The organism is Kocuria sp. (assembly GCF_030530945.1).
Lineage (GTDB): Bacteria > Actinomycetota > Actinomycetes > Actinomycetales > Micrococcaceae > Kocuria.
Genome location: NZ_JAUMTZ010000002.1, coordinates 174,685 through 231,773, shown reverse-complemented (window position 1 = coordinate 231,773; position 57,089 = coordinate 174,685). Strand labels below are relative to the sequence as shown.

The following is a 57,089-nucleotide window of genomic DNA, read 5'->3' as shown; positions in this document are numbered from 1 at the left end:
GCGCCGCCCTGGGGTGGGCGGAGGACTACCGCGGGGTGTCGATCGGGCTGCGGCTCGCCGTGCAGGCCCTCCTCGGGGCGCTCGGCACGGGAGCGCTCATCACGGTCCTGGGCATCCCGGCGTGGTGGTGGCCCGTGGGGGTCGTGGCCACGGTCGCGTACGTCAACATCGCCAACTTCATGGACGGCATCAACGGGATCTCGGGGCTGCACGGCGGCGTGGTGGGGCTGCTCTACGCCTGGGCCGGCGGCGTGAACGACATGCCGTGGCTGGTCTGCGCGGGGCTGGTGCTCGCGGGGGCCTTCCTGGGCTTCCTGCCCTGGAACCTGGGGCGCGGTACGGTCTTCCTGGGTGACGTGGGATCCTACGTCCTGGGCGGGTCCATCGCCGCGGTCGCGATCGGCGCATTCCTCTCCGGGGTGTACGTGGAGTACCTGCTGCCCCCGCTGCTGATCTACCTCGCGGACACCGCGGTCACCCTGGTGCTCCGCATCCGCCGTGGTGAGGTCTGGTACAAGCCGCACCGTCAGCACGTCTACCAGCGGCTCACGGACGCGGGTCTCTCGCACGTGGGGTCCTCCCTCGTGGTCACCCTCGCGACCCTGGTGGTCAGCGTGATCTCGCTCTACGGTCTGCGCGCGGACGGCACGGGATCCGTTCTGGCGGGTCTTGCGGTGGTGCTCGTGGTGGTGGCCTACCTCGCAGCACCCGCGCTGCTCGCCCGCGCCCGCTCCACGTCGCAGGGGTCCCGGCCGTGACCGCCGCGTCGAACCGCCCCGCGGCCGGGCGGCCGTCCGAGGTGACGCCGCACCCGGACGGGTCGCAGGTGGCTGCCGCGTCCGCCCCCGTCGGAGGGCAGCCCCCGGCACACGACGACGCCGCCCACCCCGGTCCCGCGTCCTACGGCCGGGGAGTGCGTGCGGCCTCCGCACTGGTCCTGCTCCTGGGTGCCGCAGGGATCGTGGTGGCCTACCTGGGCGGGGGAGGCCCCGGGCTGCGCTCCGTGTGCCTGGGCGCAGGACTGCTCGCCGTGAGCTCGGCCGCCTCGGCCCTGGTCTCCGCCCAGATGTTCCGTGTGGCCCCCGCCGCCACGGCTCCCGCGCTGGCTTTCCTGTACCTCGTGAAGGTCCTGGTGCTCGGGTGGCTGCTGCTGGTGCCGGGGGAACCAGCCTGGCTGGAACCCGCACCGTTCCTGTGCGCGGCGCTGGTGGTCCACGTGGTGGCCAGCGCGTGCTTCGTGGACCTCACCCGCAGGGTCTCCCGCCGTGAGGCCGCCCTGCTTCCGCCCCCGGCCCGGGAAGAGCCCGCGAACCCCAGTGGGGCACCCTCCCACCGGGAGGACGAGCCCGCCCACCACGCGGAGGAGACGCCGTGAACGAGCAGTCCGACACGCCCCGCCCCACCGGAGGCCGTGGGCGAGAGACCGTCACCGAGCGGCTCACCCGATCCGCGCGCAGGGAGTCCCTCTCCACCGCGGGGGAGCTCGTGGAGCAGGGCGGGCTGGCCGGAGGACTCGCCGTGCTCCTGTACGTCGTGGTCGGTGCGGCGTTTTGGAGTTTGATAGGCTGGGGCCTGGATCACCTCCTGGGAACCGCGTGGATCGTGATCGCGGGAGCAGTCTTCGGGGCGTCCGCCGGTGTCTACCTCGGCTACCTCCACATGAGGGACGCGTTGCACCGCGAGGATCCCCCGCAGAAGAGCCCGTCGGAGACAAGGAAGTCATCTGATCTGGGCGGCCAGCCCAGAGCGTGACCGGTCTGGACACCGCAGAAAGGACCCGTATTGAACCCCGCCCTGAGGATTCCGGCCGAATTCGTGGCCCCGTCCCCGGAAGATGCGCATCTTCCCCCGTTCTTCGAAGTGGGGTCCTTCGCTTTCGGCAAGCACTCGCTGCTGATCCTGCTGTCGGTGGTGCTCATCGCGGGTTTCTTCCTGTACGTGGTCCGGCGTCGCGCCATGGTCCCCTCCAAGGGCCAGTACCTGGGCGAGATGGGCTACGGCTTCGTCCGCAACAGCCTCGGCCGCGACATCATCGGGGAGAAGGACTTCCGTCCCTACGTCCCCCTGCTGTTCACCTTCTTCTTCTTCATCCTGGTGAACAACCTCTTCGGCTCCATCCCGGTGCTCCAGCTCCCCACGTTCTCCCACCCCGGCTCCGCCTACGTCCTGGCGGCCATCGCCTACGTGGTGTGGGTCGCGGCCGGCATCCGGCGCCACGGCTTCGGGCACTTCATGGCCAAGATGACCATGCCCCCTGGCGTCCCCAAGATCCTCTACATCATCCTGATCCCGCTCGAGTTCCTCTCGAACATGATCATCCGCCCCGTCACGCACGCGCTGCGTCTGTTCGCCACCATGTTCGCCGGTCACATGGCCATGATGGTTGCCGCGGCCCTCACGGCGTTCCTCGCCACGGAGGTGGGAGGCGTGCTCGGAATCGGCGGCTCGTTCTTCGGGATCGTCCTCGGGATCTTCATCTACTTCCTGGAGGTCCTGATCCAGGTCCTCCAGGCCTACATCTTCACCCTGCTGTTCGCCGTGTACGTTCAGGGTGCACTGCAGGAGGGGCACTAGCCCCACGAAGGAGCAGCGGCCCGCGGGCCGCTCTGACTGACCGACGTCCGTCCACGATTCACGTGACGGCCACCACGGCCCGCTCCGGCGGGCACCCAGAAAGGAAGCATCCCTCATGGAAGGTTCGCTCAGCGTCATTGGCTACGGTCTCGCTGCCATCGGCGGTGGCATCGGTGTGGGTCTCATCTTCGCGGCTTACATGCAGTCCGTGGCCCGCCAGCCCGAGTCCCAGCGCGTCCTGCAGCCCCTGCTTTTCATGGGCTTCGCCGTGGTCGAGGCCCTGGCCATCCTGGGTCTGGTCCTCGCGTTCATCAAGTAGGGCAACGCCCATCGCACACGTCCTAACTAGAGAACAGGAATCGCGCTCATGAACGCAATGGTGTCGGCAGCTGAGGAGGGTCAGAGCACCCTGCTCCCCGGTAACGCGGACATGCTGGTTACCGCCATCGGGTTCGTGATTCTGCTCTTCATCGCGATCAAGTACATCGTTCCGGCGTTCGAGAAGGTCTTTAAGGACCGGACCGAGGCCATCGAGGGTGGACTTGCCAAGGCCAAGGCCGCTCAGGCGGAGGCCAAGGCGGCTCGCGACGAGTACAACCAGCAGCTCGAGAGTGCCCGGCTGGAGGCCCAGAAGATCCGCGAGGAAGCCCGCTCCGAGGGCGAGAAGATCCTGGCGGACTTCAAGGACCGAGCCAACCTCGAGTCCGCTCGGATCACCGAGAACGCCCACAAGGCCATCGAGGCCGAGCGTGCGGCGGCCGTGGTGTCCCTGCGTGACGAGGTGGGCACCCTGGCAACGCAGCTCGCGTCCAAGATCGTCGGGGAGTCCCTGAACGACGACGACCGCGCCAACCGCGTGGTCGACCGCTTCCTGGTGGACCTGGACGCCGAGCAGGGCCGTACGGGAGCTGCACGGTAATGGCAGAAGCATCGAACGCAACCCACCGTCCGCTGTCCGTGGACGTGGACCAGTGGGCCGCGTCCGCGCGTCCCGAAATCACGCGGCAGTTGTTCCAGGTTCTGGACGTCGTGGACGAGAACGGCGCGCTGCGTCGGGCGCTCACGGACCCGTCCCGCTCTGCCGCGGACCGCGTCCGGCTCGTGCACTCGCTGCTCGACGGTCGGGCGGAGCCCACCGTCGTGGAGATTGTTGCGGAGCTCGCCTCCCGGCGCAGCGCCACCGAGCGTGAGCTGGGCGACGGGATCGAGCACTCGGCCGTGCAGGTCGCGGCGGTCTCCGCCGAGAACCGTGGCGGCGGCAACGCCCTTGAGGCGGTCGTGGACGATCTCATCCGGTTCAAGGCCATGCTCGACCGCTCCGCGGAAATCCAGCGGGCTTTCTCCGACTCCCGCGCGAGTGCGCAGGCCAAGATCGCTCTGGCCCGGCGGCTCATGCCCGGGGGATCCGAGGAGTCGGCGCTGCTGATCGAGCGGGCCGTGAGCGAACCGCGCGGCGCGCTGCCCGGGCGGTTGCTCGAGCACTTCGCCCAGTGGATCGCGGACCGCCAGCAGCGCTGGATCGCTCGCGTCTCATCCGCCCGCCCGCTGCGGGAGGACCAGCTCGCCAGGCTGCGGGACGGACTCAACCGCCTGTACGGCCGGGACCTCAAGCTCACCACCGAGACCGACCCGTCCCTCGTGGGCGGACTGCGGGTGCAGGTGGGGGAAGAGGTCATCGACGGCACCGTCACGCACCGGTTGGACCAGTTGCAGCAGCGGATCGGGGCCTGATCGTCCCGTGGAGCGGGCAGGCAGTGCCGGCGGCCGGAGTCACCGGGACAGACCATCCCCTCTGCGGATCGGACGCCCGGTCGCACGGCGGTGGGACCACGCACCGCGACAAGAACAAGCCTGGTCATTGCTCACGCGATGATCACACGACGTAGAGAGCAGGGACAGCAGATGGCCGATGTGACCATCAACGCCGATGAGGTCCGTAGCGCGCTGAACGATTTCGCAGCGTCCTACGACCCCGGCACCGTGGAACGAGTAGAGGTGGGGCGCGTGTCGTCCGCCGCGGACGGTATCGCCCATGTGGAGGGTCTGCCCTCCGTCATGGCCAACGAGTTGCTCAAGTTCGAGAACGGGGTGCTGGGCCTGGCCCTGAACCTCGACACCCGCGACATCGGCGTCGTGGTCCTCGGCGACTTCCAGGGCATCGAGGAGGGCCAGGAGGTCCACCGCACCGGCGAGGTGCTCTCCGTGCCCGTGGGCGAGGGCTACCTGGGCCGCGTGGTCGATCCCCTGGGCGAGCCCCTGGACGACCTCGGCCCCATCGCCACAGACGGCCGTCGCGAGCTGGAGCTGCAGGCTCCGGGCGTGACCATGCGCAAGTCGGTGCACGAGCCGCTGCAGACCGGCATCAAGGCGATCGACGCCATGATCCCGATCGGCCGCGGTCAGCGTCAGCTGATCATCGGCGACCGCCAGACCGGCAAGACCGCCATCGCCGTGGACGCCATCCTGAACCAGCGTGCCAACTGGGAGTCCGGAGACACGGACAAGCAGGTGCGCTGCATCTACGTGGCGGTGGGCCAGAAGGCTTCCACGATCGCCGCGGTGCGCCAGACCCTCGAGGACAACGGCGCGCTGGAGTACACCACCATCGTGGCGGCCCCGGCCTCGGAGTCCGCGGGCCTGAAGTACCTGGCGCCCTACTCCGGCTCGGCCATCGGCCAGCACTGGATGTACAACGGCAAGCACGTTCTGATCGTCTTCGACGACCTCTCCAAGCAGGCCGAGGCGTACCGCGCGGTCTCCCTGCTGCTGCGTCGCCCGCCGGGACGCGAGGCGTACCCCGGTGACGTCTTCTACCTGCACTCCCGTCTGCTCGAGCGCTGCGCCAAGCTCTCGGACGAGCTGGGTGCGGGGTCCATGACGGGTCTGCCGATCATCGAGACGAAGGCCAACGACGTCTCGGCGTTCATCCCGACCAACGTCATCTCCATCACCGACGGCCAGATCTTCCTGCAGTCGGACCTCTTCAACGCCAACCAGCGCCCGGCCGTGGACGTGGGCATCTCGGTGTCCCGCGTGGGTGGTGCGGCGCAGGTCAAGGCCATGAAGAAGGTCTCCGGCACGCTGAAGCTGGACCTCGCGTCCTACCGCTCCATGCAGGCGTTCGCCATGTTCGCCTCGGACCTGGACGCGGCCTCCCGCCAGCAGCTGACCCGCGGCGAGCGTCTCATGGAGCTGCTGAAGCAGCCCCAGTACACGCCGTACCCCGTGGCGGACCAGGTGGTCTCCATCTGGGCCGGCACCACCGGGCAGCTGGACGACGTCGAGGTCGCCAACGTCTCCGAGTTCGAGCGCGCGCTGCTGGACCAGGTGCGCCGGACCACCAACGTGATGGACTCGATCAACGCCACCGGCAAGCTCGAGGGCGACGCCGTGGACGCGCTGAAGACGGCCGTGGCCGAGGTCAAGCGCGACTTCCACGGTTCCAGGCACGGGATCGAACCCGGTGTCGAGGAGCACGAGGCCATGGGCGCGACCGCTGTGAACCAGGAAACGATCGTCAAGAAGTAGCCGTACAGGTGGTGCGCCGGTCACCGGCGCACCACTGCGGTGCCGAAAGGAAATTTCATGGGAGCGCAGATTCGGGTCTACCGACAAAAGATCGCGTCCACCTCGTCGATGAAGAAGATCTTCAAGGCGATGGAGATGATCGCGACCTCGCGCATCAACAAGTCCCGTCAGAGTCTCGAGGGTGCGTACCCGTACGCCAACGCGCTCACCCGCGCGGCCTCCCAGATCGCCAGCCAGCACAACATCTCCCACCCCCTGACCACCATGCCCGACCAGGTGCGGCGTTCCGCCGTGCTGGTCTTCACGTCGGACCGTGGCCTGGCGGGGTCCTACTCCTCCAACGTGCTCAAGCGCACCGAGCAGCTGCTGGAGCTGCTGGGCTCGCAGGGCAAGGAGGTGCGGATCTACCTGGTGGGCCGCAAGGCCAAGGCGTACTTCGACTTCCGGCACCGCGACTACGACGACTTCTGGACGGGGAACACGGACAACGCCAGCACCGAGCGGGCCGAGGAGCTCACGGAGCGGCTGATGCGCGACATCAACGCCCCGCACGAGGACGGCGGCGTGGACGAGGTCCTGCTCGTCTACACGCAGTTCAACTCCATGGTCAACCAGGAGCCGCGGGTGCTTCGTCTGCTGCCGGTTGAGGTCGCGGACGCCAACTCCCTGGGCGACGACGTGGCGGAGCAGTACGCGGACCTGGAGGAGAACAACAACCACTTCGAGTTCGAGCCGAACCCCGAAGAGGTCTTCAACCAGATCCTGCCCCGGTACGTGAAGGCCCGGATCTACTCCGCGCTGTGCCACGCGGCGTCGAGCGAGCTGGCATCGCGCCAGCGGGCCATGAAGGCCGCCGGTGACAACGCCACGGAGCTCATCAAGAAGTACACGCGCCTGATGAACAACGCCCGTCAGGCGGAGATCACCACCGAGTTGACCGAAATCGTCAGTGGCGCCGAGGCCCTCTAGGCCCGCGCTCTGTCCCTTGCCAGCCGAAACGAAGTGAGAGAAATGACTGCCACCATCAACGACCAGGCCGCTCAGCCGGTCTCGGGCGCCGGCGTGGGCCGGATCGCGCGAGTGATCGGGCCCGTGGTCGACGTCGAGTTCCCCGAGCACCAGGTCCCGGACCTCTACAACGCACTGACCGCCGACTACGACTTCAACGGCAAGCCGCGTCGGATCACCTTCGAGACCGCGCAGCACCTCGGGTCCAACGTGGTCCGGGCGATCTCCCTGCAGCAGACCGACGGCCTGGTTCGCGGCACCCCGGTGCAGGACACCGGCGCCCCCATCTCCGTGCCCGTGGGCGACGTGGTCAAGGGCCACATCTTCAACGTCCTCGGTGACGCGCTGGACATGCCCACCGACGAGCTGGACATCCAGGAGCGGTGGCCCATCCACCGCAAGGCGCCCTCCTTCGCGGAGCTCGAGGGCAGCACGCAGATGATGGAGACGGGCATCAAGTCCATCGACCTGCTGACCCCGTACATCCAGGGCGGCAAGATCGGCCTGTTCGGCGGCGCGGGTGTGGGCAAGACCGTTCTCATCCAGGAGATGATCACCCGTGTGGCCCGCAACTTCGGCGGCACCTCGGTGTTCGCCGGCGTGGGGGAGCGCACCCGTGAGGGCAACGACCTCTGGGTGGAGATGGACGAGGCGGGCGTGCTGAAGGACACCGCCCTCGTGTTCGGCCAGATGGACGAGCCGCCCGGAACGCGTCTGCGCGTGGCCCTGACCGCTCTGACCATGGCGGAGTACTTCCGCGATGTCCAGAACCAGGACGTGCTGCTGTTCATCGACAATATCTTCCGCTTCACCCAGGCGGGGTCCGAGGTCTCCACCCTGCTGGGCCGCATCCCCTCCGCTGTGGGCTACCAGCCCACGCTGGCGGACGAGATGGGCGTGCTCCAGGAGCGCATCACCTCCACCCGTGGCCACTCCATCACCTCGATGCAGGCCATCTACGTGCCCGCGGACGACTACACGGACCCGGCTCCGGCCACCACGTTCGCGCACCTGGACGCCACCACGGAGCTCTCGCGTGAGATCGCCTCCCGCGGTCTGTACCCCGCGATCGACCCGCTGTCCTCCACGTCCCGCATCCTGGACCCGCAGTACGTGGGCCAGACGCACTACGACGTGGCCACCCGCGTGAAGTCGATCCTGCAGGAGAACAAGGAGCTGCAGGACATCATCGCGATCCTGGGTGTGGAGGAGCTCTCCGAGGAGCAGAAGGTCGTGGTCTCCCGCGCCCGGCGCATCGAGCAGTTCCTGTCCCAGAACACCTACACCGCCAAGCAGTTCACCGGCGTGGAGGGCTCCACGGTTCCGCTTGCGGAGACCATCGAGGCCTTCGGCAAGATCTGCGACGGCGAGCTGGACAACGTCCCGGAGCAGGCGTTCTACAACGTGGGCGGTCTGGACGACGTCATGCGCCGCTGGGACGAGATCAAGGCCGAGACGGGCGAGAAGTAAGCCATGGCCGAGCTCATCGTGGAAATCGTCGCCCTGGACCGCAAGGTCTGGACCGGTGCGGCGCGCCTGGTGCGCGTGCGCACCACTGAGGGCGACATCGGGATCATGCCCGGACACGAGTCCATGGCCGGACTGCTCAAGCCCGGGGAGTTCGCCATCGACCGCGTGGACGGTGACCGCCTGCGGGGGACGATCGACTCCGGCCTGATCTCCGTGGACGCCAACCGCGTCACGGTGGTCGCGGACAGCGTGTCCCTGGACGAGCAGACCCGCGCCGCCTGATCCGGATCCGCACCGGTCGGCGTCGACCCCTGCGCCCCTCGGGGTGCGGGGGTCGACGTCGTCCGGGCGCCGCCCCCGCGGCGCCCACCCGGTGGGCTGGGCGGCCGGGCACCACGCACCGCAGGGTGCACGAGGAGGAAACGTGGAAGAGAAGATCGAAGTGCACGGGCCCACGGCCGTCAACGGGGAGCTGCCCGTGTACGGGGCCAAGAACAGCGTGCTCAAGCTCATGGCCGCCGCCCTGCTCGCCCCAGGGTGCTCGACCATCACGAACGTCCCGGAGATCCACGACGTGACGGTCATGGCGGAGCTGCTGCGCCGCCTGGGGTGTGACGTCTCCTACCGCGCCGCGGAGCACACGGTCTCGATCGACGTGCCGGAGGAGCTGGGGCACCAGGCCGACTACGACCTGGTGCGGGCCATGCGCGCGTCCATATCGGTGCTGGGTCCGCTCATGGCGCGGTGCTGGCAGGCGGAGGTCGCCCTGCCCGGGGGTGACGCGATCGGCACCCGCGGGCTGGACATGCACCGGGCGGGGCTCGAGGCTATGGGCGCGCGGCTCGGCATCGAACGCGGCTTCCTGCGCGCGGAGGCACCCGGTGGTCTCTCCGGAGCCACGTACCGGCTGGGGTACCCGTCCGTGGGCGCCACCGAGAACCTGATGACCGCGGCCACCACGGCCCGTGGGGTCACCGTGCTGGAGAACGTGGCGCGCGAACCCGAGATCGTGGACATCGGCCACATGCTGCAGGACATGGGCGCGCGGATCGAGGGGCTTGGCTCCACCACCCTCACGATCACCGGCGTGCAGCGGCTCTCACCCGTCACCCACCGGACGGTCCCGGACCGGATCGTGGCCGGGACGTGGGCGTTCGCCGCCGCTGTGACCGGGGGGCGGGCGGAGATCGTCGGGGCGGAGCCTGCACACCTCACGGTGGTGCTGGACAAGCTGCGCGCCGCCGGGTGTGAGATCGACACCGCGGACGGCCGGTTCACGGTGGTGGGGCCGCGGCGGCCGCAGGCCATCAACGTCTCGACCCTCCCGTACCCGGGGTTCCCCACCGACCTGCAGCCCTTCGTGGTGGCCCTCAACGCGGTGGCGGAGGGGTCGGGGATCATCACCGAGAACGTGTTCGAGGCCCGGTGGGGATTCACCGCCGAGCTGGAGCGGCTCGGAGCCGATGTGCACCTGGACGGCCACCACGCCCGCGTGGACGGAGTTCCCGCCCGGGAGCTCTCCGGTGCCCCTGTGGAGGCGATGGACATCCGGGCGGGTGCCGCCCTGGTGATCGCCGGCATGGCTGCCGAGGGCGTCACGGAGGTCTCGGGGGTGGAGCACATCGACCGGGGCTACGAGCACTTCGTGGAACACCTCGCGGGAGCGGGGGTCGCCGTTCAGCGCCGGATGGCGGGCTCCTGGGGCTGATACCTCGGCACCCCGCCCCCGCGCGGGGGAGGAGGATCGCGGCGGCGCCGCGCGGCGTCGGGCCCGCACCCCGGGTGTCCGGGGTCAGGGGTCCCGACGTGATTCAGCCGGTTCTCCCGGGTGGGCGTGCACTGCCCGCCCGGGGCCCGGGCTCACGTCTGCCTCCGGACATGGGAAAACCCCCGTCACCGCGAAGGGGTGACGGGGGTTTCGTCCGAGGGGGACTGTCAGATGACGGTCACGCCGGTGGCCTGGGGGCCCTTCTGGCCCTGGCCGATCTCGAACTCGACGCGCTGGTTCTCCTCGAGGGTGCGGAAGCCGCCCGACTGGATTTCGCTGTAGTGGACGAAGACATCGCCGTCAGCGTCGTCGGGGGTGATGAAGCCGAAGCCCTTTTCTGCGTTGAACCACTTAACGGTGCCCTGAGCCATAATGGGGCATCTCCTTCTGGAGTAAATAGTGCGTGCACATGGACGTGCACCTGTACTGGTACCGCGAGAAGGCTGTGGATGCGGCTCACGATGTGTTGTGCCACAGCGCCAGTCAGAACTTCACGCTCGCTACCATTCCTGCGAGCATGTCAAACATGATGCGAGAACGTTCCAAGCATCACACACTGGAACGCGGCGGTCAACAGTCATCAGGGAACTTATGACGCATGACACCCTCCCGCCCCGGTGCCCTGACCCTCAGAAGAGCCGTGACTGGGTGTCCACGTTCCCGCGCATCTCGTCGTAGTCGAGGCTCACGCACTCGATGCCGCGGTCCCGGGCGAGGGTGCGGGCCTGCGGCTTGATCTGCTGGGCGGCGAAGACACCACGGACGGGGCGCAGCAGCGGGTCCCGGTTGAGCAGCTCCAGGTACCTGGTGAGCTGCTCCACACCGTCGATGTCCCCGCGGCGCTTGAGCTCCACCGCCACGGCGGCGCCGTTCGCGTCCCGCGCGAGGATGTCCACGGGACCGATGGTGGTGGGGTACTCGCGTCGCACCAGGGAGAACCCCTCGCCCAGGATCGTGATCTGCTCGGCGAGCAGCCGCTGGAGGTCGGCCTCCACACCGTCCTTCACAAGACCCGGGTCCGCACCGAGGTCGTGGTGCAGCTGGCTGTGGACCGTCATGATGTGGATGACGAGCCGGTCGTCCGACTTCCCGGCCTGGACCTCCCAGACCTCGCTCACCCCGTCCGACGCCTCCTGCTGGGAGGGTGTGCGCACGTGCATGGTGGCGGGCGGGCTCATCCAGTTCAGCGGCTTGTAGGACCCGCCGTCCGAGTGGACCAGCACGGAGCCGTCGGCCTTGAGCATGATGAGTCGGCGGGCGAGGGGCAGGTGGGCGTTGAGGCGCCCCTCGTACCGGACGGAGCAGTCTGCAATCACTAGGCGCACCGCACCAGCCTATCGGCCCTCGACAGGGGGCCCGTCACCCCGTGGGCGGGCGCCCCCGGCCGGGTGCTCCGGACGGTCGCGGCCACCGTGCCCCAGCGGAACCGCAAGGCGGAGGGGCACCGGCTGAGCAGGCCGGCCGTGCGGCGTCGTCGTCAGCGGGCGTCCTGGCGTGGGACGAAGACCTCCCGCACGAGCAGCAGCCCGGCCGCGGCGGTGGGGATGGCGATGAGCGCGCCCAGGATGCCCCAGAGGGCGCCGCCGGCGGCCACCGCTATCACGGCCACGGCACCGGGCACGGCGACGGCACGGGCCATGATGCGGGGAGAGACCACGTACGCCTCGAGCTGGAGGTACGCGAAGTAGCACACGGCATACGGCACCACGGTGTCCCAGCCGCCAAGGATGGCCACCAGGCTCACCAGGACGCCCGCAAGCACACCGCCCACGAGGGGCACGAACGCGAGCAGTCCCACGAACAGGACCAGCAAGGAGGCGTACGGGACGCCCGTGACGTTCATGAGCACGAAGGCCACCGTGGCGTTGATCAGCGCCACGCAGGCCTGACCCATCACGTAGTTGCCCACGCCGTTGGTCATCCGGTCGCCCAGGTGGGTGACACGGGCGCGCTTGCTGCCGGGCGCGAGCCGGTAGCACCACGCCTTGATGGTGGGCAGCGAGAAGAGGAAGTACAGCGTCAGCGCCATCACGATCAGCGTGCCGGTGATGGCGTTGAGCACCACGCCGCTGGCGTTCACCACGGAGCCGAACATGCCGCCCAGGAAGTTCTCGTCCGTGGCCAGGCGCTCCTGGAACGCGGTGGAGGTGTTCTGCACGGAGTCGGCGATGTGCAGGCGTTCGTCCAGGGTGTGGAAGAGGTCCGAGTGCATGAACTGGTCCACGAGCTGCGGCCCGCGTGCCACGAACTGCTGGGCCTGCTCGACCATGCGGGGCACCACCACCAGGATGAAGGCCGTGACCACGAGCGCCAGGGCGGTGATCACGGCCGCCGCGGCGAGGGCGCGCGGCATCCGCTTGGACTCGAGCCAGCGCACCAGGGGGTCCAGTCCCAGGGAGATGAAGGCGGCGGTGACGATCCACCCGATGAGCCCACCCACGTTGGTCAGGACGTAGTAGCCCAGCAGGGCGATGCCCACACCCACCGTGAGCATGAAACCGGTCTGGACGGGGTGGGTCTTCGCGGCCACGGGGGGATCCCAGGGAGCCCGCCGCTGCCACCCGTCCACTCCGGTGGGTTCGGGGGGGACCTCGAAACGCTGCCGGGAGGGGCGGAAGCGCTCCGGTGGGAGACGCCGGGATCCAGTGGGTGTGCTCACGCCGGAAGCGTACAACGCACGCACCGGGGGACACGTCCCGGGTGCGGTGCACATAATGGGAGGAGCAGACAGTCGCGCGTCTTCCGCACGTCGCGCCACCACACCGTCCGCCCGCCCCGTCCCGCGCGGGTGCGGGCTCCGAGGAGGCACCCATGAGCGAATTCCCCCGTTCCCCGCAGTCCCGGCCCGGCGCCCAGCCCGGCACTGGAGCCCAGCCCCGGTCCGCGGCGCAGCCCGGCCAGCAGCCCGCCGCGGCGAACGCCGGTGGCCAGGCCGGACCCGCGGGTGCCGAGCAGGCAGTCCCCGCCTCGGTGCGGGGGGCCGTGGACCTCGGCGCGGCAGGAGTCGGCCAGGCCGCCGCGGCGCCCGGAGGAGCCGGTGCGTCCGCGGGCGGGAGCTACCGCGTGGAGCTGAGCACCGCCACCTTCCAGCAGTACGCGGAGGCCTCCACCCGCTACCCGGTGGTCGTGGTCCTGAACTCACCCCAGAGCCCGGAGTCGCAGAGCTTCACGGACGTGGTCGCGCGGGTGGTGGACGAGTTCCAGGGCCGCCTGCTGCTCGGCACGGTGGACGTCTCGGCGGAGCCGCAGATCGCCCAGGCCTTTCAGGCGCAGGCCGTTCCCACCGTGGTGGCGCTGCTCGGCGGCCGCGTGGTGCCGCTCGTGAACTCCACGGTCCCCGAGCAGCAGGTCCGCGAGCTGCTGAGCGAGCTCGTGGCCCTGGCCCAGCAGAACGGGGTCACGGGCACCGCCGAGCCCACGTCCCAGGACGAGCCGGCACCCCTGCCGCCGCTGCACCAGGAGGCCGTCGACAAGCTCGAGGCCGGAGACCTGGACGGTGCGGAGGCCGCCTACAACCGGGCGCTCGCGGAGAACCCCGGCGACCACGAGGCCAAGCTGGCCCTCGCCCAGGTGCACCTGCTCCAGCGGGTGAGCGCGATGGACGCGGCCGCGGTGCGCGAGGCCGCCGCCTCGGACCCCTCGGACGTGGCCGCCGCCCTGGACGTGGCGGACCTGGACCTCTCCGGAGGGCACGTGGAGGACGCCTTCCGGCGCCTGCTCACGCTCGTGCGCACCACGGCGGGGGACGACAAGGAGACGGCACGCGCCCGGCTCGTGGAGCTCTTCGACGTGGTCGGGGCCGAGGACCCCCGCGTGGTGTCCGCGCGCTCGCAGCTGATGCGCGCCCTGTTCTGAGCCGGGGCACGGGGGCCGTTCCGAGCCGTTGCGACGCTGCGCCACGGGCGGTCGTAATACCGCCGGTTCGCCCGTGGTCCTCCGTACGGTGGGGGCATGAGCATCCCACCGAACGGACCCACGACGCCGCGCCGCGAGCCCGCCCCCGGCGAGGCCCTCCCGCCCCAGCAGGGGCGACCACCCCTCTCTCCGCCGCCGGTGCAGGACGGCGCGGCGGCGGCGTCGTCCCACGCCCCGTGGCAGGACGACGCCGCCCCCGCCCTCGTGGTGCGTGAGCTCACCAAGGTCTACGGCCACGGCGGGCGCCCCGCCGCCGACCGCGTGAGTCTCACCGTGCCCCGTGGCTCGTTCTACGGCCTGGTGGGGCGCAACGGCGCGGGCAAGACCACCACGCTGTCGATGGCCACGGGCCTGCTGCGGCCCACGTCCGGCACCGTGCTCGTGGGCGGCGGCCGCCACGATGAGCTCGTGGACGTGTGGCGCGATCCGATCGGGGCGAAGAGCCGCATGGGTGTGCTGCCGGACGGCGCTCACCTCTTCGACCGGCTCACCGGCCGGCAGCTGGTGGCGTACTCGGGGCTGCTGCGCGGGATGGACCGGCAGCTGGTCACGGAACGCACCGAGGACCTGCTGACCGCCATGGACCTGCAGGACGCCGCGGGACGCCAGGTGCAGGACTACTCCGCGGGCATGACCAAGAAGATCGCCCTGGCCGCGGCCATGATCCACGCCCCGAGCCTGCTGGTGCTGGACGAGCCGTTCGAGTCCGTGGACCCGGTCTCCGCCGCCAACATCCGCTCCCTGCTGCACCAGTACACGGACGCCGGTGGCACCGTGGTGGTCTCGAGCCACGTGATGGACCTGGTCCAGCGCATGTGCGACCACGTGGCCGTGATGGACCAGGGCCGGGTGCTCGCGGAGGGCACCATGGACCGCGTGCGCGACGGCATGTCCCTGGAGGACCGCTTCGTGTCCTTCGTCGGCGGTCGCACCGAGGCGGGGGAGGGACTGCAGTGGCTGCGTCCGGAGTGAACCAGACCCCCGGCGGCGCCCCGTCGGAGCCGGCGGCGGACGGCCACGACGGCCCGGCTGCCGTGCCGGCCTCCGTGCACCCGGCACCTGTCGGGCAGGAGCGGGTGACCCGCCGCATGGGCGTGCTCGAGGAGGCGCGCAGGCTCGCGGGCCTCAAGTGGCGCATCCTCCGCAACACACTGACCCGCAGCACGTGGGTCCTGGTGGGCACCATCCTGGGCGGCATCTACGCCCTCTTCATCCTGGCGATGCTGATCGCCGGGATGGTGGCCCTGGGCTCCGAGCCCCTGGACGTGGTGACCGCGGCCTCGGTCCTGGTGGGCAGCGTGGTGCTCCTGGGCTGGTGGCTGATGCCCGTGCTGAGCAGCAAGGCCGACGCCACGCTGGACCCCTCCAGGCTCGCGCTGTTCCCGCTGAGCACCACGGGTCTGCTGGCCGGTCAGGTGGTGGGGGCTCTCATCGGGATCCCCGGCATCCTCACGGTGGTCGCCCTGCTCGGGTGGCTGTCCACCTGGCGCGCCTCACCCGCGGCCCTGGCGGCCTCGGTGGTGTGCGCCCTGCTGGCCGCACTGCTCGCGTTCACGGGTGCGCGCTGCGCCTCGGCGCTCGCGGCCCGGATCACGAAGAGCCGCCGCTCCACCGAGATCATCTCGGTCGTGAGTCTGCTGGTCATCGTCCTGCTGGGGCCGATCTTCGCGTCGCTCGCCACCGGTGTGGAACGTGTGTGGGACCGGCTGCCCGCGTGGGCCTCGGTGCTCGGCTGGACCCCGCTGGGTGCGGTCTGGGCCATCCCCGGGGACGCGGGGACGGGCCACTGGGCCGCGGCCGCGGTCCGTGTGCTCATCACCCTGGCCACGCTCGCCGTGCTGGTGGCGGTGGCCCGGTTCGCGCTGGACCGTGCCCTTGCCGACGCCGCCGGAGGGGCCGCGCGCGCCACCGGGAAGTCCCTGGCGGGCATCGGCCTGCTGGACCGCTTCCCGGCCAGGCCGTGGGGCGCGGTGGCCGCGCGGTGCCTGGTCTACTGGCTCAGGGACCCGCGGTACTCGGCCTCGCTGCTGATGATTCCTGCCCTCGGCGCGGCCCTCTGGTTCCTCGGCGGGGACTCCGGGTTCGCCATGTGGGTGCTGCCCGTGCTGATCGCGCTGCTCATGTCCTACGCGATCTCCGCGGACATCTCCTACGACAACACGGCGTTCAGCCTGCACCTGCTCGCCTCCGTGCCCGGACGGGCGGACCGGCTGGGCCGGGTGGTGGCCATGCTGGTCGTGGCCACCCCGCTGGTGGCGCTGGGGCTCGTGCTGTGGCTCGTGCGGCTGCAGCAGTGGCCCGCCCTGCCCGCGATGGTCGGGACGTGCGCGGCCCTGCTGCTGGGCGGGGGCGGTGTGGTGTCGGTGGTCTCCGCCCGCTACACCTATCCCGCCCCGCCCCCGGGGGCCTCCCCGATGAAGACCCCGCAGGGCTTCACCATCCTCAACCTCGTGCTCCAGTTCGTGCTCATGGGCCTCATGGTGCTGCTTGCGCTGCCACCTCTGGTGCTGCTGCTCGTGCACCTGGGAACTGGCGCGGCGGTGTGGAGCTGGGCGGCGCTCGCGGTGGGTCTCGTGGAGGGCCTGTTCCTGCTCTGGACCGGTGTCCGCGTGGGCGGGAAGTGGCTGGACGCCCGCGGCCCGGAGCTGCTGCAGGAGGTCTCGGGGTACCGGTGACCGGGGGAGCCGCCCGGGGCGCACGGGGTACAGTGGTGGGCATGCAGACCACCCAAGCCCAGCACGCGCGGAGCCCCTTCTCGCGCGTCTCCCGCGTGCTCGTCACCACCGAGTCCGGCACCGAGACCGTGGGCGGCACCTCCACCATCGAGCGCGAGGAGACCCGCCAGTTCGCGGAGCCCGGTGACCACGAGCGGTTCGCCCACTACGTCCGCAAGGAGAAGATCATGGAGTCGGCGCTGTCCGGCGAGCCCGTGATCGCCCTGTGCGGGAAGGTGTGGACCCCCGGCCGCGACCCCCAGCGCTTCCCGGTGTGCCCGGAGTGCAAGGAGATCTACCAGGGCCTGCGCCCCGGCAAGGACCAGCCCGAGGGCTGAGCGCACCCACCCGTGCACCACCCCGTCCCGCTCCCGCGGGACACCCGGCGGCGCCCGCGTTGAGCGGGCGCCGTTGCCGTGCCAGCGGTCCGTGCCCGGCGGCGTCGTCCGGGGACCAGGCCAGATGCGCGCCCCGAGAGCGCGCGGAGAGGACGAGCACTTCGTGTCTGACAGCGATCAAATGTCCCTTTTCGGGGCGGCGGCGGACCTTCCCCCGGCGTACCCGGACCGTGCCGCCTGGGGCACCGCGCCCAAGCTGCGAGCGTGGCAGGCGGAGGCCATCCAGCGCTACGAGCAGGCCCAGCCACGGGACTTCATGGCCGTGGCAACCCCCGGGGCCGGCAAGACCACGTTCGCGCTCACCGTGGCCAAGAAGCTGCACGACTCCGGCGTGGTCCAGCGCGTCACGGTGGTCACGCCCACCGAGCACCTCAAGCGCCAGTGGGCCGACGCCGCGGCGCGCGTGGGGCTCGCGATCGACCCCAACTTCAAGAACGCGGACGGCCAGCACGGCCGCGGGTACATGGGCGCGGCCGTGACGTACGCGCAGGTGGCGAACAAGCCCCTGCTGCACCGGGCGCGCACGGAGGCCGGCCGCACGCTCGTGATCATGGACGAGATCCACCACGCTGGTGACGCACTGTCCTGGGGAGACGGGCTGCGCGAGGCCTTCGAGCCGGCCACCCGACGCCTGGCGCTCACGGGCACGCCCTTCCGCTCGGACACCTCGCCCATCCCGTTCGTGCGCTACACGGAGGACGCGGACGGCATCCGCCGCTCCACCGCGGACTACACCTACGGCTACGGCAACGCCCTGCACGACCACGTGGTGCGCCCGGTGATCTTCATGGCGTACTCGGGGCAGATGCGCTGGCGCACCTCGGCAGGGGAGGAGATGGCCGCGCAGCTGGGTGAGGGTTTCACCAAGAGCATCACCTCGCACGCGTGGCGCACGGCACTGGACCCGCAGGGCCAGTGGATCCCCTCGGTGCTGCGGGCGGCGGACCAGCGGCTGACGCAGGTGCGCCGCACCGTGCCGGACGCCGGGGCGCTCGTGATCGCCACGGACCACCAGGACGCCAAGGCCTACGCCGAGCAGCTGCACGCCCTCACGGGGGAGCGGCCCACGGTGGTGCTCTCCGACGACAAGACCGCCTCCGACAAGATCGACCGCTTCTCGGAGTCGGACCAGCGCTGGATGGTGGCCGTGCGCATGGTCTCCGAGGGGGTGGACGTGCCCCGCCTGGCCGTGGGCGTCTACGCGACCTCAACCTCCACGCCCCTGTTCTTCGCGCAGGCGGTGGGCCGCTTCGTGCGCGCCCGCAAGCGCGGGGAGACTGCCTCCATGTTCCTGCCGTCCGTTCCGGCTCTCATGGCGCTCGCGAACACCATGGAGGAGGAGCGCGACCACGCGCTGGACAAGCCCAAGAACCTGCCCGGCGTGGTGGACTTCGACCAGCCCATGGAGACCGGGTGGGACGACGACCTCCTGGAGGAGGCCAACCGGGAGGAGAAGGCGTCCGCCACGCTCGCGCAGGGCAACTTCCAGGCACTGGACTCGGACGCGTCCTTCCACGGCGTGCTCTTCGACGGCGGCGCGTTCGGCGGGGGCGCGGAAGTGGGGTCCGAGGAGGAGGCCGAGTACCTGGGAATCCCCGGGCTGCTGGATCCCGAGCAGGTCTCGGCACTGCTGCGTGAGCGGCAGTCCCGTTCGGTCCAGCGTGCGGGTCGGGGGGCATCCGCGCCCGAGCCGCCCGCCGTCCCGGACCACCGGCGGCTCAAGGACCTGCGGGCGCAGCTGTCCAAGAACGTCTCGGCGTGGTCCGCCCGCACGGGAACCCCGCACGGGGTGATCCACAACGAGTTGCGCGCCAAGTGCGGCGGCCCCGCCGTGGCCCAGGCCTCCGAGGAGCAGCTCAACGCCCGGATCGCGCTGCTGCAGCGCTGGTTTGTGGGCCGCAAGTAGCGCCCGGCCGCCCGGACGACGCCGCCGGCGCGGGCTCCGGCGCCGGCGGCACCGCGGCGCTCACGCCAGGTCTGACACGACCTCCACACCAGCGTCCCGCAGCTGCGCCACGGCGCGCTCGCCGCCCTCCGGGGACACGGCAGCCGTGAGGGGCAGCAGCAGGCGGGTCTCGTACCCGGCATCCACGGCGTCCCTCGCGGTGGCGAGGACGCAGTGGTCCAGCGCGAGGCCCACCACGTCCACGGCCTCGACCTCCTGCTCCCGCAGCCAGTCGTCCAGGCTCACGCGGTCCTCGTCGGCGTCCTCGTCCGGATCGCCCATGGGGACGTCCACGTCCGGGGCAGACAGGCCCTCGAAACCGGAGTAGGCGGCGTCGTAGGCGCCCTTGCGGAAGTACGCCGTCACGTGCTCGGTGTCGAAGTCCGGGTGCGTCTCTGCGCCCGGCGTGTCCGCGACGCAGTGCACGGGCCAGCTCGTGGCCCAGTCGGGGGTGTCGCTGAAGTGCTCCCCGGGATCCACGTGCCAGTCCTGGGTGGCGGCCACCGCGGCGTAGTCGCCGTGGTGGTCCTCGAGGTACTCGGAGATGCCCGCGGCCACCGCCGCGCCTCCGGTGACGGCCAGGCTGCCGCCCTCGCAGAAGTCGTTCTGCACGTCCACGATCAGCAGTGCTGTGCGCACGGGGTCCTCCCTGCTCAGTGTGCGGTTCCGGGTTCGATGACGGTGGGGATCACGGGCTCTCCCTCGGAGAGCCTGCGGGCGGCCCGCGGCAGCTCGGCCACGGACTCGGCGTGGCGCGCGCGGGCCTTGCGCACGGCCTCCGCGCCGGTGAAGCCGTCCCGCAGCTCGCCGCCGGTCATGTAGTCCACGAGCAGCGGGCGGTCGTCACCGTCGTCCTCGGGCAGGTGGGACACGCCCACCATCTCGTGGGTGGCCACGCCCTGGGCGTTGCGTCGCCGCAGCGCGTACTTCTCGCCGCCCACGGAAGCCTTCCCGGATGAGGCCTTCGCCACGGGCTCCATGGTTCCGGAGGCGCCCTCTCGGGAGACGAGCTTGTAGACCATCGAGGAGGTGGGCGCTCCGGAACCGGTGACCAGGCGCGTGCCCACGCCGTAGGCATCCACGGGTGCGGCGCGCAGCGCGGCGATCGCGTACTCGTCCAGGTCGCTCGTGACCGTGATGCGGGTGCTCGTGTTGCCGAGCTCGTCCAGCAGGGCGCGCACCAGCCCCGCCTGCGTCACCAGGTCACCCGAGTCCAGGCGCACGCCCCCGAGGTCCGGCCCCGCGATCTCGACGGCCAGCCGGACGGCCCGCTCGACGTCGTACGTGTCCACGAGCAGGGTGGTGGACACGCCCAGCGCATCCAGCTGGGCGCGGAAGGCCTGCTCCTCGGAGTCGTGGAGCAGGGTGAAGGAGTGGGCCGCGGTGCCCACGGTCTTCACGCCGTAGCGGAACCCGGCCTCCAGGTTGGACGTGGACTCGAAGCCCGCCACCACGGCGGCGCGGGCCGCGGCCACCGCGGCCTGTTCGTGGGCCCGCCGCGAGCCCATCTCGATGCACGGGCGGTCCCCGGCCGCGCCCACCATGCGGGAGGCCGCGGAGGCCACGGCGGAGTCGTAGTTGAGCACGGACAGGATGTAGGTCTCCAGGACGCAGGCCTCCGCGAAGGACGACTCCACGCTCAGCAGCGGTGAGTGGGGGAAGTAGGTCTCGCCCTCGGCGTAGCCGCGGATTTGCCCCGTGAAGCGGAAGTTCTCCAGGTAGGCCACCGTGTCAGCGTCCACCACGGCGGTGTCCCGCAGGAAGCGCAGCTGCTCGTCCGTGAACCGGAAGTGCTCCAGACCCTCCAGCACCCGGCCCACCCCGGCGAAGACGCCGTAGCGGCGGCCGTGTGGAAGGCGGCGGGCGAAGACCTCGAACACGCTGCGCCGGGACGCCGTGCCGGCCCGCAGGGCGGCCTGGAGCATGGTCAGCTCGTAGTGGTCCGTCAGCAGGGATGTGGGCTGGGGGCGCCAGGAGTAGGAGTGCTCGTTCACGTGCCCAGCCTAGTGGGCCGTTCACGCCGAGCACATCCCCGGGCCCACCGTTACCATGGGGTCGATGTCCACCTATTCCGGCACGCCCCACGCCGTCCCACCCGTCGTCCTCGCGAGCGCCGCTCCGGCGGAGTCGCCCACCACCACCGCGGAGGACCAGCCGGCCAGCGCCGTGAACGTCCCCTGGAACGTGGTGGTCTGGGACGACCCCGTGAACCTCATGAGCTACGTGGTCTACGTCTTCCGCGCCCACTTCGGCTACCCGGACGCCAAGGCCCGCGCCCTCATGCTCGAGGTGCACAACCGCGGCCGCTCGATCGTGTTCACGGGCTCGCTGGAGGAGGCGGAGACCCACGTGGGCGCGCTGCACGGCTACGGGCTCTGGGCCACCTACGAGAAGGCGGGGGAGAACTGATGGCGCGCGGATTCAAGCGCACGCGCAAGGGCATCGTCGGGCGCTTCGAGGGCCCGGAGGTGCGCCTGCTGCAGAAGCTGTTCTCGGACGTGGGCGAGACGCTCGCGCCCGAGCCCCGGGAGAAAGCGGGGGAGGACGAGGACCCCCTGGAGGCGCTGCTGGGGTGGGACCAGGAGGTCCCCGAGCCCACGGACCCCGCGCTGCGCAGGATGCTGCCCGCGGCGTCGTCGGACCCCGAGCAGGCTGCGGAGTTCCGGCGGCTCACGGACCGCTCGCTGCGGGAGCGCAAGGTCGCCGCGCTGCGGGCCTCCTCCCTGGTCCTCGAGGCGGAGCCGGTGGTGCTGAGCACCGAGCAGGCACAGGACTTCGCACGCTCCCTCAACGACGTCCGCCTGGTGCTCGCCGCCAGGCTGGGGATCGACACGCCGCAGGACGCCGAGCGAGTGGGTGAACTCACCGACTTCGGGAGGGCCGAGACGGTCGAGGAGTACATGGCCGTGGTCTACAACTTCGTCTCCTGGCTGCAGGAGACCCTGATGGACGCGCTGCTAAAAACCCTGCCCTCGGCGTGACGCACGCCTCGCGTCGCACGGCGTCTCACGGGCCGGGCCGTTCCCGGGACGCACTAAAGTTGCCCGTTATGCACGCCGAGCACGAACACCCCACCGGCCCCAACCCCAACTCGCCCATCGGCGTGTTCGACTCCGGTGTGGGCGGGCTCACGGTGGCGCGCTCGGTCATCGACCAGCTGCCCCACGAGGAGATCCTCTACGTGGGTGACACCGCCCACGGCCCCTACGGCCCCCTGCCCATTGCCGAGGTGCGCTCCAACGCACTGCGCATCATGGACGAGCTCGTGGACTCCGGGGTGAAACTGCTGGTGATCGCCTGCAACACCGCCTCCGCGGCGGTCCTGCGGGACGCCCGGGAACGGTACACGCGCGGCTACGGCATCCCCGTGACGGAGGTCATCCAGCCGGCGGTGCGCCGCGCCGTGGCCACCACCCGCACGGGCCGCGTGGGCGTGATCGGTACGGAGGCCACGATCGGCTCGCGCGCCTACGAGGACACATTCGCCGCCGCGCCGCAGCTGCAGATCACCTCCGTGGCCTGCCCGGAGTTCGTGGAGTACGTGGAGCGCGGGGTGACCACCGGCCCCGAGCTGCTGCGCACCGCCCAGGACTACCTCCAGCCGCTGAAGGACGCGCAGGTGGACACCCTGGTGCTGGGGTGCACCCACTACCCCCTGCTCACCGCGGTGATCTCCTACGTCATGGGGGAGAGCGTGAACCTGGTCTCCTCCGCGGAGGAGACCGCGCGGGACGTCTACCGCTGCCTCATGGACCAGGGCCTGGAGCGGGACCCGGGGCTGGCGCCGCGCCACGAGTTCCTGGCCACGGGGGACCCCGTGAGCTTCGAGGGGCTCGCCCAGCGCTTCCTGGGCCCCGAAGTGGTCCGGGTGCGACACACGGCATCGGTGGCGGAGCAGTACCCCACCGGCTCCCTCGCCACGATCCATCCCGCTCAGCGCTGAGCCGGACGCAGAAAGGCCTCACCCCATGATCCTCACCGTGGTCGGCAACGCCGGGAGCCTCCCGGGTCCGGACTCGCCCGCGTCCTGCTATTTGGTGACCGGGGAGGACGCGGACGGGCGCACGTGGCGCATCGTGCTGGACATGGGCAACGGCGCGCTGGGGGCCCTGCAGCGCCATGTGGACCTCGCGGCGATCGACGCGATCATGCTCTCCCACCTCCACCCCGACCACTGCGTGGACGTGGGCGCCCTGCACGTTGCCGTGAAGTGGGACCCCCGTGGGTGGCGCGGCGGGCGCATCCCGCTCCACGGACCGTCCATGATGCAGAGCTACTTCAACCAGCTGCACCTGCTGCCCCCCGAGCACTCCATGGACACCGAGTTCGACTTCCACGTGTGGCAGCCGGGGCGGCCCGTGCGGGTGGGGCCGTTCACGGTGACCCCCCACCCCGTGAACCACCCGTGCCCCGAGCCCTACGCGCTGCGGGTCGAGTACCGCGGGCCGGAGGGCACGGAGGTGCTCACCTTCTCCGGTGACACGGACTCGTGCGAGGGACTCGTGGCCGCCGCGCGCGACGCGGACGTCTTCCTGTGCGAGGCCGCCTATGAGGAGGGTCGTGAGGACCACCTGCGCGGGATCCACCTGACCGGCAGGCGCGCGGGGGAGGCCGCCACCGCGGCGGGGGCCCGCCGGCTGCTGCTCACGCACCTGCCCGTGTGGAACGATCCGCGCAAGGCCGAGGCGGACGCCGCCGGAGCCTACGACGGTCCACTGTGCGTGGCCCGGGCGGGTGCCTCGTACGACGTCGCCGGCACCGGTGTGCACGCGGTCGACGCGTTGGCGCGCCCCGGGAGCGAGGGCTAGGCTGATCCGCATGACTTCGCCTACCGGTCCGGCACGTTCATCGGCGCACACCGCGGGGGAGGCCACCTCCACTGGAGGGGTCACCCGGGCGGACGGGCGGGGGGTCGGCGAGCTGCGGCCCATCACCATCACGCGGGGCTGGTCCGAGCAGGCGGAGGGCTCCGCGCTGATCGAGTTCGGCGGCACCCGCGTGCTGTGCACCGCCTCGCTGACCGAGGGCGTTCCCCGCTGGCTCAAGGGGGAGGGGCGCGGCTGGGTCACCGCCGAGTACGCCATGCTTCCCCGCGCTACCTCCACCCGCTCCGCGCGCGAGTCCGTGAAGGGGAAGATCGGCGGGCGCACCCACGAGATCTCCCGGCTCATCGGCCGCTCGCTGCGCTCCGTGATCGACCTCAAGGCCCTGGGCGAGAACACCGTGGTGCTGGACTGCGACGTCCTGCAGGCAGACGGCGGCACCCGCACCGCCTCCATCACCGGCGCCTACGTGGCCCTGGCCGAGGCCGTCACCTGGGCCCACGAGAACGGGGTGCTCAAGCCCCGCGTGAACCCCCTCACCGACTCGGTGTCCGCGGTGTCCGTGGGCATCATCGACGGCGTGCCCATGCTGGACCTGCCCTACGTGGAGGACGTCCGCGCGGAGACCGACATGAACGTGGTCGTCACCGGCTCCGGCGACTTCGTGGAGGTCCAGGGCACGGCGGAGGGCGCCCCCTTCCGGCGGGACGAGCTGGACTCCCTGCTGGACCTCGCGGTCGCTGGCTGCGAGCAGCTTGCCCAGATCCAGCGCCGCACCCTGGAGTCCACCCGTGGCCGGTGACACCCCCGGGGCCCGCCTCGTGCTGGCCACCCACAACCAGGGCAAGGTCCGCGAGCTGCGGGCCATGCTCGCGGACGCGGGCTTCTCCGATCCCGGAACCGTGGTTGACGCCGGCGCGGTGGGGCTGGGCGACGTCGTCGAGACCGGCACCACCTTCCAGGAGAACGCGCTGCTGAAGGCACGCGCGGCCGCCGCGGAGTCCGGTCTCATCGCGCTCGCGGACGACTCCGGCCTGGCCGTGGACGTCATGGGCGGGGCCCCGGGGATCTTCTCGGCGCGCTGGTCCGGCACCCACGGCGACGACGCCGCCAACCTGCGTCTGCTCCTCTCCCAGCTCTCGGACATCGCTCCGGAGCACCGCGGTGCTCGGTTCGTGTGCGCCGCCGCGGTCGTGGATCCTCGCGGCGCGGAGCACGTGGTGGTGGGCGAACTGCCGGGACGCATCCTGGACGAACCCGTGGGGGAGAACGGCTTCGGCTACGACCCCGTGTTCGCGCCGGACGGGGAGGACGGTCTCAGCTGCGCTCAGCTGAGCCCCGAGCACAAGAACCGGATCAGCCACCGCGCCCGCGCCATGGCCGCCGTGCTGCCCCGGGTGCTGGAGCTGCTCGGCCCGAACCCGGTTCCCGGTGCGGGAGAACGCACCGGGGCCGTGCCCCACGAACCGGGGTCCGAGGGCTGAACCGTGACCTTCGCCTGCGGACACCTCCCCTTTGCCCGGGCCGTGGAAGCGGTGCTGGCCGAGGCGGGCGTGCACGTGGACCGCTCCGACTGGGAGCTGCACGCGGGGGGCTCCGCCCACATCGTGGTTAACGCGGGGCACATGATGAGCGTGCGCATCGCCAAGAACCCCACCTCGGGGGAGAACGTGCGGCGGCGCACCCGCGCTCTCACCCTGCTCCCTGAGTTCGACTTCGCACTGCCCCGGCCACTGACCCCCGTGGTGCAGGACGGGCGCTACACCGCCGTGGGCATGACCTGGATCCCGGGCGCGGCCCGCACCCCGGGTGCGGCCGACCCCCGCGAGCTGCGCCGGGTCCTCGCCCAGCTCCGGGGGGCGGACGCGAGCGGCGCGGAACGGTGGCTGGACCGGCCAGGGCAGCACTGGGGTGGCCACCGGCGCCGCCACGTCCTGCTGGAGCAGGTGCTCCCGCGGCTGCTGCCGCGCAACCGGGAGCGGGCCATGCGCGCCATCGAGGACCTCGTGGCGCTGGACACGGCCGCGCCCCGACTGGTCCACGGGGACCTGATGGGCTCCAACATGCTGTGGCAGGGGGAGCACCTGGTGGGGGTGATCGACTGGGACCACGCCTGCCTGAGCGATCCCGCCTACGACGTGGCGTCCCTGGGGCTGTGGTTCGGCTGGTCCAGCGTCCGGGACGCCACGGACGAGGAGACCCTGGAACGGGCGCGGCTGCACGCCCGCATCTTCCCCCTGCAGGCCGTGGCGTACGCCCTGCACCACGAGCTCGACACCGCCCAGGTGCGCCAGGCGGTCGAGAAGGCCGACGCCTGGTACGAGAAGCGCTCAGTGGCGGCCGTCTGACACCCCCGGAGCATGTCGGAGCGGGTGTCTAGTGTGGGCACGTGCCCGTCAGCTTCACAGCCATCGACTTCGAAACCGCCAACCGCAGCCTCGCCTCCGCGTGCGCACTGGGGGTGGTGCGGGTCAGGGACGGGGAGATTGCGGACACCCGGTACACGTTGATCCGGCCCCCGCGGGGGCACGACACCTTCGAACCGGGCAACATCCGCGTCCACGGCATCCACCCCGCGGACGTCAGCTCCGCACCCACCTTCGACCGGGTCTGGTCGTGGCTGTGCGACAGCATCGCCGCCGACGACCCCGACGCCACGCTCGTGGCCCACAACGCCGTCTTCGACACCGGGGTCATCCGCGCCGCGAACGACGCGTGCGGGGGCACCCCCCGGGCGTGGGACTACGCCTGCACACTCCGGCTCGCGCGTGCCGCCTACACCCTGCGCTCCTACGCTCTTCCCTCCGCCTCCCGTGCGGCAGGCGCGGAAGTGGTGGAGCACCACAACGCCCTGAGCGACTCCCTGGCCTGCGCGGGCATCGTCCTGGACCTCGCCCGTCGCAGCGGGGCACAGACCATGCCCGAGCTCGGCGCGCACTACGGTGTGAGGATCCAGCGCGCGGAGCTGTGAGGCGCGGGGTGCCCGTGCCGCCCGCTCAGGAGCGCCACAACCCGTTCCACTCCTCGGCGAGCGCGAGCAGCTCTTGACGCACCTCGTCATCCTCCGCGGTCTGCTCTGCGCCCGCCGGGTTCTGTCCCGCACCCTCCGCATGGTCATCGGGGGCGGGCCGTGCCGACGCCGCCGCTCCCAGGCCCCAGCGTGCGGCGGCCACGGTCACGGCGAGCGTGCGCGCGGCGCGCAGGACCACGGAGTCACCGGGCAGGCGCTCGCAGGCCCGCCGGGCGACGTCGTCCCCGGTGCCCGTCTCCTGAGGCGCGTTCGACTCCGCCGCCGTGAGCAGCGCCGCGAGTCCCAGAGCCAGCGCGTACGACGCCGCGGCCTCGGCTTCTTGAGGCGCGGTCCCCGTATACGCACCCTCCAGGAGTTCGGCGCGAGCTGCTGGGTCGCAGCAGCGCTCCAGGAGCTCCCGGGTGAGGGGGGCGGGCCGGGTGACCAGGGCCGACACGCGGACGGACTCGAACACCACGTGGCCCAGGGGCACCTGCCGCCCCGGCCTGCTCGCGTGCGCTGCCTCGACTGCGGCGTGGACCGCGAGAGCGGCAGTCACCGCGGCGGTCTGAGCCTCCGGGCTGCCGTGGGTGATGGCGGCCGAGTCCACGGCCAGGGCAACGAGCGGTTTCCAGCCAACGGTGGGCAGCAGTCCGTAGACGGCGGTGCGGGCCAGGACCTCCGGGCTCTGCGCGCGGGGGAGCACGGGCCGGGCCACCTCGCCGAGGGCGCCGGTGGCAAGGGCTGTGAAACTGTCCCCCCGGTGCTCGCCCGGCCGTGCGAGCGCGGGGTGGTGGCGCTCGAAGTCGTCGGCCGGCGGGTGCGGTGCGTCCTCCGGGAGCTGGGCACCGTTCGCCTCGGCCCAGCGCAGGTAGGCCAGCCAGGCGCATGCGGTGGGGTCCGCGGCCTGCCCGTCATTTGCCCAGCGGGCCACCTCGTTCAGAGCGCCCGCCGTGCGGGCGGCCAGCTGGGTTGCCTCGTCCGTGCGCCCACCGGCGGCGGTCCACGGGGCGATCAAAACGCTGCGGGCCAGGTGCGAATAGCGCTCGTCGGCCGCGTCCAGACCGCGGTCCGGGTGCAGCAGTTCGGGGGTCTCCTCGGCTGTCATGGGTCCAGTCTAGGAAGCCGACCGGCGCACTCGGGCACTGTTCCCCGGCGGAGAAGAGGTGCCCAGCTCTGGGGCGGCTGCCTGTGGACGCGACGGTGCCTGTGATCGAGCCGGTGCGGAGGTGCCTGACCTGGGCGACCGGGCGGTGCAGGGTAAGCGGGGAACGGCGGGGAGCGACCGCGTGTCGCCAGTACCGCGCGGGTGGGCTCAAGAGGCGCTTTGGCCGTGGGGGAAGCCCTGCACGGCACACCTCAGCGGGAGCCGCCCGGGCAGCCGATGCCGGACGGGTTCACACGGCAGTCGTCGGCGACGTTGTGCACGGTGGCGCGCCACACACTGAGTGTCACGGCGGGTGACACCACCTGGTTGTACCCGATGACGGGCTGCCACCCGGTGCCGGCGATGTTGTACTCCCCGTAGAACGACGTGGTCAGACCCACCGAATAGTCACCCGTGGCGGTGTACACGTGCGAGGTGTCGGTGGGAACGTCCCACGCGCCCTCCTCGAGGGGTGCGCCGGACAGAGGGGTGGGGCCCAGGGTGGCGCCGTCGCCGTAGTTCCAGGTGTACTGCACGGGGTACGCCCGCACCGAGACGGGGTAGCCGCCCAGGGTCGTCTCGAAGGTCTGCGGCTGGGCCACGGCGAAGACGTTCGTGTTCATGTTCTTCAGGGTGTCCGGGGCCGGCTGCACGTGGTTCTCGGCCGGTGCGACCGCCAGGCGCTCGAAGTCCTGCACCGTGAACACCGGCAACGGCACGTAGCCGTCGTCGTCGGCCCCGGCCGCCTGGGCATCCGCGACGCACATCTGCGTGCCCCGCGCGGACCGCGAGCCCTCCCCGGCGCCGCCGACCACGATGTCCATGTTCACCCCGGCGGTTCCCGACTCGTCCGTGCACTCCTGGCTGGAACGGCAGCGCGTGAGCGCCGCCCCCTTGTCACCCGAGCACGGATCTTGAAGGCCGTAGACCGTGTCGTTCTTGGCGGTCTCCATGAGGCGGGCGTTGAAGAAGATCGAGTCGTCGTTCGACATGAGCCGGTCGCGGAGGGCCTTCTGGAAGGCGGGATCGGTGTCGGGGTTCCATGCCGCGCCTGTCGATGCTCCTTCCGCATTTTGGGCGTATCGACCGGTCTGTCGAGACTCTGACTGAGACGCGCGGGGTGGATCTTCTGAAACCTTAATATTAATGAATTTGCCTGCTGCCGATGCGGATGACCCTACGGAGCCTTCGGACTGAGCGGCCCCAAAGCCAGTGGGTGAACCACTATCATCGGCGCGCGCAACGTCTGCGAAAAAAATACTAGAGGAAAAAATTACTAAGGCGGTGATAATCAGATGCGCGAAGCGCTTCATAGCGAACCCCGGGGGGACGCTGTGAGATAAAACCAGGAATTATTCTCGTAATAAAGGTAACTATCAAACCGCCCGTCATAATTAAAACTTTCCTGTCTGTCAGACACCTTTCCATCTTTTATAACGATCATTCCGCGACTATTAATTGCGACAGGTACGTTGTATCCGCCCTCGGGTCTCCTGATAAAAGATTCGTCAAGGAGCTTTTCGGTTTCAAATCCACCGGCAGCCCAATGTCCTTGTTCATATATTCTGTCGAAATAGTCGTACTGTTCGGTGCACTTGGTGCAGTCCGTGGACGTCACCTCTCGAATGAGGGACGTGTCGCCGGTCTGGATCGAGTACCACTGGGCGTCTGCGCGGTAGTTGAGGAAGGCCTGCGCGCCAGCCTCGGTTTCCTTCTTCGCCTCCGCGGGCATCACCGGTTTGGGAACGTTGCGGGCGGGGTGCTCCAGGGTGGCGGGTTCGTAGTCGTCGGGGACCTTCTGCCCCGTGGCGAGCACGGTGGGTTCCTCGGGTGTCCAGTCCTCAGGCAGCGCAGAACCACTGGCACCCGCGGTGGGCGGGGACGATGAGGTAGCGCCTTCCTCGGAGGTCGATGCGCCCGGCGTCGTGGATGCCGCGGCGGAGGTGCCGTGGGCGGATGCGGGTGGTGCGGCGTCGTCGCCCCCGCAGCCCGTGAGCGCGAGCGCTCCCGTGAGTGCAGCCGTCGCCATGACGGTCTTGATGGCGCGTGAATGTCGTGTCCCCATGTGTCCCCCCGCGGCATGCGCCGACGCGTGATGTCGCCTGTCGTGTGACGAGCATAGGGGCCTGGGTGTGTCCTGGGACACGGGAGAGGGCAACCTGTGGAAATCCAAGAACATGCACCTGCATGACGCCAGGTCAGGGGCCCCACGCGGTGAACTGTGGCTCGAATAATGCGGAGTGTTGCAGTGCATGTCACCCCGCGAGTGGCTCGACCGGTGCCTCCTGGCGTGACCGGGACCGTGCCGTCCGTGCTCCACATGGACGGGCGCGCCTTCTGGGTGTCCGAGATGCTCGTTACATTGACGGCATGCTTCTTCTCCACACCTCCGACTGGCACCTGGGTCGTACTTTCCACGGGGTGGACATCCTGGACGTCCAAGTCCGCGCGATGGCCGAGATCGTGGACTGGGTCCGGGAGCACCGCGTGGATGTGGTTCTCGTGTCGGGGGATGTCTACGACCGCGCCCAGCCCCGCACGGAGGTGGTGGAGCTGCTCAACACCACGCTGGGGCAGATCCGCGCCGCCGGCGCGCAGGTGGTGCTCACCAGCGGCAACCACGACTCACCCGCGCGGCTCGGCTTCGGCGCGCAGATCATGTCCCACGGGGGAGTGCACCTGCTCACCACCCTGAGGAACGCCGCGCAGCCTGTCGTCTTCTCACGCACCCGAGGGTCGGACCCGGTGGTTTCCACCACCGCGCCGCCCACCCACGGGGCGTCCGGCGGCGCGCCTGAAACGGTGGCCGTCTACGGCATCCCGTACCTCGAACCCCGGGCCGTGGCCCAGGAGCTGGACTGCGCGGCCACCCACCAGGAGGTGCTCGGGGCCGTGATGCGGCGCATCGACGCCGACCGGTGCCAGCGGGGCGAGGTGACCTCCGTGGTCATGGCCCACGCGTTCGTCACCGGGGCCCAGGCCACCGAGTCCGAGCGGATCGTGGACGCGGGTGGGCTGGGAACGGTCTCTGCGGACGTCTTCGCCGCGCACGACTACACGGCGCTCGGCCACGTGCACCGCAGGCAGCGCCTCACGGAGACCGTGCGGTACAGCGGATCGCCCGTGGCCTACTCCTTCTCCGAGGCGGGACAGCGCAAGGGTGCCTGGCTCGTGGAACTGGACGGGGAGGGGGTGCAGCAGATCACCCCGCTCGAGCACGGCGTGGGTCTGGACCTGGCCCGGTTGCGCGGTCGTCTGGAGGAGCTGCTGGAGGATCCCGCTCTCGAACCTGCACAGACGGCGTGGTGCCAGGTGGTGCTCACGGATGCGGAGCGTCCCGCGTCCGCCATGGAGCGGGTGCGCTCGCGGTTTCCCCACACCGTGGAGCTGCGCTGGGAGCCGGAGGGCGGCCGTCCCCTGGCGGCCCGGGACTACGCCGCCCGGGTTGCGGAGGTCACGCGCCCCGAGGAGCTGTGCGGCAGGTTCTTCGAGCACGTCCGCGGGCGGTCGCTGTCCACGGAGGAGATGAGCGACGTCGCCGACGCGGTGGCGGCAGTGCAAGAGAGGGGAGCGGGAGCGTGAAGCTGCACCACATGGAGATCACGGCGTTCGGGCCGTTCCCGGGGCACGAGGTCATCGACTTCGACGCACTCAACGATGCCGGGGTGTTCCTGCTGAACGGCGAGACCGGTTCCGGCAAGACCAGCGTGCTGGACGCCATCTGCTTCGCCCTCTACGGGACGGGGCCCACCACTGCGGCCAAGGGCGGACGCAAGGCCGGTCACAGCGACCACGCCGATCCCCACACCGGACCTCGGGTGGACCTGGAGTTCTCAGCAGGGGACAGGCGGTGGCACGTGAGCCGCACCCCGGCGTGGCGTGAACCGTCCCGCCGCGCGGCCTCCGGGTGGAGCGAGCGCCACGCCACGGTTCTGCTGCGCGAGCTCGTGGCCGGCGAGTGGGTGGAGCGCGGCTACAGACCGGATGACGTGGGACAGATGGTCCACCACGCCGTGGGCCTGGACCGCGAGCAGTTCACACAGGTCATGATGCTGCCCCAGGGACAGTTCGCCCGCTTCCTCCAGGCAGGCTCCAAGGAGCGGGAGGCGCTGCTGGAGACCCTGTTCGGCACGGACGTCTACGCCGAGATCCAGGACGAGCTGAAGGCTCGGGCCCATGGTGCCCGGATGGAGCTGGCGAGCGCGGCAGAGGAGGCCGCACGTTCCGACGAGTTGCTGGCCCGGTTCCAGGACCGGATCTCGCGCGCCGCAGTCCAGGTGTCCGAGGAGGTCGGCGCGCAGACGTGGGGCGAGAGTGACTCCCCGCCGATGTCGGACACCGGTGCCACCCCTGCCGGGCATACCGAACCTGTGGACGGGACGCAGACCGAGCCCGAACACACCTCGGCCGGCGCGGCATCCGAGGTCCCCGGGCATGTCTCCCCGGCTGCGGACGATCAGGAGCCAGCACCGTGGACCTGGCCCGATCTAGTGGTCGAGTGCCGTGAGCTGATCGAACGGGTGGGCCGGGCGCGTGATGGTGCGGCCACCGCGTACGCGAAGGCAGGCGAACGGTGGGCCCGGCAGGAGAACCTCCGGGGCCTGCTCGAGCGCCACGAAGAACTCACACGGTCCCGGGCCGAACTGGCGCGGGAGGCCGAGCGCGCTCGGACGGGGGAGGAGCGCCTCCGGAGGCACACGGCCGCGGTGGAGCTGCGGGACGTCGTCGCCCGCGCCCAGGACTCGGACCGGCAGGCGGCCTCGGCGCGGGAGCACCTCACCGGGCTGCGCGGACGGCTGGCACCCGGCACGGAGCCGGGACGCCTCGGACGGCAGGTGATGGGGGAGCGGCAGGCCCTTCTGGACGCCCTGGACGGGACGGCGGAGCTGCCAGCCGGTCTGCGGGATGCCGCGGTGGCGGCACGGGAGACCGCGCGTTCCGTCCTGGTGCGCGCTCGGGCGGTGGCCCAGGAGGAGACCGAGGCGCAGCGCGAACGGGAACAGGCCCAGTCCCTTGAGGAGCAGGCGGAGCGGACCCGTTCCGAGCTGGAGGCCGCGCGGACGGAAGCGGCCGAGGCCGAAAGGACGCAGCGCGACCTTGTGGACGCCACCCGCGACGAGGCCCTGATCCGTGATCGGGCGCGCGCGGCCCGCGAGGCTGTCCAGGTGAGTCGGGAGCATCAGCGGGCGCGGGCGGAGGAGTCCGAGCGCAGCCGCGCCTACGAGGACGCGGAAGCCGTCCGGCGGGCTGCGGCACGGACTGTGGAGGAGCTGGAGGCCCAGCGCTTCACGGACGCCGCCGTGACCCTCGCGGGGGAGCTGGCCGACGGGCAGCCCTGCCCGGTCTGCGGTTCCACCGACCACCCGCAGCCGGCTTCCGGGCGGCACGGACCCGAGGTCACCGCCACGGTGCTGCAGAGCGCTCGCGAGGAGCGGGACCGCGCCCAGGATGCCGTGGATGCCGCCCACGAGGCCCTCCGGCGTGCCCAGCGGGCCAGCACCGACACCCTGGGACGCGGGGCGGAACCCGATCTGGACGTTGTGCTGGGTCGGGAACGCAGCGCGCGTCAGGCGGAAGAGCACCTGGACGAGGCCCTCAAGGACCTCCGCTCGCAAGAGGAAGAACTCACCACGGTACGGGAGCGTGTCAGCGCACTGGAGGCTCAGGCCACCCGCGTGGCCTCGGACGCGGTGGCGGCACGGACCCGCGCGGAAACCTCCAGCCAGCGCTGCGTCCGCGAACGGGAGGACCTCGACCGGCAGCTGCGGGGCTTCGCGAATGCAGCTGACTTCATGGCCGCCGCCGAGGACCTCGCGAGCGCCGTCTCCGCACTGGACAGCGCCCAGCACGCCCTGGACGCGGCGGCGCAGGAGGCCCGCTCCGCCCAGACCGCCGTGGACAGGGCGCTCGCCGCCTCCCCCTTCGACACTGCGGACGCCGTGGGCGAGGCGTTGCTGGATGCAGACGAGGCTGCCGATCTCGGGGCGTGGCTGCGCGAGCGTGAGGAACGGTGGAGTGCACTGGAAGCCGAACTCGCGACACGGGACATGCAGCGCGCTGCGGATCTTGGCCCTGCCGAGCGCGCCGACCTCACGGCGGAGGCACTGGAGCGCACGGCGTCGGAGACCGCGGCCCACGAGCGGCTGCGAGACCGGCTCACCCAGCAGCTCGGAGGACTCAGTGAACTCGCGACGGAGGTCGAGTCCGCCGCCGAGCAGGTGCCGGCCCAGGAGGCCGCGCACGAGCGGGTCCGGGAACGGGCGGAGCGACTGAGCAGGCTCGCGGATGTGGCAACCGCCACCTCCTCGGAGAACGCCCTGCGCATGACCCTCACGTCCTTCGTCCTCGCCGCCAAGCTGGAACAGGTGGCCGCCGTGGCCTCCGAGCACCTCTCCCGGATGTCCTCCGGCCGCTTCACGCTGGTCCACACGGACCAGACCCGTGGTGGGGGCAAGTCCGGTCTCGGACTGGAGATCGACGACTCCTGGACGGGCGTCCGCCGGGGGACCGAGACCCTCTCCGGCGGCGAGTCCTTCTTCACCTCCCTGGCGCTCGCGCTGGCGCTCGCGGACGTGGTGCGGGCCGAGGCAGGCGGGCAGGACATCGACACCCTGTTCGTGGACGAGGGGTTCGGATCACTGGATGAGCAGACCCTGGAACAGGTGCTCGAGACGCTGGACGGGCTGCGCCGCAACGGTCGCGTGATCGGGGTCGTCTCGCACGTGAGCGAGATGAAGCAGCGCATCGGCACCCAGCTTGTGGTCACCAAGACCCCCACGGGTTCGCACCTGAGCGTCACAACCGGCTCGTGACTCCCGCGTAGGCTCGTCCCGTGACGACAGCGACCCACGGAACTGCACAGGACACCGCCAGGGGTGTCTTGACACCCCGGGAGCACTGGTCCCGCAGCGACCGCCAGCTCGCGCTCATCACGCTCCTGCTGCGCCTGCCCCAGATCATGACCCCGCTGGGTGTTCTCACGTGGGTGGCGGTCTCCACCTCATCCGCGTGGACGGCGGCGCTGAGCGGTGCCTCCCTGTGCTTCGGGATGGCCGTGTGCGGCGCGGGCATGGCCTTGTTCTCCAACGTCCGGTGGCGGCTGGGGGGGCTCGCGGGAACCTGCCTGATTCAGGGCGTTGTCATGTGGCAGCTGTCCGGGGCGGACGTCGGTGACCTGGCGGCCACCGGAGACACCGTGTCCGCCGTGGTTCCGTTCTTCGTGGCCGGTCTCTCCCTGGCACCCATGGGCCTGGCCGCCCGCCTGCGCTGGGCCTCAGTGGTCCACGGCGAGCACCGGCCCGGGGACTTCGGCTCCGCGATGCGCCGGGAATCGGTGAATGAGGCACTGGCCACCGTCCTGGCAGCGGCACTCACCGGGCTGCTGGCCGTCCTCACGGGACCTGACTCGGTGCTGCGTGTCTCCGCGGCACTCTCGCTGGTCACCATGGCGTTGTTCGTCGCCCATCCCTCGGCCCGTCACCCGCAGGCGAACATGCCCGCCACGCGCTGGTGGCGCAGGCAGGGGATCACGCACTCCGAGCAGCTGGCCGCGCTGCGCCTGCGCCACGAGCTGGTGTACGGCATTGCCGCACTGAACGCGCTGCTGGGCGCGGCGCAGGGATGCCTCACGGTCAACTCCGTGTCCCTGGAGTCGGTGGAGTCCATGGGCGTGATGTACGCCCTGCTGGGTTTCGGGGCCGCGGTGGGTTCCAGTCTGGCGGTGCGGTTCCGGCACCGCATCACCGCCGCCAACATGTGGGTCCTCATGGCCACCGGTGCGCTGCTGACCTCCATGCTGTTCTCCGGGCCCTCGGGAGCCCTCGGGTTCGCGGCGGTTCTCATGGCCGTGGGCTTCTTCTCCGGCCCCTGCCTGACCTGCATCCACAGCTCCGCCGGCCTGGTGGACGTGGCCCACGGCTACATCGGGATCGTTGCGCTCATGAACGTGGCGTCGAGCGCCGCCATGGGTGTGGGTCTGCTCGCGTGCGCCTACCTGGGGATGCACTACGACTACATGTCGGCGGCCATGATCCCGGTGGTCGCGGCCATGGTGCTGCTGGGTACGGCCCTGCTGTTCAGCCACGGGCTGCGCCGCAGGAGCGGGTACGAACCCGGGATCTGAGTTCCCGGGGCGGGGTGCTGCCCCGGGCCACGCTGCCGCCCGGGACCATCCCGCCGCCCCGGAGCCCCCTGCCGCCCCGGCGCACGCCGCCGCCGGGTTCCCGCTCTGAGGGGGGGCCCGGGGGGCGTCGTGCGCGTCCGCGGACGGGTGGAGCCTCAGGAGCCCCGGGCGATCCACTCCGGCAGGTGGGGCTTCTCCCGGCCCACGGTGGTTGACTCGCCGTGACCGGGCAGCACCAGCGTGTCCTCCGGCAGGCTCAGCAGCCGCTGCTCGATGGACTCGATGATGGTGGGGAAGTCCGAGTAGGAGCGGCCCGTGGCGCCCGGCCCACCCTGGAACAGCGTGTCACCGGTGAACACCACCCCGTGCTCGCCGAGATCCGGGGCGTGGAACACCACGGAGCCGGGGGAGTGCCCGGGGGTGGCCAGGACGGTGAACGCGACCGTGCCCGCCACGATGCGCTGGCCGTCGTGCAGCGGCTGCGGCTCGGGTCCCTCCGGATGCACGGCGTGCCACAGCATGAGGTCTTCGTGGCTCATCATCACGGGGGCGTCCGTGCCGGCACGCTCCACGAACTCCCGCACCGCCTTGATGTGGTCGTCGTGCCCGTGGGTGAGCAGCACGTGCGTCACGGTGCGCCCGGCCACCGCGGCGAGCACCGCGTCGGGGTCGTGGGCGGGGTCGACGACCGCGCACTCGGTCGCGTTGCCCACGACCCACACGTTGTTCTCCACCTCCCACGTGCCGCCGTCGAGGGAGAAGGTCCCCTCGGTCACGCAGTTGGTGACGGTCACGCCACCGCGGGGGTCCGTGAGCACGGGGCGGGGCTGCGCGCTCACCGGTCCAGCTCCACTACCGAGCGCAGGACCTTGCCGGTCTTCATGGTGTCGAACGCGGCGTCGACGTCCTCCAGCGCGATGCGCTCGGAGACGAAGGCGTCCAGGTCCAGGCGACCCAGCCGGTACTGCTCCACGAGCATGGGGAAGTCGCGGGTGGGCAGGGTGTCCCCGTACCACGCGGACTTGAGGGATCCGCCGTGGGAGAAGACCTCGTCCAGGGGCAGCTCCGCCACGGTGCCGGGGTCGGGCACACCCACCAGCACCATGCGCCCGGCGAGGTCCCGGGCCTGGAACGCCTGCATGAAGGTGTCCGCCACACCCACGGCGTCGATCACGAGGTCCGCGCCGTGGCCGCCGGTGAGTTCGCGGATGCCCGCCACCGGGTCCGCGGAACGGGAGTTGATCACGTGGGTGGCGCCGAGGCGCTGGGCGGTGCGCAGCTTCTCGTCGTCCACGTCCACCGCGATGATGGTGGTGGCCCCCGCCAGGGCGGCGCCGGCCACCGCGGCGGTTCCCACCCCGCCGCAGCCGATGACGGCGACGGAGTCCCCGCGCTGCACGGCGCCGGTGTTGATGGCCGCCCCGATGCCCGCGGTGACGCCGCAGCCGAGCAGACCGACCGCCGCGTACTGCTCGTCCTCGAGCGGGGACTCGATGGGGGTGCACTGGCCCGCGGCCACCAGGGTCTTCTCGGCGAAGGCGCCGATGCCCAGGGCGGGCTCCAGCTCGGTGCCGTCCTCCAGGGTCATCTTCTGGGTGGCGTTGTGGGTGTCGAAGCAGTACCACGGCTGGCCGCGGCGGCACGCTCGGCACTCGCCGCACACGGCACGCCAGTTCAGGATCACGTGGTCGCCCACCGCGACCTCCGTGACGCCCTCGCCCACGGCGCTGACCACACCCGTGGCCTCGTGCCCCAGCAGGTAGGGGAAGTTATCCCCCACGCCGCCCACCTTGTAGTGCAGGTCCGTCTGGCACACCCCGCAGGTGAGCACGTCCACCAGGGCCTCGCCGGGCCCGGGATCCGGGACCAGGATGGTCTCCACGGTTGCGGGTTCGTTCTTGGCCCTGACCACTACGCCCTTGACCTTGTGCATGCGTTGCCTCCGTCGTCGTGCTCGCTTCGGTGTCCTTCCAGTATGCGGGCTGCGACCCCGGGGCGGCGTGCGCTCCGGGGAGGCGTTCGCCCCGCGGTGAAACCCGTCCCCGCCCGCAGACGACGGCAGGGCCCGCGCGGTGTGCACCGCGCGGGCCCTGCCGGATGGGAACGTGGAGTCCCCGGGGTGTCAGCGCTCCTTGGTGTAGTCCACGTGCTCGGTGCGCAGCCGGATCCTGCGACCCTCCGCCTCGAGCTTCTCCTCCTTGCGCTGCAGCTTCTTCACCTGCGTGGTGTCCCGCGGCGGGAGCTGGATGGTCTCCTCCGCCCGGATGCCGCCCTGCAGCTGGCGCCCGCGCTCGAGCTCGGCGTCCACCTCGGCGCCGAACAGGAGCACGTTGTTCATGATCCACAGTCCCAGCAGCAGGATGATGACGGAGCCGATGGCCCCGTAGGTGGCGTTGTACTTGGCGAAGTTGGCCACGTAGAACGCGAAGCCCAGCCCGGCGACGATCATGAACACCAGGGAGATGGCCGCACCGGGGCTCATCCACCGGAACTTGGGCTGCTGCACGTTGGGCGTGGCGTAGAACAGGATGGCGATGAGCAGCACCAGCAGCAGCAGGACCACGGGGATCTTGGCCCAGTTCCACACGGTCACGGCCGTGGATCCCAGCCCCACGGCATCGCCCAGGACCTGTGCGAGATCACCGGAGAGCAGGACCATGATCATCACGGCCGCCACGATCAGGACCACCACGAGGGTCACGAGCAGCATGATGGGCTTGAGCTTCCAGAACGGGCGGCCCTCGGCCACCTCGTAGATCCGGTTCATGGCGCGGGAGAAGGCCCCGGTGTAGCCGGAAGCGGTCCACAGCGCGCCGACGACGCCGACGACCAGGGCGAGTCCGGCACCGGACTGGGTGGTCAGCTGGGAGATGGGATCGGAGAGCAGCTCCACCAGGTCCGCGGGGGCGTACTGGTTGAGGAAGTCCAGGATGGCCTTCGTGGTGGCCTCACCCTGGCCGAAGACACCGAGCAGGGAGACCAGCGCCAGCAGGGCGGGGAAGATCGACAGCACGGCGAAGTACGTGAGGGTGGCCGCGAGGTCGGTGCACCCGTCCTTGGTGAACTCGTACAGCGCCCGCTTGAAGATGTACCCCCATGAGTATCCTTTGAGCTTGCCGGGGGAGTCGGGCTTGGAGTCGTGGTCCGGGCGCGGTGCGGTGTCCTCCCGGGCTTCTGTCGACTCCAGGTACTGATCTGACATGGGGATCCTCTCGAGGGGAAGGAAGCTATGACGGCGGAGCACAGGTTCACCGCGCATTCTACTGATCCGCGGCGCGGCTGCGCCCTGATGGCACGTGCGGGACCCCTCGAACGGACAACCGCGCCCGTGGTGGCACCACGGGCGCGGTTGTTCGACTCGCCCTCGGGCGGCGTTTCGGATCAGCGGGACAGCGAGAGCGCGTACTGGTGTATGCGTTCGCTGAGACGCGTGAGCACCCGGATCTCCTGGGCGTCCAGGACCGTGCTCATCACGTCCGCGACCTTCTGGTCGTTGTTCTCGGAGATCTCCTCGTAGAGGCGACCCCCGGCCTCGGTCAGGGCCACCCGCACGCCCCGCAGGTCCTGCGAGTCCTGGCGCCGGGTCACGTACCCCTTGTTCTCGAGACGCTCGAGCATCCGCGACAGGCTGGACTGCGTCAGCAGCACGTGGCTGTTGAGATCACGCAGCCGCAGTCCGCTGCGGTCCGCGCCGTAGAGCGTGGCGAGGACCTCGAACTCGCGCCGCGAGAGACCGCGAAGGTCCACGTCGCGCTGCAGCTGACGGGTCACCGACACGTGGCAACGGCTCAGTGCGTCCCACGCCTCGATACTCCCCCTTGACGTCATACATTCCCCCCTCATGCAACGTTCACCCCCTATGAACGTTGATTCCATCGTACGAGCGGGGCGCCCGCCGGACCCTGCCGCCGGTGTCCACACTTGTGGTCGAACGGCCCCCGGCTGTCCACGGATCAGGGCACACGACGGCGCGGGGGCCGCCACGCACGACGCGTGACGGCCCCCGCGGTGACGGTGGGCGGGGTGCTCAGCCGATGCCGAGCACCGAGGAGGTGTGGCCCATGATCTCGTCCGCGAGCCGGGGGTTGTCGTCCAGGGTGGTGCCGTAGGAGGGGATGAGCTCCTTGATGCGGGGCTCCCACTCGGACATCTTGGCCGGGAAGCAGCGGGAGATCAGGTTCAGCATGATGGGCACTGCGGTGGAGGCGCCGGGGGAGGCTCCCAGCAGCGCGCCGATCGAGCCGTCCGCGCTGGTGACCAGCTCGGTGCCGAACTGCAGCACACCGCCCTTCTTGGGGTCGGACTTCATGACCTGCACGCGCTGACCGGCCTCGATCAGCTCCCACTGGGAGCCGTCCGCGGTGGGGTAGTACTCGTGCAGGGCCTCGATGCGCTGGGCGCGGGTCTTGGTGAGCTCGCCCAGGAGGTACTTCACGAGGTCCAGGTTGGCCATGCCCGCGCGGGCCATGGGGTAGATGTTGTGCAGCCGCACGCTCTTGGGCAGGTCCAGGAGGGAGCCGTGCTTGAGGAAGTTGGGCTTGAACCCGCCGTAGGGGCCGAACATGAGGGCGCGGCGCCCGTCCACCCAGCGGGTGTCCAGGTGGGGAACGGACATGGGCGGGGCACCCACGGAGGCCTGGCCGTAGACCTTCGCGTTGTGCTGGGAGGTGACCGCGGGATCCGTGTTGCGCAGGAACAGCCCGGAGACGGGGAACCCGCCGTAGCCCTCGGCCTCCTTGATGCCGGACTTCTGCAGCAGCGGCAGCGCGCCGCCGCCGGCGCCCAGGAACACGAACCCGGCGTGGATGACCTTGTTGTTGTCGCTGTTGAGGCGGTCCTCCACGGACACCAGCCAGGAGCCGTCGCTCTGGCGGTCCAGGGTGGTGACCTCCTGGCCGTAGCGGACGGTGATCTCCCGGCCGCTCAGGTGGTCCAGCAGCTGGTTGGTCAGGGAGCCGAAGTCCACGTCCGTGCCCTCGGGGGCGTAGGTGGCGGCCACGCGACCGGCGCCGCGGCCGTGCATGGTCAGCGGCGCCCACTGGGCGATGAGGTCGCGGTCCTCGGTGAACTCCATGCGCTCGAAGAGCTTGTGGGGCTTGAACGCCTCGTAGCGGGCGCGCAGGTAGTTCGCGTGCTCCTCGCCGAAGACCATGGAGACGTGCGGGACGGGGTTGATGAACGTGGCGGGCGCCCCGAGCGTGCCGTTCTCCACCAGGGAGCTCCACATCTGGCGGGTCACCTGGAACTGCTCGTTGATGGTCAGGGCCTTCTTGGCGCTGACGGTGCCGTCCGCGGCCTGGGGCGCGTAGTTGAGCTCGCACAGGGCGGAGTGACCCGTACCCGCGTTGTTCCACGCGTTGGAGCTCTCGAGCCCGGCGGCGTCGAGGCGCTCCAGGACGACCATCTTCCAGTCGGGCTGGAGGTCGTTGAGCAGGGTGGCCAGCGTGGCGCTCATGATGCCGGCGCCCACGAGGACTACGTCGGCGGTTTCGGTGGGGTGGGGTGAAGTCACTGTGTCTCCCGTGCGTGCATGATGGGGCGCGGCGCTGCGCCTCGCCGTTCGTCGACCAGCGTATCCCCAGCCCCGGACATGTCCCAACGTGCGGGGAGGCCCTCAGGCCAGGCGCAGCTCGTTGAAGCGCTCGTAGCCGCTGGAGGTCAGCGGGAACTCCGCCACCCGGGAGTTCACGGCCACCGCGGAGACCGGGTGGCACAGCGGGACTCCGGGGACCACCTCGGAGACCCGGTCGTTGAGGGTCCTGTACGCGGCCGTGCGCGCGTCCCCCTGGGGCATCGCGGCGGCGCGGTTGACCGCTGTGCGCAACCCGGCGTCGTCGCCCCCCAGCAGCGCCTGCGGGGTGCCGAGCAGGGGGCCCATGAAGCTGTCCGGGTCCCGGAAGCTGCCGCTCCACCCGGTGAGGCTCAGTGCGTAGTCGCCGCGGGGATCGCTCACGAGGTCCGTGTAGCCGCGGTCCCAGTCGACCGGCACGGGGGTGAGCCGGAAGCCCACGCTCGTGAGCTGGGCGGAGATCTGTGCGTAGACCCGCTCGGGCTCCTGCAGGTACATCCTGGAGGTGTGGCGCGGGTAGCAGAAGCGCAGCCGCTGGCCGCGGTATGAGCTGGCCTTGAGCAGGTCCCTGGCGTGCTGCGGGTCGTAGGCGGGCAGCGTGGTGTTCTCCCCGTCCACGTTGAAGCGCGCGGGGACGAACTGCTGGGCCACGTTGGTGCCGTTGGGGAACAGGTTCTTGGCCAGGGCCCCGCGGTCGATGGCTGCGACCACGGCACGGCGCACCTCCACGTCCTGGAAGACCTCCACGGAGCGGTTGATCCCCACGTAGGACACGGAGTAGGGGTCGCGGTAGAGCACCTGGACCCCCTTGCGGGCCAGGGGCGCGAACGCGTCCATCCCCACGAGGTCGTAGGCGTCCACCTCGCCGCTGAGCAGGGCGGCGTAGCGCACGCGGGCGTCGGTGAGCACTCGCATCTCCAGGGTGCCCACCTGCCCCCGGTCCCCCCAGTACCGCTCGTTCGCGCGCAGCTTCACGGCGTCGGCGCCGCGGGACTCGAACCGGAAGGGTCCGGTGCCCACGGGGTGCTCGTCCTCCGTGCCCTCCCGGATGCTCGCGGGGGAGGCGATGCCGAACGGCGGCTGGGTGAGGGCGGTGAGGAGCGGGGTGTAGGGCCGGGTGAGGGACAGCACCACGGTCCGCTCGTCCTCCACCTCGGTGCCGCGGTAGCAGGTGGCCACGGACGGGGCGGCGTGGCCGTGGCGGAAGGTGGTGGCGAACGGGCAGTACGGAGCCCACTGCTCGGAGGACTCGGCCTGCCGCCGCCACTTGTCGAAGTTCGCCTTCACGGCGGCGGCGTCGAAGGCCGTGCCGTCGTGGAACACCACGCCCTCGCGCAGCGTGAAGGTCACGGAGCGGCGGTCCTCGGAGACGCTCCAGGACTCCGCGAGGCCGGGGGCGGGCTCCCCGGTGGAGCGGTCCGCGGTGACGAGGCCCTCCAGGATCTGCGCCGAGATCTGGCACGTCTCCTGCGAGCTGCGCCGCGAGGGGTCCAGACCGGTCGGGGCGGCCGCGTGGGCCATGACGAACGTCGCGTCCGGGGCGGAGCCGCTGCCGGAGGACCGCGAGCGGTTCTCCCCGCAGCCCACCAGGGCCAGTCCGAGGCCCGCGGCGGTGAGCAGCGTCCGCCGCCCGAAGCTGTTCTCAGCCGTCACCCCGCACCCTCTCTGCCGCCGTGCACCCGTTCCGCTGGACGGGACGTGGTGCCCCTGTGCGCAAGACGGGAGTCGAACCCGCACGCCGTGAGGCACAGGAACCTAAATCCTGCGTGTCTGCCAGTTCCACCACTCGCGCCCTTCCGGGTTCCCGGCGCCACGGCCGGGTCTCCCCGAGACCGCCCACCATACTAGGCGGGGCCGCTTCCCCGGCCCGCGTGTCAGGGCCGCCCCCTCGCCGCAGCCTCGCGCCGCCGCCCTCTCACCTCCGTCCCGCGCCGTGTGCCCGGGTGAAGGGGTGTGGCGGTGGGTCCTGGCGGGAAGGCCGACGACGCCGCCGCGCCGCCTCGCGTGCCCGCCACCCCTGGTGGGGTGGCGGGTTCTCAGCCGTCCAGCCCCAGGTCCCGGCGCAGCTTGGCCACGTGGCCGGTGGCGCGCACGTTGTACTGGGCGAGCTCCACGGTGCCGTGCTCGTCCACCACCACGGTGGAGCGGATGAGCCCCTCGTACACCCTGCCGTAGTTCTTCTTCTCACCCCACGCGCCCCAGGCCTCGGCCACCCGGTGGTCCGGGTCGGACAGCAGGGGGAACCCCAGGTCCTGGTCCTCGGCGAAGCGGGCGAGGGCCTCGGGGGCGTCGGGGGAGATGCCGAGCACCGTGTAGCCCGCGGCGCCCAGCGAGGCCATGCTGTCCCGGAAGTCGCAGGCCTGGGTGGTGCACCCGGGGGTGGCCGCGCGGGGGTAGAAGTAGACCACGACCTTCCCGCCGCGCAGGTCGTGGAGGGACACGGGGTTGCCGTGGGCGTCCGGCAGGGTGAAGTCCGGTGCGGTGGTGCCGGGCGTGAGGCGATCCGTCATGGGGTGTTCCTTCCGCTGTGGTGACAGGTGTTCCCTAATGTCCGCGACCTCGCGTACAGTGCAGGGGTGCAATCGGAGTCTTCCAGACCGGACGGCCGCCCGTCAGCGGCGCGCTGACGCCCGCCGGGATCTGCCCCTCCGACGCCCTCCCGCCGGTTCCACGATGTGCGGTCCGATCCTCCGAGCAGCGTGCGAGCCGTGAGACACGGAAGCGGCGCTCGCGACGCCGGACGTCGCGTGTTCCATGACCTCGGATCGCGTCGAGCGGATGAAGTTATCTTATGTCCTACAGGAACCAGTGGCCCACGAACCGTCTGCTCTCCACGGCGGCTCGACTGGTGGAGCACGCGTGGAACGAGGAGCTCGCCTCCCTCGGAGTGACCCACGCCGGCGTGATGGCGCTGGACGTGCTGCGCTCCGAGGGCAGCATGACCCAGGCCCAGCTCGCCAACCGGGTGCGCGTCCAGGCGCAGACCATGGGCAAGACCCTGCACCGGCTCGAGGTGCACGGCCACATCACCCGATCCCGGAACGAGGCCGACCGGCGCTCGCACGTGGTCAGCATCTCCCCGGCGGGTGAGCGCGTGCTCGCGGACGCCTCCCGGCTCGAGCAGGGGCTGCTGGGTGGCCCGCAGGACTCCGACGAGCAGTTCCGTGCCCGCCTCGTGGAGATCATCTCCACGCTCGGCGGGGTCCGCTGGCGTCTCGAGGTCGCGGAGGAGCGCGGGGAGATCTTCGTCCCCGACGAGGAGACCCGGGCGCGCTGAGCCGGTCCGCCCCGGCAGGAGCGTCGCGGCGGTCCACGGCGGTTTTAGGGCGGGAGGCCTCACGTGCGGGGGGTCGACCGGGACGGCAGAAAAAGGCCCGACGACGGATGGGCGTCACCCCCGTGTGCGCGTTGCCGCTTGTGGGCCCCCGGGTACGACGAAGGCCGGATCGGTTGCCCGATCCGGCCTTCGTTTTTCGTGCGTGCGCCCCCAGGGACTTGAACCCTGAACCCATTGATTAAGAGTCAATTGCTCTGCCAATTGAGCTAGAGGCGCGGGTGTCGCTGGTGGTCGGCGGTGGTTTTCCCTGCCGCTTTCCCTCGCAACGAGAGATAACTTTAGCAGTCCGGCGGGGGGAGTCAAATCGGGGCGCGCACCCGGCGGCGTCGTGCGAGGTGGGCGGAGGTGACGGCGCACGGGGCGCCGTAGACTCGGAGCCATGAGTGGTCCCCGCCCCGACGTTCCCCTGTCCGCCCTGCGCGTGGTCTCCCTGCCCGAGTCGCAGCTGCTGGAGGAGGTCCGCGCCGCGGCCCCGGACTTCCGGTGCGTGCTGTGGGACCTGGAGGGGGAGCCGGAGGGGTGCGCACGCGAGGACGTGGGGATCGCCGTGGCACCCTACGGCAGCTCGCGCTGGCGCGAGAACCCGTCCGTGGTGGCCGAGCTGCCCCTGCTGCAGCTGCAGTCCACGGGCTACGACGGGGTGCCGGAGCTGATCGGCGAGCGCACCGCCCTGACCTCCGCGGGCTGGGTGCACGCGGCGGGCACCGCGGAGCTCGCCCTCGGGCTGATCCTCGCGTCCCGGCGCAGGATCGACCGTGCGGTGCGCCAGCAGGCCGAGGGGGTGTACCGCCAGTACTTCTCGGGCTCCCTTGCGGACTCGCGCGTGACCGTGGTGGGGCTGGGGGAGATCGGCCGTGCCGTGGTGTCCCGCCTGGAACCCTTCGAGGTGGATCTCACCCGCGTGGCAACCTCGGCGCGCGAGGACGAGCGCGGGCGCGTCCACGGGATCGCGGAGCTGGGGGAGATCCTGCCCCGCACCGACGTCCTGGTGCTGGCCCTGCCCCTGACCCGGGACACCCGGCACCTGGTGGGCGCGGAGGAGCTCGCGGCCCTGCCCGAGCGCTCCCTGGTGGTGAACGTGGGGCGCGGCCCCGTGGTGGACACCGAGGCACTGACCGCCGAGGTCTGCTCCGGGCGGCTGCGCTGCGCACTGGACGTGGTGGAGCCGGAGCCGCTGCCGGGGGAGCACCCGCTGATGTCCGCCCCCGGGGCCATCCTGACCCCGCACGTGGGTGGCTCCAACGCCTCCTACCGGCCGCGGATGCGCGCCCTGCTCCTGCGGCAGCTGGAGCTGATCCGGACGGGTCGTCCCCCAGAGTTCCTGGTCCAGCCGGGGCGTCTCATGATCTGAGACGCACTGTCCGAAGTTTGACACCGGGGTTTGCCGGGTCACACGATGAAGCCATGAATTCGGCGGCACGCACTCTCGGTGACCTCGTACCGGTCGTCCTCCTGGGACTCCGGGCCTGAGGAGCGCACGAGAGCGCGCACCCCACAGGCCCCCAGCCCACGGAACCCGTGGCAGGGGCCTTTTTCATGCAGTGCGGCCCCGCGCCGGCCACCCCGCCCGCACCACCCCGCTCGGCACCTCGCACACCACAGCACGTAAGGACACAGCACATGAGTAAGGACCAGCCGATCTCACCGGCGGTGATGGCCCAGCGGCGCGCCCCGTCCGCGCCCACGGCCCAGGCCCCCGAGTCGGACCAGGTACTGCTGACGGGCGACGCCGCACAGGCCGTGGGCCCGGAGGAGATGACGGGCTCCCAGGCCATCATCCGCTCGCTCGAGCTGCTCGGTGTCACGGACGTCTTCGGGCTGCCGGGCGGCGCGATCTTGCCCACCTACGACCCGCTGCTGGACACCGAGAAGATCAACCACGTCCTGGTGCGCCACGAGCAGGGCGCCGGTCACGCGGCCGAGGGGTACGCCCTGGCCTCCGGCCGGGTGGGCGTGTGCATCGCGACCTCCGGCCCGGGTGCCACGAACCTGGTGACGGCGCTCGCGGACGCCAACATGGACTCCATCCCCATGCTCGCGATCACCGGGCAGGTGGCCAGCTCCTCGATCGGTACGGACGCCTTCCAGGAGGCGGACATCGTGGGCATGACCATGCCCGTGACCAAGCACTCCTACCTGGTCACCGACGCGCAGGACATCCCCCGGGTGCTCGCCGAGGCCTACCACCTGGCCTCCACCGGGCGGCCCGGTCCGGTGCTCGTGGACGTGGCCAAGGACGCCCAGCAGGCCACTCTGACGTTCACCTGGCCGCCGCACGTGGAGCTTCCCGGCTACCGCCCGGTCACGCGCGGGCACTCCAAGCAGATCAAGGAGGCCGCCCGCCTGATTGCCGAGGCGCGGCGCCCCGTCCTCTACACGGGTGGCGGGGCCGTGCGGGCGGACGCGGCGGCCGAGCTGATGCAGCTGGCCGAGCTCACCGGGGCTCCCGTGGTCACCACCCTGACCGCCCGCGGTGTGTTCCCGGACTCCCACCGGCAGAACCTGGGGATGCCCGGGATGCACGGCACGGTGCCCGCCGTCTACGCCATGCAGCAGGCGGACCTGCTCATCACCCTGGGCGCCCGCTTCGACGACCGCGTGACCGGCCAGCTGGACACGTTCGCCCCCCACGCCAAGGTGATCCACGCGGACATCGACCCCGCCGAGATCTCCAAGAACCGCCCGGCGGACGTGCCCATCGTGGGCGACCTCAAGTACGTGATCCCGGACCTCACCCAGGCCGTGCGCCACGAGTTCGACGCCGCTCAGGCGCCGGACCTGAGCACCTGGTGGGAGACGCTCGACACGCTGCGCGAGACCTACCCCCTGGGCTACACCAGCACCGACGACGGCCACGGCAGCCCCCAGCACGTGGTGGAGCGGATCTCCGCGCTGACGGGTCCGGAGGCGGTCTACGTCTCCGGTGTGGGCCAGCACCAGATGTGGTCCGCGCAGTTCGTGGACTACGAGCGCCCCCGCCAGTGGCTGAACTCCTCGGGTCTCGGCACCATGGGCTTCGCGGTCCCCGCGGCCATGGGTGCCAAGGTGTCCCAGCCGGACCGCGTGGTGTGGGCCATCGACGGGGACGGCTGCTTCCAGATGACCAACCAGGAGCTCGCCACCTGCGTGCTCAACGGCATCCCCATCAAGGTGGCGGTGATCAACAACTCGTCCCTGGGCATGGTGCGCCAGTGGCAGACCCTGTTCTACGACGGGCGCTACTCCAACACCGAGCTGGACACCGGCCACGACTCCCGCCGGATCCCGGACTTCGTGAAGCTCGCCGACGCCTACGGCTGCGCCGCCCTGCGGTGCGAGCGCGACGAGGACGTGGACGCCACCATTCAGAAGGCCCTGGAGATCAACGACCGCCCGGTGGTGATCGACTTCGTGGTCTCCGCGGACGCGATGGTGTGGCCCATGGTGCCCGCCGGGGTGTCGAACGACCAGATCCAGATCGCCCGCAACATGACTCCCGAGTGGAACACGGAGGACTGATCCATGAGCCGACACACCCTCTCCGTCCTGGTGGAGGACAAGCCGGGCGTGCTGACCCGGGTGGCCGGGCTCTTCGCCCGCCGCGCATTCAACATCCACTCGCTCGCGGTGGGTCCCACGGAGCTCTCCGGGGTCTCGCGCATCACCGTGGTGGTGGACGCGGAGGGCGAGCTGCTGGAGCAGGTCACCAAGCAGCTGAACAAGCTCGTGAACGTGATCAAGATCGTGGAGCTCCCGCCGGAGGCATCGGTGCAGCGGGACCACATCATGGTCAAGGTCCGCGCGGACGCCGCCACCCGGCTGCAGGTCACTCAGGCCGCGGACCTGTTCCGCGCCACGATCGTGGACGTGTCCACCGAGTCCGTGGTCATCGAGTCCACGGGATCACGGGAGAAGGTCCACGCGCTTCTGGACGTGCTGGAGCCCTTCGGGATCCGGGAGATCGTCCGAGCCGGCACCGTGGCCCTGGGACGCGGCCCCAAGTCCATGTCGGACCGGGCCCTGCGCCACTGACCCGGGGAACACCCCGAAACCCGGCCCCGGGCAGCACCCGGAGCCCCCACCGACCCACCCGCTAGTCAAGGAGACAGAGCACATGGCAAAGATCTACTACAACGACGACGCCGACCTCTCCATCATCCAGAACCGCTCCGTGGCCATCATCGGCTACGGCTCGCAGGGCCACGCGCACGCGCTGAACCTGCGGGACTCCGGTGTGGACGTGCGCATCGGCCTGAACGAGGGCTCGTCCTCCCGCGCCAAGGCCGAGGCCCAGGGCCTGCGCGTGCTCTCCGTGGCGGACGCCGCCAAGGAGGCGGACGTCATCATGATCCTGACCCCGGACCAGGTCCAGGCGCAGGTCTTCGAGGAGTCCATCCGGGAGAACCTGGAGGAGGGCGACGCGATCTTCTTCGCGCACGGCTTCAACATCCGCTTCGGCTACATCACGGCACCCGAGGGCGTGGACGTGGCCATGGTGGCCCCCAAGGGCCCCGGCCACACCGTGCGCCGCGAGTTCGAGGCCGGGCGCGGTGTCCCGGACCTGGTGGCCGTGGAGGTGGACGCCTCGGGCCAGGCCCTGCAGCTCGCGCTGTCCTACGCCAAGGGCATCGGCGGCACCCGTGCGGGTGTCATCGAGACCACGTTCACCGAGGAGACCGAGTCCGACCTCTTCGGCGAGCAGGCTGTGCTGTGCGGCGGCATGTCCCACCTGGTGCAGTACGGCTTCGAGACCCTCACCGAGGCCGGCTACCAGCCGGAGATCGCCTACTTCGAGGTGCTCCACGAGCTCAAGCTGATCGTGGACCTCATGGTCGAGGGCGGGATCGCCAAGCAGCGCTGGTCCATCTCCGACACCGCCGAGTACGGCGACTACGTCTCCGGTCCGCGCGTGATCGACCCCTCCGTGAAGGAGCGCATGCAGGAGGTCCTGGCGGACATCCAGAACGGCACCTTCGCCGAGCGCTTCATGGACGACCAGAAGAACGGCGGCACGGAGTTCAAGCAGCTGCGCGCCAAGGAGGAGAAGCACCCGATCGAGACCACGGGCCGCAAGCTGCGCTCGCTGTTCGCGTGGGAGCAGACGGACGAGGACTACACCGAGGGCACCGCCGCCCGCTGATCCAGGGCTCGCCCCGCCGCCCGCTGCGGCGGGGCACGGCACACCTCACGACGACGCCGCGGCGCCTCTCCCACGGGAGGGGCACCGCGGCGTCGTCGTGCCCGCGTTCCGCCACGGGTGGCGCCGGGAGGGCGTCCGCGGTGGCTAGAGTGGTGGGGTGACTGAGCAGACTCGCTTCTACGCGACCACGGCCATCTCCTACCCGAACGGGCGCCCGCACATCGGCCACGCCTACGAGGCGATCGCCGCCGACGCCCTGGTGCGCTTCAAGCGCCTGGACGGGTTCGAGACCCGCTTCCAGACGGGCACGGACGAGCACGGTCAGAAGATGCAGCAGACCGCCGAGAAGCTCGGCACCACCCCCCGTGAGCTCGCGGACACCAACTCCGCGCGCTTCCGGGAGATGGACGACGAGCTGGGGATCGGCTACGACCGCTTCATCCGCACCACGGACGCGGACCACGCCGCGGCGTCGCAGGAACTGTGGCGGCGCATGGAGGCCAGCGGGGACATCTACCTGGGGGCGTACGCCGGGTGGTACTCCGTGCGGGACGAGGCCTACTACGCGGAGGACGAGACCGAGGTCCGCGCGGACGGGCAGCGCTACTCGATCGGCACCGGCACCGAGCTCACGTGGACGGAGGAGGAGAGCTACTTCTTCCGGCTCTCCCGCTACCAGGACCGGCTGCTGGAGCTCTACCGCACCGGGTTCGTGCAGCCGGAGTCCCGCTCCCACGAGATCGCCTCCTTCGTGTCCGGAGGCCTGCAGGACCTGTCCATCTCCCGCACCACCTTCGACTGGGGCGTGCCCGTGCCGGGCAACCCCGAGCACGTGATGTACGTGTGGGTGGACGCCCTCACCAACTACCTCACGGGGCTGGGCTACCCCGACACCGAGAACCCCCTGTTCCAGCGCTTCTGGCCCGCGGACGTGCACCTGATCGGCAAGGACATCGCCCGGTTCCACGCCGTGTACTGGCCGGCGTTCCTGATGTCCGCCGGGATCGAGCTGCCCCGGAAGGTCTTCGCGCACGGGTTCCTGTTCAACCAGGGCGAGAAGATGTCCAAGTCCGTGGGCAACGTGATCGACCCCCACGCGATGGTCGATGAGTACGGGCTGGACCCGCTGCGGTTCTTCCTGCTGCGCGAGGTGCCGTTCGGCCAGGACGGCAACTACTCGCACGACGCGATCGTGGGGCGCATCAACTCGGACCTCGCCAACGACCTCGGCAACCTGGCCCAGCGCAGCCTGTCCATGGTGGCCAAGAACCTGGGGGGAGCGGTCCCCGAGCCAGGGGAGCTCACCCCCGAGGACCGCGCCATGCTCGAGCAGGCCGAGGCGGTGGTCGCTGACTACCGCGCCTGCTTCGACGCCCTGGCCTTCCACCGCGGGCTGGAGTCCGTGTGGCGCGTGGTGGCCTCCGCCAACCGGTACTTCACCGCGCAGCAGCCGTGGGTGCTGCGCAAGACCGACCCGGAGCGCATGGCCACCGTGCTGTACGTGACCGCCGAGGTGCTGCGCATCGTGGGCATCCTGGTGCAGCCGGTCATGCCCGGTTCGATGGCCCGGCTCCTGGAGCAGCTCGGCCAGCCGGAGGGGGAGAACCGTGCGTTCAGCGCCCTCGGCACCCGGCTGGTCCCGGGCACGGCACTGCCGAAGCCCACCGGGGTGTTCCCCCGCTACGAGGAGCCGGCCGCGGCCGCCGAGTGAGGGGAGGAGGCCGACCCGCGCCGGTGTCTCACCATGTGAAACACCGGTTCACCATGTGGATGGGTGGTGGATCCCGCCCCTAGGGTGGGGCCATGAGCGAAACCACTGCCCCCGCGACCCCTCGCCACCACTCCATCGCCGTCCTGCCCGGGGACGGGATCGGACCGGAGGTGGTCGCGGAGGCGGTGAAGGTGCTCGACGCGGTGTGCGAGCCGGCGGGGGTCACCCTCGAGAAGACCGAGTACCCGCTCGGTGCGCAGCACTGGCTCGAGACCGGCGAGGTGCTGCACGACGAGACCATGGAGCGCCTGCGCGCCCACGACGCGATCCTCTTCGGCGCGGTGGGTGCCGCCCCGAACGACCAGCGCATCCCCTCCGGTCTCCTGGAGCGGGACCTGCTGCTGAAGCTGCGCTTCGGCTTCGACCACTTCGTGAACCTGCGCCCCGCCACCCTGTACCCCGGCACCGTGAGTCCCCTCGCGGAGCCCGGTGACATCGACTTCGTGGTGGTCCGCGAGGGCACCGAGGGCCTGTACGCGGGCAACGGCGGGACGCTGCGCACGGGCACCGAGCACGAGGTGGCCACCGAGGTCTCGGTGAACACCGCCCACGGCGTGCGCCGGCTCGTGCGCTACGCGTTCGAGCTGGCCGCCACCCGTCCCCGCCGCAGGCTCACCCTGGTGCACAAGCACAACGTGCTGGTCAACGCGGGCCGCCTCTACCAGCGCACGGTGGACGAGTTCGCCCGCGAGTTCCCGGACGTCACCGTGGACTACATGCACGTGGACGCCGCCACGATCTTCATGACCACCGATCCCGCCCGCTTCGACGTGATCGTCACCGACAACCTCTTCGGGGACATCCTCACGGACCAGGCCGGGGCGGTCACCGGGGGCATCGGCCTCGCCCCCAGCGGCAACATCAATGCCGAGGGCACCGCGCCGTCCATGTTCGAGCCCGTCCACGGCTCCGCCCCGGACATCGCGGGCACCGGCACGGCACAGCCCACGGCCGCCATCCTGGCGGGCGCCATGATGCTCGAGCACCTGGGCCACCCCGAGCTCGCGGAGCGGATCGACCGTGCAGTCCGCGCAGACCTCCAGGAGCACGGCGCCTCCGGCCGCGCCACCGCGCGAGTGGGCGACGACGTCGTGACCCGGCTCCGCACGCCCGGCGCCTAGCCACGGATGCCGTCCGCGCGGGACGGCATACTGGAGAGACAGATCACGTTCCTGCCCCGCGCCGCCGGACGGGTGACGTTCGCACCACCGTCGAAGGAGAACACCCGTGAGCACCGCATTCGTCACGCAGCCCAACCCGCAGCCCGCCACCGACGAGGTGCGCGAGGCCGTGCTGGCCAACCCCGGCTTCGGCCAGCACTTCACCGACCACATGGTCTGCATCGACTGGCAGGGGGACGTCCAGAACGGCACCGGCCGCTGGGACAACGCCCGCGTTCAGCCCTACGGCCCGCTGAGCCTGGACCCGTCCACCGCCGTGCTGCACTACGGCCAGGAGATCTTCGAGGGCCTGAAGGCCTACCGCCACGCGGACGGCTCCGTGTGGACCTTCCGCCCGGAGGCGAACGCCGCGCGTCTGAACCGTTCCGCGCAGCGCCTGGCCCTGCCCACCCTGCCGGAGGAGACGTTCGTGGACGCCATCCGCGAGCTCGTGTCCCTGGACGAGCGGTGGGTTCCCTCGGGTGACGGTGAGTCCCTCTACCTGCGGCCGTTCATGATCGCCACCGAGCCCTTCCTGGGGGTGCGGCCCTCCAAGCGGGCGCTGTTCTCCGTGATCGCCTCCCCGGCGGGCAACTACTTCGGCACCGTGGAGCCCGTGGACATCTGGCTCTCCGAGACGTACGCGCGGGCCGGGAAGGGCGGCACGGGCTCCGCCAAGTGCGGCGGCAACTACGCGGCGTCGCTGGTGGCCCAGATGGAGGGCGACGCCCACGGCTGCAGCCAGGTGCTGTTCCTGGACCAGGAGCGCGGCGGAGCGGTGGAGGAGCTCGGGGGCATGAACGTGTTCTTCGTCTTCGACGACGGCCGCCTGGTGACTCCGGAGCTCACCGGCACCATTCTGGAGGGCATCACCCGGGACTCCGTGATCCAGCTGGCGAAGGAGCGGGGCATGGACGTGCAGGAGCGGGCCTTCACCCTGGACGAGTGGCGCGAGGGCAAGCGCTCCGGGCACCTCACCGAGGTGTTCGCGTGCGGCACCGCCGCCGTGATCGCCCCGGTGCGGCGGCTGGTGAGCCACGAGGAGGTCATCGGCTCCGAGGACGAGCAGCCGGGCGAGGTCACCATGGCCATCCGCCAGCAGCTACTGGACGTGCAGACGGGCCGCGCGGAGGACACCCACGGCTGGCTGACCCGCCTGGTGTGAGACCGTACCGCGCCGCGGCGAGCGCACCACCCCGGCCCCGGCCCGTCACGAACGGGCCGGGGCCGCTGTGTAGCCTGGGGACATGCGCATCGCACGGTTCACACACGAGAACGAGATCCACTACGGCACCGTCCACGGGGAGCCCGGGCAGGAGGTCCTGCACTACCTCACGGGGGACCCGCTCTACGTGGGGGTCCAGGAGCTGGAGCGCACCGTGGCGGTGTCCGAGGCCCGCCTCCTGGCGCCGGTGATCCCGCGCTCCAAGATCGTGTGCGTGGGCCGCAACTACGCCGACCACGCCGCGGAGATGGGCGGTGACGTCCCCAGCCGCCCCATGCTGTTCTTCAAGCCAAACACGGCGGTCTCCGGCCCCGGGGACCCCGTCACGCTGCCCTCCTGGACGGAGGAGGTCTCCTACGAGGCCGAGCTCGCGGTGGTCATCGGGCGCATGTGCAAGGACGTGCCGGTGGAGCGCGTGCCCGAGGTCGTCTTCGGCTACACGGCCGCCAACGACCTCACCGCCCGCGACGCCCAGCGCAACGACGGCCAGTGGGCGCGCGCGAAGGGCTTCGACGGCGCCTGCCCCCTGGGCCCGTGGATCGAGACGGAGCTGGACACCTCCGCGCTGTCCGTGCGCTCGAGCGTCAACGGCGAGCTGCGCCAGGACGGGAACACCGCGGACATGGTGTTCGATGTGGCCACGCTCGTCTCCTACGTCTCCGAGGCGTTCACGCTGCTGCCCGGGGACGTGATCCTCACCGGGACACCTGCCGGTGTGGGCACGGTGGACGAGGGGGACCGGCTCAGCGTGACCGTGGAGGGGATCGGCGAGCTCACCACCGTCCTGCGCCGGTGATCCCCGCCCGCGCTGGGCGGGCTACCCGTAGAATGGGCGCATCATGACTGACTCCGCTGAGACCCTGCATCCCACCGTTCCCGAGGGAACTCCCGTCCGCGTGCGCTTCTGCCCGTCTCCCACGGGCACCCCGCACGTGGGGCTGATCCGCACCGCGCTGTTCAACTGGGCGTGGGCCCGCCACACCGGCGGCACCCTGGTGTTCCGGATCGAGGACACCGACGCCGCCCGCGACTCCGAGGAGAGCTTCCAGCAGATCCTCGACGCCCTGGACTGGCTGGGCATCACGTGGGACGAGGGCGTGAACGTGGGCGGGCCCCACGAGCCGTACCGGCAGTCCCAGCGCGGTGAGATATACCAGGACGTCCTGCAGCGGCTGGTGGACGCCGGGTACGTCTACGAGGACTTCTCCACCCCGGAGGAGGTGGAGCAGCGCCACCGCGAGCGGGGCGAGGATCCCAAGCGCGGCTACGACAACTTCGACCGGGACCTCACCGACGAGCAGAAGGCGGCGTTCCGCGCCGAGGGCCGTCAGCCCGTGCTGCGGCTGCGCATGCCGGACGAGGACATCTCCTTCACGGACCTGGTCCGCGGGGAGATCACCTTCGCGGCCGGCTCCGTCCCCGACTACGTGGTGGCGCGTGCCAACGGCAAGCCCCTCTACACCCTCGTGAACCCCGTGGACGACGCCCTCATGGGAATCACCCAGGTGCTGCGCGGGGAAGACCTGCTGTCCTCCACCCCGCGGCAGATCGCGCTCTACCGTGCGCTGGTGGCCATCGGGGTGGCGGAGTTCATCCCGGAGTTCGGCCACCTGCCCTACGTGATGGGCGAGGGCAACAAGAAGCTCTCCAAGCGGGACCCCGAGTCCAACCTGTTCCACCACCGGGACAACGGCTTCATCCCCGAGGGCCTGCTGAACTACCTGGCCCTGCTGGGCTGGTCCCTGTCCGCGGACCAGGACATCTTCTCGGTCGAGGAGCTCGTGGCGAACTTCGACATCCACGACGTCCTGGCCAACCCGGCCCGCTTCGACCTGAAGAAGGCCACGGCCATCAACGGCACCCACGTGCGCATGCTGGACCCGCAGGACTTCCGCGACCGCCTGGTTCCCTACCTCCGGGCGGCGGGGCTGGTGGGGGAGACCCTCACGGAGCGCGAGAACGAGGTCCTGGACCGCGCGGCCCCGCTCGTGCAGGAGCGCATGAACCTGCTGGGGGAGACCGAGGGTCTGCTGGGCTTCCTGTTCCGCGGGGACGACGAGATCGAGATCGCCGAGGATGCCGCCAAGCAGCTCAAGGACAGCGCTCCCCAGGTGCTCGACGCCGCGCTGACCGCCCTCGAGCCGCTCGAGGACTTCTCGGCGGAGCCCGTGGAGACGGCCTTGCGCGAGGCGATCGTGGACGGGCTGGGCATCAAGCCCCGGCTGGCGTTCGGCCCGGTGCGCACGGCGGTCTCTGGCCGGCGGATCTCCCCGCCGCTGTTCGAGTCCCTGGAGATCCTGGGCAAGGACTCCTCCCTGGCTCGCATCACGGCGCTGCGGGACCGGCTCGCCCACGCCTGAGCCGTCGCCTCGTCCCTGGGCGGGCGGGGCCGTTGCCCCCCGCGCCGGCCCCGCCGCCCGGGGGGGGCGGGGCGCCCCGGGCGGGGTGAGTTGTTTCTCGTTGGGCGGCCATCCCCAGCGGCTCCG

53 protein-coding genes and 2 tRNA genes (1 of these 55 running past the window's edge) are annotated in these 57,089 nt (G+C 70.8%); 38 read left to right on the top strand and 17 right to left on the bottom strand.

Annotated features, from left to right (window positions below; translation table 11 throughout):
• The 12 genes from Q4A22_RS03495 to murA all read left to right on the top strand — a co-directional run.
• Positions 1-758: the 3' portion of a glycosyltransferase family 4 protein gene (locus tag Q4A22_RS03495; protein ID WP_303177254.1), read on the top strand. The gene continues 361 nt to the left of window position 1, outside the view; the window shows 758 of its 1,119 coding nt (coding positions 362-1,119); the start codon falls outside the window, past its left edge; its stop codon occupies positions 756-758.
• The gene (locus Q4A22_RS03490; RefSeq protein ID WP_303177253.1) at positions 755-1,375 is read left to right on the top strand and encodes a hypothetical protein; all 621 of its coding nucleotides are present in this window, start codon (positions 755-757) and stop codon (positions 1,373-1,375) included. Before Q4A22_RS03495 ends, Q4A22_RS03490 begins: the two co-directional genes overlap by 4 nt.
• The gene (locus Q4A22_RS03485; protein WP_303177251.1) at positions 1,372-1,752 is read left to right on the top strand and encodes a LysE family transporter; all 381 of its coding nucleotides are present in this window, start codon (positions 1,372-1,374) and stop codon (positions 1,750-1,752) included. The genes Q4A22_RS03490 and Q4A22_RS03485 overlap by 4 nt, the downstream gene beginning before the upstream one ends.
• 30 nt (positions 1,753-1,782) lie before the next feature.
• Entirely contained in the window at positions 1,783-2,574 is a 792-nt protein-coding gene (gene atpB / locus Q4A22_RS03480) for a F0F1 ATP synthase subunit A (protein ID WP_303177250.1), read from the top strand.
• Positions 2,575-2,689: 115 nt separating this feature from the next.
• The gene (gene atpE, locus Q4A22_RS03475) at positions 2,690-2,893 is read left to right on the top strand and encodes an ATP synthase F0 subunit C (RefSeq protein WP_110919715.1); all 204 of its coding nucleotides are present in this window, start codon (positions 2,690-2,692) and stop codon (positions 2,891-2,893) included.
• Between the two features lie 48 nt (positions 2,894-2,941).
• Positions 2,942-3,493, top strand: a complete 552-nt coding sequence (locus Q4A22_RS03470; protein WP_303177248.1) for a F0F1 ATP synthase subunit B — start codon at positions 2,942-2,944, stop codon at positions 3,491-3,493.
• Positions 3,493-4,305, top strand: coding sequence for a F0F1 ATP synthase subunit delta (locus tag Q4A22_RS03465; RefSeq protein WP_303177247.1), 813 nt, complete (start codon positions 3,493-3,495; stop codon positions 4,303-4,305). Before Q4A22_RS03470 ends, Q4A22_RS03465 begins: the two co-directional genes overlap by 1 nt.
• A 171-nt stretch (positions 4,306-4,476) precedes the next feature.
• The gene (atpA, locus tag Q4A22_RS03460; RefSeq protein WP_303177246.1) at positions 4,477-6,102 is read left to right on the top strand and encodes a F0F1 ATP synthase subunit alpha; all 1,626 of its coding nucleotides are present in this window, start codon (positions 4,477-4,479) and stop codon (positions 6,100-6,102) included.
• A gap of 57 nt (positions 6,103-6,159) precedes the next feature.
• Positions 6,160-7,071, top strand: a complete 912-nt coding sequence (locus Q4A22_RS03455; RefSeq protein ID WP_303177244.1) for a F0F1 ATP synthase subunit gamma — start codon at positions 6,160-6,162, stop codon at positions 7,069-7,071.
• 42 nt (positions 7,072-7,113) lie between these two features.
• Complete coding sequence (gene atpD, locus Q4A22_RS03450) at positions 7,114-8,580, top strand: F0F1 ATP synthase subunit beta (protein WP_303177242.1); 1,467 nt, start codon at positions 7,114-7,116, stop codon at positions 8,578-8,580.
• Between the two features lie 3 nt (positions 8,581-8,583).
• Positions 8,584-8,862 (top strand): F0F1 ATP synthase subunit epsilon, encoded by a 279-nt coding sequence (locus Q4A22_RS03445; protein ID WP_303177241.1) that lies wholly within the window; start codon positions 8,584-8,586, stop codon positions 8,860-8,862.
• Between the two features lie 142 nt (positions 8,863-9,004).
• Positions 9,005-10,288 (top strand): UDP-N-acetylglucosamine 1-carboxyvinyltransferase, encoded by a 1,284-nt coding sequence (murA, locus tag Q4A22_RS03440; RefSeq protein WP_303177240.1) that lies wholly within the window; start codon positions 9,005-9,007, stop codon positions 10,286-10,288.
• A gap of 227 nt (positions 10,289-10,515) precedes the next feature.
• Here murA and Q4A22_RS03435 read toward each other — a convergent pair whose 3' ends face one another.
• From Q4A22_RS03435 to Q4A22_RS03425, 3 genes are all read right to left on the bottom strand, one after another.
• Positions 10,516-10,719 (bottom strand): cold-shock protein, encoded by a 204-nt coding sequence (locus tag Q4A22_RS03435; protein WP_012398055.1) that lies wholly within the window; start codon positions 10,717-10,719, stop codon positions 10,516-10,518.
• Between the two features lie 258 nt (positions 10,720-10,977).
• A complete protein-coding gene (nucS, locus tag Q4A22_RS03430; RefSeq protein WP_303177238.1) occupies positions 10,978-11,673 on the bottom strand; it encodes an endonuclease NucS in 696 nt (231 codons plus the stop codon).
• 152 nt (positions 11,674-11,825) lie between these two features.
• A complete protein-coding gene (locus Q4A22_RS03425) occupies positions 11,826-13,007 on the bottom strand; it encodes an AI-2E family transporter (RefSeq protein ID WP_303177237.1) in 1,182 nt (393 codons plus the stop codon).
• A gap of 152 nt (positions 13,008-13,159) precedes the next feature.
• Here Q4A22_RS03425 and Q4A22_RS03420 point away from each other — a divergent pair, with 152 nt between their 5' ends.
• The 5 genes from Q4A22_RS03420 to Q4A22_RS03400 all read left to right on the top strand — a co-directional run bounded on the left by Q4A22_RS03420 (position 13,160) and on the right by Q4A22_RS03400 (position 19,281).
• Complete coding sequence (locus Q4A22_RS03420; RefSeq protein WP_303177236.1) at positions 13,160-14,203, top strand: tetratricopeptide repeat protein; 1,044 nt, start codon at positions 13,160-13,162, stop codon at positions 14,201-14,203.
• A 96-nt stretch (positions 14,204-14,299) separates the two neighbouring features.
• On the top strand, positions 14,300-15,235 hold the full coding sequence (locus tag Q4A22_RS03415) for an ABC transporter ATP-binding protein (RefSeq protein WP_303177235.1): 936 nt from the start codon (positions 14,300-14,302) through the stop codon (positions 15,233-15,235).
• The gene (locus Q4A22_RS03410) at positions 15,217-16,938 is read left to right on the top strand and encodes a hypothetical protein (RefSeq protein ID WP_303177234.1); all 1,722 of its coding nucleotides are present in this window, start codon (positions 15,217-15,219) and stop codon (positions 16,936-16,938) included. Before Q4A22_RS03415 ends, Q4A22_RS03410 begins: the two co-directional genes overlap by 19 nt.
• A 32-nt stretch (positions 16,939-16,970) precedes the next feature.
• Positions 16,971-17,315 carry a DUF3039 domain-containing protein gene (locus Q4A22_RS03405; protein ID WP_303177397.1) on the top strand — a complete coding sequence of 115 codons (345 nt, stop codon included), beginning with the start codon at positions 16,971-16,973 and terminating at the stop codon, positions 17,313-17,315.
• A gap of 181 nt (positions 17,316-17,496) precedes the next feature.
• A complete protein-coding gene (locus Q4A22_RS03400; RefSeq protein WP_303177232.1) occupies positions 17,497-19,281 on the top strand; it encodes a DEAD/DEAH box helicase in 1,785 nt (594 codons plus the stop codon).
• 60 nt (positions 19,282-19,341) lie between these two features.
• On the opposite strand, the gene Q4A22_RS03395 is transcribed toward Q4A22_RS03400, so the two are convergent.
• Entirely contained in the window at positions 19,342-19,959 is a 618-nt protein-coding gene (locus tag Q4A22_RS03395; protein ID WP_303177231.1) for an isochorismatase family protein, read from the bottom strand.
• Between the two features lie 14 nt (positions 19,960-19,973).
• Positions 19,974-21,314, bottom strand: a complete 1,341-nt coding sequence (locus tag Q4A22_RS03390) for a nicotinate phosphoribosyltransferase (RefSeq protein ID WP_303177229.1) — start codon at positions 21,312-21,314, stop codon at positions 19,974-19,976.
• 64 nt (positions 21,315-21,378) lie between these two features.
• On the opposite strand from Q4A22_RS03390, the gene clpS reads away from it, so the two are divergent.
• The 8 genes from clpS to Q4A22_RS03350 all read left to right on the top strand — a co-directional run bounded on the left by clpS (position 21,379) and on the right by Q4A22_RS03350 (position 27,114).
• A complete protein-coding gene (gene clpS / locus Q4A22_RS03385) occupies positions 21,379-21,729 on the top strand; it encodes an ATP-dependent Clp protease adapter ClpS (RefSeq protein WP_303177228.1) in 351 nt (116 codons plus the stop codon).
• Positions 21,729-22,301 (top strand): DUF2017 domain-containing protein, encoded by a 573-nt coding sequence (locus tag Q4A22_RS03380; RefSeq protein WP_303177226.1) that lies wholly within the window; start codon positions 21,729-21,731, stop codon positions 22,299-22,301. Before clpS ends, Q4A22_RS03380 begins: the two co-directional genes overlap by 1 nt.
• Positions 22,302-22,369: 68 nt before the next feature.
• Complete coding sequence (murI, locus tag Q4A22_RS03375; RefSeq protein ID WP_303177224.1) at positions 22,370-23,263, top strand: glutamate racemase; 894 nt, start codon at positions 22,370-22,372, stop codon at positions 23,261-23,263.
• 25 nt (positions 23,264-23,288) lie between these two features.
• On the top strand, positions 23,289-24,128 hold the full coding sequence (locus tag Q4A22_RS03370; RefSeq protein WP_303177222.1) for an MBL fold metallo-hydrolase: 840 nt from the start codon (positions 23,289-23,291) through the stop codon (positions 24,126-24,128).
• Positions 24,129-24,138: 10 nt separating this feature from the next.
• On the top strand, positions 24,139-24,945 hold the full coding sequence (gene rph, locus Q4A22_RS03365) for a ribonuclease PH (RefSeq protein ID WP_303177220.1): 807 nt from the start codon (positions 24,139-24,141) through the stop codon (positions 24,943-24,945).
• The gene (gene rdgB, locus Q4A22_RS03360) at positions 24,935-25,627 is read left to right on the top strand and encodes an RdgB/HAM1 family non-canonical purine NTP pyrophosphatase (protein ID WP_303177218.1); all 693 of its coding nucleotides are present in this window, start codon (positions 24,935-24,937) and stop codon (positions 25,625-25,627) included. Before rph ends, rdgB begins: the two co-directional genes overlap by 11 nt.
• A 3-nt stretch (positions 25,628-25,630) precedes the next feature.
• Complete coding sequence (locus Q4A22_RS03355; RefSeq protein ID WP_303177216.1) at positions 25,631-26,491, top strand: phosphotransferase family protein; 861 nt, start codon at positions 25,631-25,633, stop codon at positions 26,489-26,491.
• A 41-nt stretch (positions 26,492-26,532) separates the two neighbouring features.
• Positions 26,533-27,114: a 3'-5' exonuclease gene (locus tag Q4A22_RS03350; protein WP_303177215.1), complete on the top strand. Its 582-nt coding sequence runs from the start codon at positions 26,533-26,535 to the stop codon at positions 27,112-27,114.
• Between the two features lie 25 nt (positions 27,115-27,139).
• Here Q4A22_RS03350 and Q4A22_RS03345 read toward each other — a convergent pair whose 3' ends face one another.
• The 3 genes from Q4A22_RS03345 to Q4A22_RS03335 all read right to left on the bottom strand — a co-directional run bounded on the left by Q4A22_RS03345 (position 27,140) and on the right by Q4A22_RS03335 (position 30,329).
• Positions 27,140-28,261 carry an ADP-ribosylglycohydrolase family protein gene (locus tag Q4A22_RS03345; RefSeq protein WP_303177214.1) on the bottom strand — a complete coding sequence of 374 codons (1,122 nt, stop codon included), beginning with the start codon at positions 28,259-28,261 and terminating at the stop codon, positions 27,140-27,142.
• 251 nt (positions 28,262-28,512) lie between these two features.
• Entirely contained in the window at positions 28,513-29,292 is a 780-nt protein-coding gene (locus Q4A22_RS03340) for a hypothetical protein (protein WP_303177213.1), read from the bottom strand.
• A gap of 317 nt (positions 29,293-29,609) precedes the next feature.
• Positions 29,610-30,329, bottom strand: a complete 720-nt coding sequence (locus tag Q4A22_RS03335; RefSeq protein ID WP_303177212.1) for a DUF6318 family protein — start codon at positions 30,327-30,329, stop codon at positions 29,610-29,612.
• 341 nt (positions 30,330-30,670) lie between these two features.
• Between Q4A22_RS03335 and Q4A22_RS03330 the strand changes: the two genes are divergently transcribed.
• Genes Q4A22_RS03330 through Q4A22_RS03320 form a run of 3 tightly spaced genes read left to right on the top strand, consistent with a single transcriptional unit; the run spans position 30,671 to position 36,422 of the window.
• Positions 30,671-31,882, top strand: a complete 1,212-nt coding sequence (locus tag Q4A22_RS03330; protein WP_303177210.1) for an exonuclease SbcCD subunit D — start codon at positions 30,671-30,673, stop codon at positions 31,880-31,882.
• A complete protein-coding gene (locus Q4A22_RS03325; protein ID WP_303177208.1) occupies positions 31,879-35,112 on the top strand; it encodes an SMC family ATPase in 3,234 nt (1,077 codons plus the stop codon). The genes Q4A22_RS03330 and Q4A22_RS03325 overlap by 4 nt, the downstream gene beginning before the upstream one ends.
• A 20-nt stretch (positions 35,113-35,132) precedes the next feature.
• Complete coding sequence (locus tag Q4A22_RS03320; RefSeq protein WP_303177205.1) at positions 35,133-36,422, top strand: hypothetical protein; 1,290 nt, start codon at positions 35,133-35,135, stop codon at positions 36,420-36,422.
• 155 nt (positions 36,423-36,577) lie between these two features.
• Here Q4A22_RS03320 and Q4A22_RS03315 read toward each other — a convergent pair whose 3' ends face one another.
• The 8 genes from Q4A22_RS03315 to bcp form a co-directional block, all read right to left on the bottom strand.
• On the bottom strand, positions 36,578-37,261 hold the full coding sequence (locus Q4A22_RS03315; protein WP_303177204.1) for an MBL fold metallo-hydrolase: 684 nt from the start codon (positions 37,259-37,261) through the stop codon (positions 36,578-36,580).
• Complete coding sequence (locus tag Q4A22_RS03310) at positions 37,258-38,355, bottom strand: S-(hydroxymethyl)mycothiol dehydrogenase (RefSeq protein WP_303177201.1); 1,098 nt, start codon at positions 38,353-38,355, stop codon at positions 37,258-37,260. The genes Q4A22_RS03315 and Q4A22_RS03310 overlap by 4 nt, the downstream gene beginning before the upstream one ends.
• A 189-nt stretch (positions 38,356-38,544) precedes the next feature.
• Positions 38,545-39,624, bottom strand: coding sequence for a YihY/virulence factor BrkB family protein (locus Q4A22_RS03305; protein ID WP_303177200.1), 1,080 nt, complete (start codon positions 39,622-39,624; stop codon positions 38,545-38,547).
• A 179-nt stretch (positions 39,625-39,803) separates the two neighbouring features.
• Complete coding sequence (locus Q4A22_RS03300; RefSeq protein ID WP_303177198.1) at positions 39,804-40,193, bottom strand: MarR family winged helix-turn-helix transcriptional regulator; 390 nt, start codon at positions 40,191-40,193, stop codon at positions 39,804-39,806.
• A gap of 256 nt (positions 40,194-40,449) precedes the next feature.
• Entirely contained in the window at positions 40,450-41,934 is a 1,485-nt protein-coding gene (locus tag Q4A22_RS03295) for a malate:quinone oxidoreductase (protein WP_303177197.1), read from the bottom strand.
• A gap of 102 nt (positions 41,935-42,036) precedes the next feature.
• Positions 42,037-43,644, bottom strand: coding sequence for an ABC transporter substrate-binding protein (locus Q4A22_RS03290; RefSeq protein WP_303177195.1), 1,608 nt, complete (start codon positions 43,642-43,644; stop codon positions 42,037-42,039).
• A gap of 57 nt (positions 43,645-43,701) precedes the next feature.
• Positions 43,702-43,783, bottom strand: a tRNA-Leu gene (locus Q4A22_RS03285).
• A gap of 244 nt (positions 43,784-44,027) precedes the next feature.
• On the bottom strand, positions 44,028-44,501 hold the full coding sequence (gene bcp, locus Q4A22_RS03280; RefSeq protein ID WP_303177194.1) for a thioredoxin-dependent thiol peroxidase: 474 nt from the start codon (positions 44,499-44,501) through the stop codon (positions 44,028-44,030).
• A 281-nt stretch (positions 44,502-44,782) separates the two neighbouring features.
• Here bcp and Q4A22_RS03275 point away from each other — a divergent pair, with 281 nt between their 5' ends.
• Positions 44,783-45,268: a MarR family winged helix-turn-helix transcriptional regulator gene (locus tag Q4A22_RS03275; protein ID WP_303177192.1), complete on the top strand. Its 486-nt coding sequence runs from the start codon at positions 44,783-44,785 to the stop codon at positions 45,266-45,268.
• 203 nt (positions 45,269-45,471) lie between these two features.
• Here the strand turns inward: Q4A22_RS03275 and Q4A22_RS03270 are convergent.
• Positions 45,472-45,544, bottom strand: a tRNA-Lys gene (locus tag Q4A22_RS03270).
• 163 nt (positions 45,545-45,707) lie between these two features.
• Between Q4A22_RS03270 and Q4A22_RS03265 the strand changes: the two genes are divergently transcribed.
• The 9 genes from Q4A22_RS03265 (at position 45,708) to gltX (ending at position 56,963) form a co-directional block, all read left to right on the top strand.
• Positions 45,708-46,679 carry an NAD(P)-dependent oxidoreductase gene (locus Q4A22_RS03265; RefSeq protein ID WP_303177191.1) on the top strand — a complete coding sequence of 324 codons (972 nt, stop codon included), beginning with the start codon at positions 45,708-45,710 and terminating at the stop codon, positions 46,677-46,679.
• A gap of 269 nt (positions 46,680-46,948) precedes the next feature.
• Positions 46,949-48,826: an acetolactate synthase large subunit gene (locus Q4A22_RS03260; RefSeq protein WP_303177189.1), complete on the top strand. Its 1,878-nt coding sequence runs from the start codon at positions 46,949-46,951 to the stop codon at positions 48,824-48,826.
• Positions 48,827-48,829: 3 nt separating this feature from the next.
• Positions 48,830-49,339, top strand: a complete 510-nt coding sequence (gene ilvN / locus Q4A22_RS03255) for an acetolactate synthase small subunit (RefSeq protein ID WP_303177187.1) — start codon at positions 48,830-48,832, stop codon at positions 49,337-49,339.
• Between the two features lie 82 nt (positions 49,340-49,421).
• A complete protein-coding gene (gene ilvC, locus Q4A22_RS03250) occupies positions 49,422-50,447 on the top strand; it encodes a ketol-acid reductoisomerase (protein WP_303177186.1) in 1,026 nt (341 codons plus the stop codon).
• A gap of 157 nt (positions 50,448-50,604) precedes the next feature.
• Complete coding sequence (metG, locus tag Q4A22_RS03245; RefSeq protein WP_303177184.1) at positions 50,605-52,158, top strand: methionine--tRNA ligase; 1,554 nt, start codon at positions 50,605-50,607, stop codon at positions 52,156-52,158.
• A 92-nt stretch (positions 52,159-52,250) separates the two neighbouring features.
• Positions 52,251-53,339 (top strand): 3-isopropylmalate dehydrogenase, encoded by a 1,089-nt coding sequence (locus Q4A22_RS03240; protein WP_303177183.1) that lies wholly within the window; start codon positions 52,251-52,253, stop codon positions 53,337-53,339.
• A gap of 106 nt (positions 53,340-53,445) precedes the next feature.
• Entirely contained in the window at positions 53,446-54,543 is a 1,098-nt protein-coding gene (locus Q4A22_RS03235) for a branched-chain amino acid aminotransferase (protein WP_303177181.1), read from the top strand.
• A gap of 82 nt (positions 54,544-54,625) precedes the next feature.
• On the top strand, positions 54,626-55,399 hold the full coding sequence (locus Q4A22_RS03230; protein ID WP_303177179.1) for a fumarylacetoacetate hydrolase family protein: 774 nt from the start codon (positions 54,626-54,628) through the stop codon (positions 55,397-55,399).
• A 43-nt stretch (positions 55,400-55,442) separates the two neighbouring features.
• Positions 55,443-56,963, top strand: coding sequence for a glutamate--tRNA ligase (gene gltX, locus Q4A22_RS03225; protein ID WP_303177177.1), 1,521 nt, complete (start codon positions 55,443-55,445; stop codon positions 56,961-56,963).
• Positions 56,964-57,089: the final 126 nt, after the last annotated feature.

Excerpts from the sequence above, each read along its gene's own strand:
- atpE (WP_110919715.1), top strand. The coding sequence starts at position 2,690 with ATGGAAGGTTCGCTCAGCGTCATTGGCTACGGTCTCGCTGCCATCGGC.
- Q4A22_RS03470 (WP_303177248.1), top strand. The coding sequence starts at position 2,942 with ATGAACGCAATGGTGTCGGCAGCTGAGGAGGGTCAGAGCACCCTGCTC.
- Q4A22_RS03465 (WP_303177247.1), top strand. The coding sequence starts at position 3,493 with ATGGCAGAAGCATCGAACGCAACCCACCGTCCGCTGTCCGTGGACGTG.
- atpA (WP_303177246.1), top strand. The coding sequence starts at position 4,477 with ATGGCCGATGTGACCATCAACGCCGATGAGGTCCGTAGCGCGCTGAAC.
- Q4A22_RS03455 (WP_303177244.1), top strand. The coding sequence starts at position 6,160 with ATGGGAGCGCAGATTCGGGTCTACCGACAAAAGATCGCGTCCACCTCG.
- atpD (WP_303177242.1), top strand. The coding sequence starts at position 7,114 with ATGACTGCCACCATCAACGACCAGGCCGCTCAGCCGGTCTCGGGCGCC.
- Q4A22_RS03445 (WP_303177241.1), top strand. The coding sequence starts at position 8,584 with ATGGCCGAGCTCATCGTGGAAATCGTCGCCCTGGACCGCAAGGTCTGG.
- Q4A22_RS03435 (WP_012398055.1), bottom strand. The coding sequence starts at position 10,719 with ATGGCTCAGGGCACCGTTAAGTGGTTCAACGCAGAAAAGGGCTTCGGC.
- Q4A22_RS03420 (WP_303177236.1), top strand. The coding sequence starts at position 13,160 with ATGAGCGAATTCCCCCGTTCCCCGCAGTCCCGGCCCGGCGCCCAGCCC.
- Q4A22_RS03415 (WP_303177235.1), top strand. The coding sequence starts at position 14,300 with ATGAGCATCCCACCGAACGGACCCACGACGCCGCGCCGCGAGCCCGCC.
- Q4A22_RS03400 (WP_303177232.1), top strand. The coding sequence starts at position 17,497 with ATGTCCCTTTTCGGGGCGGCGGCGGACCTTCCCCCGGCGTACCCGGAC.
- clpS (WP_303177228.1), top strand. The coding sequence starts at position 21,379 with ATGTCCACCTATTCCGGCACGCCCCACGCCGTCCCACCCGTCGTCCTC.
- Q4A22_RS03380 (WP_303177226.1), top strand. The coding sequence starts at position 21,729 with ATGGCGCGCGGATTCAAGCGCACGCGCAAGGGCATCGTCGGGCGCTTC.
- murI (WP_303177224.1), top strand. The coding sequence starts at position 22,370 with ATGCACGCCGAGCACGAACACCCCACCGGCCCCAACCCCAACTCGCCC.
- Q4A22_RS03370 (WP_303177222.1), top strand. The coding sequence starts at position 23,289 with ATGATCCTCACCGTGGTCGGCAACGCCGGGAGCCTCCCGGGTCCGGAC.
- rph (WP_303177220.1), top strand. The coding sequence starts at position 24,139 with ATGACTTCGCCTACCGGTCCGGCACGTTCATCGGCGCACACCGCGGGG.
- Q4A22_RS03345 (WP_303177214.1), bottom strand. The coding sequence starts at position 28,261 with ATGACAGCCGAGGAGACCCCCGAACTGCTGCACCCGGACCGCGGTCTG.
- Q4A22_RS03340 (WP_303177213.1), bottom strand. The coding sequence starts at position 29,292 with ATGTCGAACGACGACTCGATCTTCTTCAACGCCCGCCTCATGGAGACC.
- Q4A22_RS03335 (WP_303177212.1), bottom strand. The coding sequence starts at position 30,329 with ATGGCGACGGCTGCACTCACGGGAGCGCTCGCGCTCACGGGCTGCGGG.
- Q4A22_RS03330 (WP_303177210.1), top strand. The coding sequence starts at position 30,671 with ATGCTTCTTCTCCACACCTCCGACTGGCACCTGGGTCGTACTTTCCAC.
- Q4A22_RS03310 (WP_303177201.1), bottom strand. The coding sequence starts at position 38,355 with ATGCACAAGGTCAAGGGCGTAGTGGTCAGGGCCAAGAACGAACCCGCA.
- Q4A22_RS03305 (WP_303177200.1), bottom strand. The coding sequence starts at position 39,624 with ATGTCAGATCAGTACCTGGAGTCGACAGAAGCCCGGGAGGACACCGCA.
- bcp (WP_303177194.1), bottom strand. The coding sequence starts at position 44,501 with ATGACGGATCGCCTCACGCCCGGCACCACCGCACCGGACTTCACCCTG.
- Q4A22_RS03275 (WP_303177192.1), top strand. The coding sequence starts at position 44,783 with ATGTCCTACAGGAACCAGTGGCCCACGAACCGTCTGCTCTCCACGGCG.
- Q4A22_RS03265 (WP_303177191.1), top strand. The coding sequence starts at position 45,708 with ATGAGTGGTCCCCGCCCCGACGTTCCCCTGTCCGCCCTGCGCGTGGTC.
- Q4A22_RS03260 (WP_303177189.1), top strand. The coding sequence starts at position 46,949 with ATGAGTAAGGACCAGCCGATCTCACCGGCGGTGATGGCCCAGCGGCGC.
- ilvN (WP_303177187.1), top strand. The coding sequence starts at position 48,830 with ATGAGCCGACACACCCTCTCCGTCCTGGTGGAGGACAAGCCGGGCGTG.
- ilvC (WP_303177186.1), top strand. The coding sequence starts at position 49,422 with ATGGCAAAGATCTACTACAACGACGACGCCGACCTCTCCATCATCCAG.
- Q4A22_RS03240 (WP_303177183.1), top strand. The coding sequence starts at position 52,251 with ATGAGCGAAACCACTGCCCCCGCGACCCCTCGCCACCACTCCATCGCC.
- Q4A22_RS03230 (WP_303177179.1), top strand. The coding sequence starts at position 54,626 with ATGCGCATCGCACGGTTCACACACGAGAACGAGATCCACTACGGCACC.
- gltX (WP_303177177.1), top strand. The coding sequence starts at position 55,443 with ATGACTGACTCCGCTGAGACCCTGCATCCCACCGTTCCCGAGGGAACT.